Below are 57119 nucleotides of genomic sequence, written 5' to 3' on the forward strand. Positions count from 1 at the left end.
CGCCCCGTGACTCACCTCTGCGGCGTCAAGCCAGCTGTTGCCGCCAATGTCTGCGTGGTGGCTTACGATGCAGGGTTGGGTGAGGCGGGCGTTACCGGATATCCTGGCCCCGGCAAACACCACGCTGTTTTCATCGTAAACCCAGCAATCCCCATCCTGGGCGAGCGCGTGTTCATCCTCAACCCAACCGCCTTTAGTCCCGCGGGTCACATCGTTAAAATCCTTCACGGCAATAATTTGTCTGAGAGGCGTTGTGCACGGCGTTGAGCCGTCCTGCCAGCGCCAGAGACGCGTTTCATTGCTAAGCCGATATTTTGTCATCGTGTTATCCCTGAAAAGCCTTTCAATAAACGTAGCAAAGTTTTGGTTTTTCGAAGTGCTGGCGTCCACTCAGGAAACCCCTTAAAATGGCATTTAAAATACATTTTAAAGTTTAAAAAAAATGCATAACCAAAACCAACGCGTTCTTAACTTGCCCGCCGGGTATTTCGGTATGGTCCTCGGGACCATAGGCATGGGGTTCGCCTGGCGTTACGCCGGCACCATCTGGCCGGTGACGCGCTGGCCGGGCGAGATCCTGGTGGCGCTGGCGGTGGCGATCTGGTTGCTTCTGAGCATGGCGTTTCTTACCCGTGCGGTACGGTTTCCACATAGCGTGCTGGCCGAGATGCGGCATCCGGTAATGAGCAGTTTTGTCAGCCTGTTTCCTGCCACAACGCTGCTGGTGGCCATCGGCTTTGTGCCGTGGTATCGCCCGCTGGCGCTGGGGTTGTTTAGCGTGGGCGTGGTGATCCAGCTTGCGTATGCCGCCTGGCAAAGCGCCGGGCTGTGGCGCGGCAAGCATCCGGAAGAAGCCACGACGCCGGGACTGTATCTGCCGACGGTAGCGAACAATTTTATCAGCGCGATGGCCTGCGGTGCGCTAGGCTTCCACGACGCGGGGCTGGTGTTCCTTGGTGCCGGGGTCTTTTCCTGGCTGAGCCTGGAGCCGGTCATTTTGCAACGCCTGCGCAGCGCGGGCGAACTGCCCGCTGCCCTTCGTACCTCGCTCGGTATCCAGCTTGCGCCTGCCCTGGTGGCCTGTAGCGCCTGGTTTAGCGTCAACGGCGGCGAAGCGGACACCTTCGCCAAAATGCTTTTCGGCTATGGCCTGTTGCAACTCCTGTTTATGCTGCGTCTGATGCCGTGGTATCTGTCGCAGCCGTTCAACGCGTCGTTCTGGAGCTTCTCGTTCGGGGTGTCGGCGCTGGCGACCACCGGTTTACATCTTGGGCAGAGCAGTCCGTCAGGGTTCTTTCATGCCCTCGCGGTTCCCCTGTTTATTTTCACCAACGTCATCATCGCGATGCTGCTGGTCCGTACTTTTATCTTGCTGATGCAGGGCAAACTTCTGGTGCGCGCTGATAAGGCACTGCTTATGCAATCTGAGGAAAAATAATGACTGTCGATGAAAACTACTTTACTGAGAAATATGGGCTGACCCGCACGCACTCAGAGGTGCTGCTCAGCGCGGACATTGTTAAGCCGGGTAAAACGCTCGATCTGGGTTGCGGAAATGGCCGCAACAGCCTCTACCTCGCTGCCAACGGCTATGACGTGACGGCGTGGGATAAAAACCCGATGAGCATCGATAACATTGAGCGCATTAAGGCGGCGGAAGGGATCGCGAATCTGGAAACGGCGATTAAGGATCTGAACAACCTGACCTTTGACGGCGAATACGACTTTATTCTTTCCACCGTCGTGTTGATGTTCCTCGAAGCGAATACCATCCCTGGTCTTATCGCCAATATGCAGCGTTGCACCAGACCAGGCGGCTATAACCTGATCGTTGCTGCCATGGATACGGAGGATTATCCGTGCACAGTCGGCTTCCCGTTTGCCTTCAAAACCGGTGAACTGAGCAACTACTACGAAGGCTGGGAGCTGATCAAGTACAACGAAGAGGTAGGGGAACTCCACCGTACCGATGCCAACGGGAACCGTATCAAGCTGCGCTTCGCTACCATGCTCGCACGCAAGCCCGCTTAACGCGCGGCCAGCAGACAGAGTTGCAGGGCCGTGCGACAGGAGGCCTCGAACGACGACAGCGGTAAAAACTCAAACTTCGAGTGGAAGTTATGGGCGCCGGTGAAGAAGTTCGGGGTGAGCAGGCCTTTGGCTGACAGGGCCGCTCCATCCGTGCCACCGCGCATGGGGATCGGTTTTAGGGTGATGCCGAGCGATTCCATCGCCTCGAACATCAGGTCGATCGCGCGGCGGTCTTCGCCAATCGCATTGCTGATATTGCTGTAGGTATCCTCAATGCGGTATTCCACGTTTGCCGTGGGATGCTGCGCGGCTATTTGCGCCGCCACATCGGCAATGTGCTGCTTGCGGGCGGCGAAACCATCTTTGTCAAAATCACGAATATTGGCTTTCAGTATCGCTTCGTTCTGCCCGGCCTGGATGCCGTTAAACCAGATATAACCTTCGCGCCCCTCGGTGCATTCCGGGGTTTGCCGGCGATCGAAATGGCTGATGAAATCCGTTGCCATCAGCAGCGGATTGACCAGCACCCCTTTGGCGGACATCGGGTGAGCCGTGACGCCGGTAAAGCGAATTTCAGCCGCCGCCGCGTTAAAGTTCTCGTAAACAATCTCCCCCAGCTCGCAGCAGTCGATGGTCCAGGCAAAATCGACGTCGAAGCGCTTCAAATCCAGCGCTTTCGCGCCACACAGGCCAATCTCTTCATCGGGTACAAACGCCACCACAATATCGCCATGCTTATGTTCAGCGGTGAGGTTTTCCAGCACCGTCATGACCACGGTGACGGCCGCTTTATTATCTGCGCCTAATACGCTGGTTCCGTCGCTGAAAATAATCTCCTCATCAGGATAAGCCAGAATTTCCGGGTGCTCATTTACGCGCAGCCAAATATCTTTCTCTTTATTCAGGCAGAGATCATCCCCCGTAAACGTTAATATTTGTGGATGAATATCCGGGGATAAACCGACGTCGACGGTGTCGATATGGGTAATAAAACCAATCCGCGGCGCGCCGGGAACATTGCCTTTTTTCACGGCGGTAACGGTGGCGAACTCATCTATCACAATATCGTCTAACCCCAGCGTTTCCAGCTCCTTCGCCAGCTCCCGCGCCATGTCGTGCTGACCCGGGGTGGAGGGCAGGGTTTTGACTTTCGGGTCGCTCTGGCTGGTGATGGCGAGATAGCGGAAAAAGCGTTGGGTTAATTGTCTGGAGAGTTCTGAGCCCATAGTGTTTCCTTCTGTATTTATTTTTCATGTGTTTGCGCCATCACTTTAATGTTATTTATGAAATGGCAAAAGAAGTAATTAGCCGTCGAATTAAAAAGACAGGAATAAATGATGAAAAGCACATTCACAATGATAACGCTGGCGCTTGCTGCGCTGACGGTCAGTTCCACTGTCGCGGCAAAAACGCTGGTGTATTGCTCCGAAGGATCGCCGGAAAATTTCAATCCTCAGCTCTATACGTCGGGGACCAGCGTGGACGCCAGCGCCGTACCGGTTTATAACCGTCTGGTCGATTTCAAACCGGGCACTACCGAACTGGTGCCGAGCCTGGCGGAAAGCTGGGAGGTCAGCGAGGATGGCAAGATCTACACCTTCCACCTGCGCAAAGGGGTGAAATTCCACAGTAATAAGCTGTTCACCCCGACGCGCGACTTCAACGCCGACGACGTGATTTTCTCGTTTATGCGCCAGAAGGATGTGAATCATCCCTACCATAACGTCTCCAACGGCAGTTATTCCAACTTCGAAAGTCTGGAGTTCGGCAGCCTGATTACCGCCATTGATAAAGTTGACGATCGCACCGTGCGCTTCACCCTGGCGCATCCGGAAGCGCCGTTTGTCGCTGATCTGGCGTGGTACTTTGCCTCCATTCTGTCGGCGGAGTATGCCGATGCCATGCTGAAAGCGGGCACGCCAGAAAAGGTCGATATGCAGCCGATTGGCACCGGGCCGTTTAAGCTGGCGCAATATCAGAAGGATTCCCGCATCCTCTTCACCGCTTTCCATGACTACTGGCAGGGAAAATCGAAGCTGGATCGTCTGGTGTTCACCATCACGCCGGACGCCTCGGTGCGTTTTGCCAAAGTCGAGAAGAATGAGTGCCAGGTGATGCCGTTCCCGAATCCGGCGGACCTGCCGCGTATGAAGGCTAACAAAGACATCAACCTGATGAGCAAGGCCGGTCTGAATACCGGTTTCCTGGCGTTTAACACGCAAAAGCCGCCGCTGGATAACGTAAAAGTGCGCCAGGCGCTGGCGATGGCGATTAACAAACCGGCCATCATTGAGGCGGTGTTCCACGGCACCGGCACGGCGGCGAAAAACCTGCTGCCGCCTGGCGTCTGGAGTGCCGACAGCGAGCTGAAAGACTATGATTACGATCCAGAAAAAGCGAAAGCGCTGCTAAAGGAGGCGGGATTTGCCAACGGCGTAAGCATCGATCTGTGGGCCATGCCCGTGCAGCGGCCGTATAACCCGAACGCGAAGCGTATGGCGGAGATGATCCAGGCGGACTGGGCGAAAGTGGGCGTGCAGACCAAAATCGTGACCTACGAATGGGGCGAATACCTGAAGCGCGTGAAGGGCGGGGAGCATCAGGCCGCACTGATGGGCTGGACAACGGCGACGGGCGATCCGGATAACTTCTTCGGCCCGCTGTTTACCTGTACGTCCGCCAACGGCGGGTCGAACTCGGCCAAATGGTGCTATAAGCCGTTTGATAACCTGATTGCCGAAGCTAAATCGATAACCGATCGCGAAAAACGCGTGGCGCTGTACAAGCAGGCGCAGCAGATGATGCACGATCAAATGCCGGCGGTAATGATTGCCCACTCGACGATTTTTGAGCCAGTCCGTAAAGAGGTCACGGGCTATGAAATCGATCCTTTCGGCAAGCACCTGTTCTGGCAAGTGGACCTGAAGGAGTAATTTTTCACTGCCCGGTTTCGGTCGGGCAGTTTTTTCGCTATTTGTGCTGTCTTCGTCATTTTTTGCCACAACACATCGCCCGGTTTTTTGTTATAACTTCAAGTGCATACTTGCAGATAACATGGAATACCATCATGCGTACTCACACTTTTTTTAAAGTTGCAGTGCTTTCTGGTCTGTTGGCCCTTTCCGGCTGTGCGTCAAAAGTCGCAGCCCCCGATCAATATTCAGGCTTTTTAAAAGATTACTCCGGCTTGCAGGAGATGAAATCTGCAACCGGGAAGCCAACCCTGCGTTGGGTTGACCCGTCCTATAATGAGGCGAATTACGACAGCATTATCTGGACGCCGATAACCTATTATCCGACGCCAAAACCGACCACTCAGCTTGGGCAAAAAACGCTTGATGAGCTGTTGAATTATACCAATACCAAACTGAAAACCGCGATTGGCCAGCGTAAGCCGATTGTGACGACGCCGGGCAAACATAGCCTGATCTTCCGCGGCGCCATCACGGGTGTGAGCTCAGACAAAGAAGGTTTGCAGTTCTATGAAGTGGTGCCTGTGGCGCTGCTGGTTGCGGGTACGCAGATGGCAACGGGCCATCGTACCATGGATACGCATCTGTTCTTCGAAGGTGAGTTAATCGATGCGGCCACGAACAAACCAGTGATTAAGGTTGTTCGTAAGGGTGAAGGGAAAGAGCTGGCGAACGAGAATACGCCAATGGGCTTCGGCACCCTGAAGCAGGTTGTGGATGACATGGCGACGGATGCCACCATGTTTGATGTTCATCAGACAGCAAATTAATAAAAAATGGCCTGCATTTTCGCAGGCCGTTTTTTTATGCCGTCCGCAGGCGGCGGAACCAGGTTTCCGGCTTCGTAAACATCACCATATTCCCCCCCAGTATCAACAGCAGGCCGACGATCCCGTTGAGATGCCACACGTAACCCTCGTACACCGTTGAAATCGACAGCGCCACCAGCGGGAACAGCAGCGTGCTGTACGCGGCTTTACCGGGACCAATGCGGCCTACCAGCGTAAAGTAGGCGCCGAAGGCAATCACCGAACCAAACAGCGCAAGATAGAGCAGCGCCCCCATATAGCTCACCGTCCATTCCGGCATAAAGCTATCGCCCCTGAAGAGCGCGATAAGGCCCATCACGACGGTGCCATACAGCATCGCCCAGGCGTTGGTGGTCATGGTTTCCAGCCCGTTTCGCTGATGACGCATGCTGATCATATTCCCCAGCGAGAAGCCGTAGGTGCCGAGGGCGGAAAGCCCGATGCCCGTAAGCAACGACGCGCTCCAGCCGCTGGCGAGCAGATCGTTCCAGAACAGGGTAATGATCCCGATAAGCCCCAGCGCTGCCGCCGTCCAGAAGCGGGCGGGTGGACGCTGGCCGAAGAAGATAAAGCTGTTGATGGCGTTATACAGCACGGCCATCGAGAAAATCACCGACTCAAGGCCGGTATTGATATGGGCGGCGGCGGTGTAAAAGCACCAGAAGTTGAAACAGAAAACGCAGCAGCCCTGAAGCATGCAGTAGAGATGATCCCGCAGCGCCAGCCTGCGCAGGCGGCGAAGGGCGACCAGGACGATCATCATCGTGGCGCTGGCCACGGCGAAGCGCCAGAAAATGGAGACCGGCGCTGCAACCGGCCCCTGTTGTAAAAAAATTGCGATCCAGGTCGTGCCCCAGATCACAACGACCAGCCCATAGAGTAATGCGTTCATGGTGTCTCTCTTCTCATACCGCGAAAAACGACAGTGTGGCGAAAGAAGGGGGGGGCGGCTTTCATCGTCTTGCGCCGGACTTGCAAATTCTTGCGCTTTTTTCTCGCACAATGGCTGGTAACAGGCTGCAACACTTCTTAGACTGACAGTCTGATTAATCACCTGTTTACGGCCATGTCTCTCGTTTACGACACCTTTGAAACGTTACGCCAACAAAATGCAGTGCTGCGGGAAACCGTCGCGCTCAATACTGGCATTCAACTGGCGGCGTGGTACAACAAGCACGACACGATCACCGTGAAAAGCAACCATCACACCCTTAGCCTGTACGTGGCGGATGGTTATGAAAGCTATCAAAAAACGCCGGGTGGCTGGAAAAATGGCGGCGGGCCGGACCGTTTTTGTCTGATGCCGGAAGAGAGCGAATCCACATGGGATATTCGTGACGACCTGTCGTTCGTGCACCTTTACTGCACCGATGAACACCTGCGGGATGTGGGGGAGAAAATCTGGGATAAACGACCGCTATCGCTGACGCTGGAGGAAAAAATCTTCGGCAGCGATCCGAAAATCACCGCCCTTTATCGCCAGTTTTTGCTCGGCTGCGACTGGCAGCAAAACGCCAATCAGCTCACCCTGAGCACCGCGTCGACCTTATTGCTGACGCATTTGGTCCAGCACTATTCCAGCGTACAGTGGAAGCTGCCGGTAGTGACCGGCGGGTTATCACCGTTTGTACTGCGCAACGTGCTGGCCTTTATCGAGGAAAACCTGGCGCAACCCTTAACGCTGGCGGAACTGGCGGGCCAGGCCGCACTCAGTGAGTATCACTTTGCGCGGATGTTCCGCCAGTCGATGGGGCTGGCGCCGCATCAGTACGTTATGCAGCGCCGCATGGAGAAGGCCAAAGCGCTGGTGCAGCACACGACCACGCCGCTCACCGACATCGCGCTGGCCTGCGGATTTAACTCCGCCAGCCATTTCAGTAACCGTTTTCGCAGCATGACCGGCATCACGCCGTCACAGCTACGCGCGGCGAAGGCGTGAGAAGACGGCGTAACAGATCCCTCCCAGCACCAGCCCCCAGAAGGCGGAGCCAATTCCCAGGAGCGTGACGCCGCTGGCGGTCATCAGGAAGGTAACGATCGCCGCGTCGCGCTCTGCTTCATGGTTCAGTGCCTGATACAAACTCCCGCTGATAGTGCCGAGCAGGGCCAGCCCGGCCAGCGTCTGGATGCCGCTCAGCGGCAGGGCGGCCATCAGCCCGGAAATCGACCCGCCGAACACCCCCGCCAGCAGATAAAACCCGCCTGCCGCCGCCGCGGCCAGCCAGCGTTTACTGGCATCCGGATGGGCGTCCGGGCTCTGGCAGATGGCGGCAGTGATGGCGGCGATGCATATAGAATAAACGCCGAAGGGGGATAACAGCAGCGCCAGCCCGCCGGTGGCAACGATCAGCGGTGAGACCGCCAGCGGATAGCCCGATGCCTGCATGGTGGCGAAGCCGGGCGCATTCTGCGACGCCATGGTCACCAGGAAGAAGGGTAAGCCGATACTGATCAGGCTGGTGATGGTGAACGCAGGGGCAATGAATTCCGGCATGATGACCGATAACGTCATCCTGTCCGTGACAACGTCACCTCCGGCCGAGGCCACGAACACGCCCACCAGCAGCGTGGCGACAATGGCGTACCGGGGCGCGACGGCTTTGGCCACCAGCCAGGCGGCCAGCATACTGCCGCAAAGAAAAATATGTCCCTCAAGATTGCTGAATGCCTTCAGGCCAAACTGTAACAGCACGCCCGCCAGCATAGCGGCGGCAAGCGAGTGCGGGATCAGTTTCATCAACCGGGCAAACAGGCCGGTGACGCCGCACAGCAGAATCAGCGCATTCGCGAATATAAATACCCCGACGGTTTCCGCCAGCGTCACGCCTTGCAGGCTGGTGGCGAGCAGCGCCGCGCCGGGAGTCGACCAGGCGGTCAGCACGGGGGCTTTATACCACCACGACAATGCCAGCGTGCTGATCCCCATCCCGAGCCCTAGCGCGGTCATCCATCCGGCAATTTGCTGTGTACTGGCGCCAGCCGCCGCAGCCGCCTGCCAGATAATGGCGGCAGAGCTGGCATAGCCCACCAGAACGGCAACAAAACCGGCCAGCACGGCAGGAAAGAGAGAGGCAGTCGATCGCATGGATACTCCGTTGTGCGTTATAACGTCCGGGATAAGGTATCACTGTGCGCTATAGCGTACAAGTGGTATGCTTTGCCGCAACGGGAGGAACTATGGATATCACTCAACACCTGGCAACCACACTGAAAGCGCTGCGTCAGGCGCGGGGCTGGAGCCTGTCGAAACTGGCGGAAGAGACGGGCGTGTCGAAAGCGATGCTTGGGCAAATCGAACGCAATGAGTCCAGCCCGACGGTCTCTACTTTGTGGAAAATCGCCACCGGGCTGAACGTACCTTTTTCGGCGTTTATCACTCCAGAAAGCGAACCGCAGGCGGTGTTCGATCCGCAGCAGCAGGCGATGGTGGTGAAACCGCTTTTCCCCTGGGATGAACAGCTTAAGTTCGACCATTTCTCCATCACCCTGTCGCCCGGCGCGCTGAGTGAGTCCACGCCGCACGAAGCCGGGGTGATCGAGCACGTGGTGGTGATAAGCGGTGAGCTGGACATGCAGATTGACGGTGTCTGGCGCACGCTATACGCTGATTCCGGCGTGCGTTTTGCCGGCGATAAACCGCACGCGTACCGCAACAGCAGCGCCCGGACGGTGCATTTTCACTCTCTGATCCATTATCCCCGCTAAAGCGTCGCAAAACGGTTTCACTGGCACAGACTTCTGACTACAATAGCCGCCATTTTGACCATAACGGATAACGACGAAGTATGCGCCTGCACTCCCATCATCTTGAACTGCTAAGCCCGGCCCGCGACGCCGCCATTGCCCGTGAAGCCATTCTTCACGGAGCAGATGCCGTCTACATTGGCGGCCCTGGCTTCGGTGCCCGTCATAACGCCAGCAACAGCCTGCGCGACATTGCCGAGCTGGTCCCGTTCGCCCACCGTTTCGGGGCGAAGGTGTTCGTGACCCTGAACACCATTCTTCATGATGATGAGCTTGAGCCCGCGCAGCGTCTTATTACCGATCTCTACCAGACCGGCGTTGACGCCCTGATCGTTCAGGATATGGGCGTTCTGGAACTGGATATCCCGCCGATTGAGCTGCACGCCAGCACCCAGTGCGATATCCGCACCGTTGAGAAGGCGAAGTTTCTTTCGGACGTCGGGTTTACGCAGATTGTTCTGGCGCGCGAGCTGAACCTGAACCAAATCCGCGATATCCACCAGGCGACCGACGCGACCATTGAATTCTTTATCCACGGTGCGCTGTGTGTGGCGTATTCCGGGCAGTGTAATATCTCTCACGCCCAGACGGGGCGCAGCGCTAACCGGGGCGACTGCTCTCAGGCCTGCCGTCTGCCTTATACCCTGAAAGACGATCAGGGCCGCGTGGTGGCATTCGAAAAACACCTGCTGTCGATGAAAGATAACGATCAGACGGCCAACCTCGGCGCGCTGATCGATGCCGGTGTACGCTCCTTCAAAATTGAAGGGCGCTACAAGGACATGAGCTACGTGAAAAATATCACCGCCCATTATCGTCAGATGCTGGATGCCATCATCGACGATCGCGGTGACCTGGCGCGCGCGTCCGCCGGTCGTACAGAGCATTTCTTTATTCCGTCGACGGACAAGACCTTCCACCGCGGCAGCACGGACTATTTCGTGAATGCCCGTAAAGGGGATATTGGCGCGTTCGATTCACCGAAGTTTATCGGTTTACCGGTGGGTGAAGTGCTGAAAGTGGCGAAAGATCATCTTGACGTTCAGGTTACAGAGCCGCTGGCGAACGGCGATGGTCTCAACGTGATGATCAAACGTGAAGTAGTGGGTTTCCGCGCCAATACGGTGGAGAAAACCGGCGAAAATCGCTATCGCGTCTGGCCGAACGAAATGCCTGCCGATCTCTACAAAGCCCGTCCTAATGCAGCGCTTAACCGTAACCTGGATCACAACTGGCAGCAGGCCTTGCTCAAGACCTCCAGCGAGCGCCGCATTGCGGTGGATATCGCGCTGGGGGGCTGGGAAGAGCAGCTGATCCTGACCATGACCTGCGAAGACGGTATCAGCGTGACGCATACGCTCGACGGCCTGTTCGAGGTGGCGAACAATGCGGAGAAAGCGCTTAGCAACCTCAAGGATGGCGTGGCGAAGCTGGGGCAGACCATTTATTACGCGCGCAATATTGAGGTGAATCTGCCGGACGCGCTGTTCGTGCCGAACAGCCTGCTGAACCAGTTCCGCCGTGAAATGGCAGAGATGCTGGATGAAGCACGGCTGGCAAACTATCCGCGCGGCAGCCGTAAGGCCGAAACGGTGCCTGCGCCGGTCTACCCGGACACGCATCTCTCGTTCCTCGCGAACGTTTACAACCACAAAGCGCGTGCGTTTTACCATCGTCACGGCGTGCAGCTGATTGACGCCGCGTATGAAGCGCATGAAGAGAAGGGCGATGTGCCGGTGATGATCACCAAACACTGCCTGCGGTTTGCCTTTAACCTTTGTCCGAAACAGGCGAAAGGCAATATTAAAAGCTGGAAAGCGACGCCGATGCAGCTGGTGAATGGCGATGAAGTGCTGACGCTGAAGTTTGACTGCCGTCCGTGTGAAATGCACGTTATCGGCAAGATGAAGAATCACATCTTCAAAATGCCGCCGCCGGGAAGCATTGTGGCCTCCGTCAGCCCTGACGATTTGATGAAGACCCTGCCGAAGCGTAAAGGCAGCTAACCCGCAGAGTGGGTATCCGGTTTGCGCGATTTCTGCCAGGCATGGTGCTCGCGCAACCCCTCCGCAGACTCCTCAGCCGCGCTGCGTAACTCGTCGCTGTCAGCTTCATGACGAAGCTGATGGTCGGCGTTTTTCACATACACAAATTCATGCCCTTTGTGCTCCGCCATAATCTGCCCTGAGAACAGGGCGCTATCACCAGCAGTAGCGAAAATTCTTTTCTGAACATCCTTTATCCCCTGAAAATACGCTACGGTCATCGTAGGGATAATTTCATAGAGTAATTATTCGACTGTTTAAATTTGAGAAAATAGACTGTCAAAAATTGTGGTCGCAATAAAACTCACTTAAGACTATTCTTAAAAGCAATATCGCCGTTGTAAACTCCCATTTCTGGTATGCAAAGAGAAGCTAGATTTATTGGGAAATCATTTACAATAAGATTTTTCTGGCTAAGGATTGGATCGAATAAATGAAAAAAATAATCGTGCTATCACTTCTGGGCGTAGTGGTTGCGGTGGGTGCTGCGGCCAGCATCTATTCAAATGAAGAACCAGAATATATTCAGTCAGCAAAAAGCCGTGTCGGATCGTATTTAACCAGCGATTACGGACGTGTCGAATGTAATAGCACCCAGGTAAGTGAAGATCGCTGGGAGCTGGGCTGTACCAATAAGGCGAGGGGCAAAACCTTCCAGTTCGCCGTTTACCCATCCGAGCAGGCGCCGTATGGGGTCTCTCGTGCGTTTTATCTCGAAGCGATTAATGATGATGCCCGCCAGAGTGCAGAGCAGGGGCTGATGCGTTATCTGCAAATTAATACCAAAGCGGGTTAATCGATTCGTTTATGCTTCGTTGAGCCTCACAGTGGTAGATTGCAGATGATCCACATCCCGGTATGGAATACCGGAGCGTAGATACCAAAATACAAATCTATCCATGCAAGCATTTACCGCCAGATTATGGCGGTTTTTTTTTGCCCGTTTATCGTACCGGCTGTGAAAATTGTTTGCGATATTGCGCGGGCGAAAGCGCAAATTGCTGCCGGAAATGGTGGCGCAGCGTGCCGCTTTGTCCAAAACCGGTTTGTTCCGCAATATTGTCGATGCTGAGCCGACTGTTTTCGAGGTAATCTTTTGCCCGCTGCAATCGTGCAGTTAATAACCAGCGCGCGGGCGTTGTTCCGGTCGCGTCCTGGAAACGGCGCAGAAAGGTGCGCTGACTCATACCCACCCGCAGGGCCAGCGATTCGACGGTATGGGAAACGGCCAGATGCTGGTGAAGATAATCAAACAGCTGGCCCAGGCGCTGGCTCTCCCGCAACTGAGCCACCGGTCGGCTAAGCTGCTGGGTTTGCGAGCCGTCCCGATGGGGCGGGATCACCAGCCGACACGCCACGCAGTTTGCCGCTTCAATACCGTAATTCCGGCGCACCACGTGCAGGCACAGATCAATCCCCGCGGCGCTGCCTGCGGAAGTGAGAATATCGCCTTCGTCCTGGTACAGCACATCCTCAACCACGGTGATAGCGGGATAGCGTGCTTTCAGAGCTTGCGTGTAGCGCCAGTGGGTGGTTGCCTTCCGCCCGTCAAGCAGGCCTGAGGCTGCCAGAACGAAAACGCCAGAGCAGATTGAGAGTAGCTGACAACCCCGGGCATGCGCCGCACGGAGCGCCTGACAGAGCGCGTCGGGTACGGGTTCGTCCAGCCCTCGCCAGCCGGGTACGACAACCAGATCCGCCGTTTCCAGCAGACCCAGATCGCCATCGGCCAGAATACGGATCCCGCCCGTTGCCCGGAGCTCGCCGTCATCCACGCTCGCCACGGCGAACTGATACCAGTCCTCGCCCATCTCCGGGCGCGGCAAGCCAAAGATCTCTACCGCCACGCCAAACTCAAAGGTACATAAACCGTCATATGCCAGCACGACCGCGCGCGGCGAGGGATGTCTTAAGTTTGTCATCTTTTTGCTGTTTTCTGGCATAGGCGGACGCATTCATGGGCTGAAGTAAGGGATAGAGTAGTGTTAACACAAACACCACAAATGAGGAAGATTCATGAGCTATGTTACTGAATTTCCGGCTGCTGAGCCGCAGGAAGCCGTGGGGCATTTTCTGCGTCGTCTGAGCGTCGAGACGGACTGCGCCGATGTCCATCACGCGGTATCCAGCGGTGAGCAGGACTTTGTTCTGCTGCACGTTGTCGGAAAACCTGAACATTTTGCCCGGCGGCATCTGCCCGGCGCGCTGCATTTACCCTGGAGCCAGATCACCGCCGAGCGGATGAAAGCGTGGCCAGAGGGCACGCTGTTTGTCGTCTATTGTGCAGGCCCGCACTGCAACGGGGCGGACAGGGCGGCGCTGAAGCTGGCGCGTCTGGGTCTGCCGGTCAAGATTATGCTCGGGGGCATCACCGGCTGGGAAGATGAGCGGTTCGCGTTTGCAGGATCTTCATCACCCGCCCTGTGAACATGAATTTATTTCAACACAGATGAAATTTTCTCGTTTGTCGGCGGCGAGCCGGTATGACATCTTTTTAGGGCGTTTAGACATCCAGAAGTCTAAAGATTCAAGAGATGAATTATCACTGTGGGCAATTAACGCCGACAGACAGAGGAGATTTCCATGCAGCGACACCACGCCCCGTACCGCGCCGATGTAGTCGGCAGTTTTTTACGCCCGGATTCTGTTAAACAGGCCCGTCTGCAATTTGCCAGCGGTGAGATCGATGCCGGTCAGCTTCGCGCGGTTGAGGACGAGGCCATTCGCCATGTTGTCGAGCAGCAGTGCGCCTGCGGTCTGCATGTGGTAACGGATGGTGAATTCCGCCGCGCCTGGTGGCACTTTGACTTCTTTGACGGGCTACAGGGCGTAGAGCGTTATGATTCGCAGCAGGGCATTCAGTTCAACGGGGTGCAGACCAAAGCCCATGGCGTGCGCGTAACGGGCAAACTGGGCTTCGGCGATCATCCTATGCTGGAAGATTTCCGCTACCTCAAAAGCATCAGCGGTAACGCACAGCCGAAGATGACCATTCCGAGCCCGAGCGTGCTGCACTTCCGCGGTGGCCGCAAGGATATTGATGCCACGGTCTACCCGGATCTGAAAGATTACTTTGACGATCTGGCGACCACCTGGCGCGATGCCATTTGGGCCTTTTACGATGCAGGCTGCCGCTATCTGCAACTGGATGATACCGTCTGGGCCTACCTTTGTTCAGAAGACCAGCGCCGGCAGATCCGCGAGCGCGGTGATGATGCAGACGAACTTGCCCGAACCTATGCCCGGGTGCTGAATAAGGCGCTGGAGGGCAAACCGGACGATCTGACCATCGGGCTACACGTCTGCCGCGGCAACTTCCGCTCAACCTGGATTTCCGAAGGCGGCTATGAGCCGGTGGCGGAGGTGCTGTTCGGTACGGTGAACGTCGACGCGTTCTTCCTGGAGTACGACAACGACCGTAGCGGCGACTTTGCGCCACTGCGTTTTGTGCGCCCGGGTAAACAGCAGGTGGTTCTGGGGCTAATCACCACCAAGCACGGTGAACTGGAGAACCCGGAAGGGGTGAAAGCGCGTCTGGAAGAGGCCGCGCGCTACGTGGCGAAAGAGCAGATTTGCCTCAGCCCACAGTGCGGATTTGCCTCCACGGAAGAGGGTAACAGCCTGAGCGAAGCCCAGCAGTGGGATAAAGTTCGCCTGGTGACGCAAATCGCCAGCGACGTCTGGTAACATCGTTCACAGCGCTGCATTATTACAGTGCAGCGCTGTACCATTCTGAGTCGTTTCCCGTAGATCCTCTCTTCGAACCCGTTTAAATCCTGCCTCTGCAACCTGGCACCCTTTTTGCTCTCCTGAAACTGACGTTACTTTTTCTGCGTCCGGGCGGTAACGGACGTCTTCGCACAGCTTTCTTTTTCAGGAGTGAAAATATGCACCGTCGTACCTTTATAAAAGCGTTCGCCTTGTCCGCCTCCGTGGTCGCCATGGGGGTCAGTTTTGGCGTCCAGGCCGCAGAGACCATTAAAGTCGGGATCATGCACTCACTCTCCGGCACGATGGCCATTTCAGAAACGCCCCTGAAAGATGTCGCCCTGATGACCATCGACGAAATCAACGCCAAAGGCGGCGTGCTCGGGAAAAAGCTGGAGCCGGTGGTGGTTGACCCGGCCTCCAACTGGCCGCTGTTTGCCGAAAAGGCCCGCCAGCTTCTGAGCCAGGATAAGGTCGCCGTGGTGTTTGGCTGCTGGACCTCCGTATCGCGTAAATCAGTTCTGCCGGTTTTTGAAGAGCTGAACGGTTTGCTGTTCTATCCGGTGCAGTATGAAGGTGAAGAGATGTCACCTAACGTCTTCTATACCGGCGCGGCGCCTAACCAGCAGGCGATCCCGGCGGTGGAGTACCTGATGAGCGAGGACGGCGGCAGCGCGAAACGCTTCTTCCTGCTGGGAACGGACTACGTTTACCCGCGCACCACGAACAAGATCCTGCGCGCCTTCCTGCACTCGAAAGGCGTGGAAGATAAAGATATTGAAGAGGTCTACACCCCGTTTGGTCATAGCGATTACCAGACCATCGTCGCCAGTATCAAGAAATTCTCCGCGGGCGGTAAAACGGCGGTGGTCTCAACCATCAACGGTGATTCCAACGTGCCTTTCTATAAAGAGCTGGCGAACCAGGGGCTGAAAGCCACGGACGTGCCGGTGGTGGCGTTCTCGGTGGGCGAGGAAGAACTGCGCGGCATTGATACCAAACCGCTGGTGGGTAACCTGGCGGCGTGGAACTACTTTGAATCCGTCGATAACCCGACCAACCAGACTTTTGTCGCGGCCTACAAAGCCTACGCGAAAGCCCATAAGCTGCCGAATGCCGATACCGTCGTCACCAACGATCCGATGGAAGCGACCTATGTCGGCCTGCATATGTGGGCGCAGGCGGTTGAAAAAGCGGGGACAACCGACGTGGACAAAGTGCGCGCGGCAATGGCGGGCCAGTCGTTCAACGCGCCGTCCGGCTTTACGCTGACCATGGATGCCACCAACCACCACCTGCATAAGCCCGTCATGATTGGTGAAATCGAAGGCAACGGCCAGTTCAACGTCGTCTGGCAAACCGAACAGCCGGTACGCGCTCAGCCGTGGAGCCCGTTTATCGCCGGGAATGACAAAAAACCTGACCAGCCGATGAAAACCGCCAGCAACTAAGCCACCACCAGGGAGAGACGTCATGAACGCCATGCGCATAATTATTGCGATTGTGTGGCTTACCGGACTGCTGCCAGGGATGGTGCAGGCATCGGATGCCGATGATTTCGTTGCCGCTAGCCGCAGCCAGCAGACCGCCATGCTGACCCGCTGGGCAGCCACGCCGGAACCTGCACGTTTGCCGCTGCTTAAGGCGCTGCAACAGGAGAACCTCTACACCGACAGCCAGAAGAAGGCTTTTACCCGCATCGACGGCGAAATGGTTGCCCTGGGCGCGGCAAAGAGCGCCGAAGGAACGACCAAAGCCGTGCGGCTGACCAACCGGCTGCGCGTGTTAACCGTCACGGCGCTGGCGACGCATCAGCTTGTCAGTGACAGTGTCACCGAAAGGCGTCATGCCGCGCGGCAACTTCAGCGTGACGCTCAGCCGGATATGCTCGGGTTTCTGCAACAGCGGGCTAACCGCGAAACGGATGACGTCACCCGACAGTCGCTGAGGCTGGCGCTGGCAAATCTTCAGCTGGCGAGTCCGCAGGCGGAAACGCGCCTCAACGCGGTTGAACTGTTGGGACAGTCTGACGATCCGGACGTTCAGGCCACGCTGACGCCGTTCACCCGGGCGCAAACCGAGCCGGACGCACGGGTACGTGCCGCCGCCGCTGAGAGCCTGGACCGTATTCAGCACCGGCTGATGTGGGGCGAACTGCTGGGGCAGGCCTTCATGGGCCTGTCGTTGGGGTCGGTACTCTTGCTGGCCGCGCTCGGGCTGGCTATCACCTATGGTCTGCTGGGGGTGATTAACATGGCCCACGGCGAAATGCTGATGCTCGGGGCGTATGCCACCTGGATGGTGCAGCAGGTTATGGCGCAGTGGATGCCTCAGTGGCTGGCGCTTTATCCGGTGGTGGCGCTGCCGGTGGCGTTTTGCCTGACGGCAGGTATCGGGATGGTGCTGGAGCGCACGGTGATCCGCCATCTGTATGGCCGCCCGCTGGAAACCCTGCTCGCCACCTGGGGGATCAGCCTGATGCTCATCCAGCTGGTGCGCATGACCTTTGGCGCCCAGAACCTTGAGGTCGCAAACCCGGCCTGGCTGTCCGGCGGGGTGCAGGTTTTCGCCAACCTGACGCTGCCGTGGAACCGTATTGTGGTGCTCGGGTTTGTGCTGATGGTGCTGTTCTTCACCTGGCTCATTCTGAATAAAACGCGTCTGGGGCTGAACGTGCGGGCGGTGACGCAAAACCGCAGCATGGCGGCCTGCTGCGGCGTCCCCACCGGACGGGTAGATATGCTGGCGTTTGGCCTCGGGTCCGGCATTGCCGGGCTGGGCGGCGTGGCATTGTCCCAACTGGGGAACGTGGGACCGGAGCTGGGCCAGGGATACATCATTGATTCGTTCCTGGTGGTGGTGCTCGGCGGCGTCGGCCAGCTGGCCGGTAGCGTCGCGGCGGCCTTTGGTCTGGGGATCTTCAATAAAATTCTTGAACCGCAGATGGGCGCCGTGCTGGGCAAAATCCTGATTCTGGTGGCGATCATTCTGTTTATTCAGAAACGTCCGCAGGGGTTATTCGCACTTAAAGGGAGGGTGACAGACTGATGAGCCAGCCATTGACCTTAACACTGGCGCGCAGGGCACCGCGCTCCACGCAAATCTTCGGCAGTCTGCTGGTTGCGGCGCTGCTGGTGCTGCCTTTTCTCGCGCTGTTGCCCGCAACGCATCCGCTGGCCGTTTCTACGTGGATGTTGACGCTCATCGGCAAGATCCTCTGCTACGCAGTTGTCGCCGTGGCCCTCGATCTGGTCTGGGGCTATGCCGGTATGCTCTCACTGGGGCACGGCATATTCTTCGCCCTGGGCGGCTATGCGATGGGCATGTACCTGATGCGCCAGGCGGCCGGGGACGGGCTGCCCGCATTTATGTCGTTTCTCTCGTGGAGCGAGCTGCCCTGGTTCTGGTGGGGAACGCAGCATTTTGCCTGGGCTCTGGTGTTAATTGTGACGATCCCCGGCCTGCTGGCGCTGGTCTTCGGCTGGTTTGCTTTTCGCTCGAAGATCAAAGGGGTCTATTTCTCCATCATGACCCAGGCGCTGACCTACGCGGGCATGCTGCTGTTCTTTCGCAACGAAACCGGCTTTGGCGGCAATAACGGCTTTACCGGCTTTACCACGCTGCTCGGGTTTTCCGTCACGGCGACCACCACGCGGATCGCGCTGTTTCTCGCAACGGTCGTGCTGCTGCTTCTGGCCCTGGGCACAGGCTACGCGCTGGCGAAGAGTAAATTTGGCCGCATTTTAACGGCGGTGCGCGATGCGGAAAACCGTCTCACGTTCTGCGGCTACGATCCGCGCGGTTTCAAGCTGCTGGTCTGGACGCTTTCCGCCGTGCTGTGTGGCCTGGCGGGAGCGCTGTACGTTCCGCAGGTGGGCATTATCAACCCGGGTGAAATGTCGCCGACCAACTCGATTGAAGCGGCCATCTGGGTAGCGCTGGGTGGACGCGGCACTCTGGTGGGCCCGGTGATTGGCGCGGCGCTGGTCAACGGTGCGAAGAGCTTTTTCACCGTGGCGATGCCGGAGTACTGGCAGCTGTTTCTGGGGCTGATTTTCATCGCCGTGACGCTGTTTTTACCGCGCGGCGTGTTCGGTCTGTTTCGTAAGGGAGAGAATTAATGCAGCCCTCTGAAGGACTCTTTACCCGCCAGCTACCGGGCGACCGTTACCGCGAGCAGACCGATCCGGTGTTGCAGCTCGAGGCCATTAACGTCAGTTTCGACGGTTTTCAGGCGTTGACCGATCTCTCGCTGAACATCGGCGTCGGAGAATTGCGCTGCATCATTGGCCCTAATGGCGCCGGTAAAACCACGCTGATGGACGTGATTACCGGCAAAACCCGGCCAAAAAGCGGGAAAGCTATTTACGATCAGTCCATCGATCTGACTGCCCTGGAACCGGCGGCCATCGCCCGTCAGGGCATTGGCCGTAAGTTCCAGAAGCCGACCGTGTTTGAAGCGCTGACCGTAGGGGAAAACCTCGAAATCGCCATGAAAGCCGACAGGTCCGTCTGGGCGAGCCTGCGGGCCACGCTCAGCGGCGAGCAGCGCGACCGCATTGATGAGATGCTGGTTTTGCTGCGGCTTGGCAGCGAGCGCGATCGCCGTGCCGGGCTGCTTTCCCACGGACAGAAGCAGTTTCTGGAGATCGGCATGCTGCTGGTGCAGGACCCGCACCTGTTACTGCTGGACGAACCCGCTGCCGGTATGACTGACGCAGAGACGGAATACACTGCCGAGCTGTTCCGCACCCTGGCAGGCAAGCATTCGCTGATGGTGGTTGAGCACGATATGGGCTTCGTCGAGACCATCGCCGACCACGTCACGGTGCTGCATCAGGGGCGGGTACTGGCGGAAGGTTCGCTTCGAGAGGTACAGGCCAATGAACAGGTAATTGACGTCTATCTGGGACGTTAAGGAGAGGTGATGTTACAGGTTAGCGAACTGAATCAGTACTACGGCGGAAGTCATATTCTGCGCGGGGTGAGCTTTGAGGCGGTCGTCGGGGAAGTTACCTGCCTGCTGGGGCGCAACGGGGTGGGCAAAACCACGCTGCTGAGGTGCCTGATGGGGCTGATCCCGGTGAAAGCCGGGGAGGTGGTCTGGCAGGGAAAGAGCATCACTCACAGTAAACCGCACCAGCGGGTGCAGTCCGGCGTGGCCTATGTTCCGCAGGGGCGGGAGATTTTTCCGCGTCTGACCGTAGAAGAAAACCTGCTGATGGGGCTGTCACGCTTCTCCGCGGGAAACGCAAGGAGCGTACCGGAGGAGATTTGGCAGCTTTTCCCGGTGCTGAAGGAGATGAAGCACCGACGCGGAGGCGATCTTTCCGGTGGTCAGCAGCAGCAGCTGGCGATAGGTCGCGCGCTGGCGAGCCGTCCACGGTTACTGATTCTGGATGAACCCACGGAAGGTATTCAGCCGTCGGTGATTAAAGAGATTGGGCAGGTGATCCGCAGCCTGGCGAACCGGGGGGATATGGCCATCCTGCTGGTGGAGCAGTTTTATGATTTTGCGGCAGAGCTGGCCGACAGCTATCTGGTGATGTCGCGCGGCAGCATCGTCCAGCAGGGGCGCGGGGAGAACATGGAGCAGGAGGGCGTTCGCGGGCTGGTTGCGATCTGAAATGTTATAATATAACATCCTCATTCTTATAAAACGGAATGAGGATTTTGCTGTGGCTGCACAACTTGCAAAAATTGCGCTTACTCTGGGAACGCTGCTGGTAAGCGGCTCGCTTTTTGCCCATTCGCACGGTCATCAGATGACGGAGGCGGAACAGAAGGCGGCTAACGGCGTCTTTGAGGATAAAGACGTCAGGGACAGGAAGCTGTCTGACTGGGACGGGACCTGGCAGTCCGTTTATCCGTTCCTGCTTGATGGTTCGCTGGATCCGGTTTTCGAAAAGAAAGCGCAGAAGGGAGAAAAATCCGCTGCCGAGGTGAAGGCCTACTACCGTAAGGGGTACGCGACGGACGTGGACGCCATCGGCATTGAAAACAACGTGATGGAATTCCACCGCGGCAAAACGGTGAGCAGCTGCCGCTACGACTACAGCGGCTACAAAATTCTGACCTATGCGTCGGGGAAAAAAGGCGTGCGCTACCTGTTTGAGTGCAAGGATAACGCGAGCCAGGCGCCTAAGTTTGTGCAGTTCAGCGACCATATCATCGGGCCGAAAGCCTCTTCACACTTCCATATCTTTATGGGCAACACCTCCCACGAGGCGCTGCTGAAAGAGATGGATAACTGGCCGACCTACTACCCGAATGAGATGTACAAAGAGCAGGTGGTGGAGGAGATGTTGCACCACTAGGGTGTTGGTTTTGCCGGGTGACGGCTTCGCCTTACCCGGCTTACGATTAGGGTTTTGTCGGTCGGGTAAGCGCAGCGCCACCCGACACGCTATCTTCACTTTTCACGCGCATCCCGCGCAATATCATCAGCCAGGCCGCAATGATGGCGGCCATCATAATGATAAATAATGACCAGTGCGGCAGATGGGTCAGGATGAGCCCGGTGATCATCGGGTTCGCCGCCGCGCCGAGCCAGCCCAGCGCCTGGGCGGAGAAATAGCTCGCCTTCATGCCCGGCGGGGCGATATTGTCGATCAGCATGTATTCACCCGGTGCATAAATAATTTCACCCAGGGTGAAAATCGCCGCCGCGATCCCCCAGTAAATCAGGTTCTCGCCGGAAAGCATAAACCCGCCCAACCCGAGGATGAAAAAAAGCGTCGCGGCGGTCATTAACGGACGAATATTGCTGGCGGTGATCTTACGTCCAAGCGCGTATTGCAGGGTGACGACCACCGCCGCGTTGACGGGCAGCACAACGGCCACCACCTTTTCTGCGAAATCACTGTCCGCATGTGCGGCGAGGACATACTGGGAAATGCAGGTGGCGAACGATCCACCCACATACGACGCCAGCAGGCCGGAGAGCGTGTACCAGAACAGCGCCCGGTCTTTCAGCAGCACCGAGGGCTGCCACGGCATTTTCTCCTCAGGGCTGTCTGAGGCTATGCTTTTCTGCACAAAGAAATGGATAAACCCGAGCGGCAGTGCGGCGCAGAAGGCGGCCAGCCAGAACGGCAGTTGCAGGCTGTACATCACCAGCAGGGTGCCGATCGGCGGCCCGATCGTCCAGCCAATGTTCAGGAAACTGTAGTTGAGTGAGAAAACGCGCGCCTTTTCGCTGGAGGTCAGCACGTCGGCAAACCATGCTTTCAGCACCGTTGAGAAGACGGAATAGGCGCAGTTAATCAGGGCAAAGAACAGCACCACCAGCATCACGTTATTCACCAGCGGAATCGCCACAAACCCGGCGATAAAGGCCACGATGGCGATCAGCATATAGCGTTTTTTGTCGAACTTATCCGCCAGGATGCCAAACCCCAGGCTAAACACCACGCCGATGGTCAACGCCACGGTAAGGGCATAGCCAATATTCTCCACGCTCATATCGTACACGCGTGTGAGATATATGGTCATAAAGGGCAGCGTTGCCCCGCGGCCAATTGTTAATAACAATGACGATGCCAGCAGCGCTGCGGTTGAGCGCCTGATTGATGGTTTCATTTTCCTGCCCGACAAATGCTTATGCTTTTTTTGTTGTGTTATTACAGGATTATCATGGGATCGGCAGCTTGTATAGCACCCAATTTATCCGCAGGTGCTTCTCTCCAGTACCAGAATTAATGATCTTCTCGCGGGGCTATTTTTTCTGTTACCTTGAAGTGTTTACAAAATTTTAATAATTCAGGGGCGGAAAATGACGCGGAAAGACGGGCTGTTAGCGTTGCTGGTTGTCGTGGTGTGGGGACTCAATTTTGTGGTCATCAAAATGGGGTTGCACAACATGCCTCCACTGATGCTGGCGGGGTTGCGCTTCCTGCTGGTGGCCTTCCCGGCGCTGCTGTTCGTTGCCCGCCCGAAAATTCCCCTCAAGCTGCTGCTGGGCTACGGCCTTACCATCAGCTTTGGTCAGTTTGCGTTTCTTTTTTGCGCCATCAAATTCGGTATGCCTGCGGGCCTGGCTTCGCTGGTGCTTCAGGTGCAGGCGTTCTTTACCATCATTCTCGGCGCATTTGTCTTCGGCGAACGCTTGCAGGGCAAGCAGCTGGCGGGCATTAGCCTTGCGGTCTTTGGCGTGCTGGTGCTGATTGAAGGCAGCCTCAACGGTCAGCATGTCGCGCTGCTGGGCTTTATGCTCACCCTGGCGGCGGGGCTGAGCTGGGCGTGCGGCAATATCTTTAACAAACTGATAATGCAGCACGAGACGCGTCCGCCGGTCTTATCGCTGGTGGTCTGGAGCGCATTGATCCCAATCGTGCCGTTTATGGCCGCGTCGTTTATTCTGGATGGTCCGCAGGCGATGTTGAAAAGCCTGGTGGAGATCGACCTGACGACCATTTTGTCGCTGATCTACCTGGCGTTAGTCGCCTCAATCATTGGCTATGGTATCTGGGGATCGCTGCTCGGACGCTATGAAACCTGGCGTGTGGCGCCGTTATCGCTGCTGGTACCGGTGGTCGGGCTTGCCAGCGCCGCACTGTTGCTGGATGAAACGCTCAGCGCGCTGCAACTGTGTGGCGCAGGGCTGATTATGGCCGGGCTGTATATCAACGTCTTTGGCTTGCGGGTGCGTCGGGCAACGCGGGTGCGGGGTTAAGGCAGAAAAAAGCCCCGCATTAGCGGGGCAAAAACGAATTACAGGTCGTGGTTGTAATACGGCACGCCTAATTCGTCGGATTTGTCGCTGCCAGCGCCCATGTGATTGAAGTCCCAGGGCGACTGGTTTTGCGTGGACGGCATAATCATGGTGTCACGATTATTTTGCTGCCCCGCATTGGGGGTTTGCTCCGCGAAGCTCTGGCCGGAAACCAGCACCAGCAAGGTGAGGGCGGCGGAGGCGATAAATTTCATGATTTCCTCGGTTACGTCTTAACAGGCGATGATTAACTGCAATGTTTTAGCGGATACAGATAACGGGATTCACCCGGCATACTGGTAATACGGTACTTATGAGGCGGCACGTCAAAGTAGTTCTTGAACGTACGCGTCAGGGTCTGTTGCGATTCAAATCCGTAGCGTTCCGCCAGATAGAGGATCGGCTCATTGCTTTCTTTCAGTTTTTGGGCAATCTCCGTCAGCTTGCGGCTGCGAATATATTGTCCTAATGAATGGCCGGTCTCTTTTTTAAACATCCGTTGCAGGTGCCATTTTGAGTAACCTGAACGCTCAGACACTTTCTCAAGAGAGAGTGGAGATTCCAGGTTATCTTCGATCCAGTCCAAAATGCTATGAATGGTGATAGCGTCAGTATTGCGTCTGGACATCGTCATACCTCTTTTTCTGTTTACGGCAGGATTTTCTTGAGTAAGAGCTCAAGCGTTGCCACTTCATCTGCCGATAAGTTTTTTGTCAGTTCCTGGTGCAGTGTTTGTCCTACTAATTGATGACATTGCTCACACATGGCCGCGCCATCGCTGGTCAGTTTCACCAGTACGCCACGTTTGTCATTCGGGTTAGGGCTTCGTTCTATCCATCCTTTACAGACGAGACGATCCAGCATGCGGGTTAACGCACCCAGATCGACAGAGAGCACCTTTTTCAGCTCAACCGGCGTGATACACACTTCGCAGCGAATGGAACACAGCACTTTGAACTGTGTTGCGGTGATATCCAGCGGTGACAGATAGTCATTGAGCAGGCGATCTTTTTTCTGGTTAACCATATGAATAAGACGACCCAGTGGAATTATGTCGTTAAAGAGGTCACTGGTGCTTTTCACAATGGTTGCCCTGGCAAGTAGTTTAGTCACGGCAGATATTATTGCTCAGGCAAGTATAAGTCAACTGAATGAATCGGCCGATGCCACGAAATGCTAAAACGCTTCAGGAACTTATTCTGTACGCTTTTAAATCATACAGATAATCTGGGGTTATGAATTACGCGAGACAATTATGGTTACGCTGTCGGATGGCTCCGGACGAGGATTTGCCCCTATAATTGCGATGTTGAATAAGGATAAGGACTGCGGTGCATTATGTTGGATTTGATTAAAGCAGTGGGGCTTGGACTGGTGGTGTTGCTGCCGCTGGCGAACCCGTTAACGACGGTGGCGCTTTTTCTGGGGCTGGCGGGGAACATGAACAGCGCAGAGCGCAATCAGCAGTCGATGATGGCCTCTGTCTATGTCTTTGCCATAATGATGGTGGCTTATTACGCCGGGCAACTGGTGATGAATACCTTTGGTATTTCGATTCCCGGTCTGCGTATTGCTGGCGGGCTGATTGTGGCCTTTATTGGTTTCCGGATGCTGTTCCCGGCGCATAAAGCGCACGAATCCCCGGAAGCCAAAAGCAAATCGGAGGAGCTTGAAAGCGAACCGAGCGCCAACATCGCGTTTGTGCCGTTAGCCATGCCGAGCACGGCGGGGCCGGGGACGATTGCGATGATCATCAGTTCCGCCTCAACGGTGCGTGATGGGACGACATTCCCGCACTGGGTTATCACCGTTGCGCCGCCGATCATTTTTGCGCTTATCGCTATTATCGTCTGGGGGTCATTGCGCAGCTCCGGGGCGATTATGCGCTGGGTGGGTAAGGGGGGGATTGAAGCTATCTCCCGACTGATGGGTTTTCTGCTGGTCTGTATGGGCGTGCAGTTTATTATTAACGGCGTGCTGGAGATTGTTAAGACGTATCATTGAGAACGTTGCCGGGTGGCGGCTTCGCCTTACCCGGCCTACTCGCAATGGATATAATTCTTATGAATATAAAGCGATGCGTCTTCTGCAACCACTCCTCTGGCAACGAGAATGGGTATCTATGATTGTCAGACCAAAATGACAGATGAAAGATTCCGTTATCTTGGCGGTGATGAAGAACACGGATATTAATGCTTCGTAGGCCGGGTAAGGCGAAGCCGCCACCCGGCATAACAAACGTCAACCGTGGCTGGACTGTTCTTCCATCGCGACCGGCCATTTACGGAAGATAAGCACCGACCAGATCAGCGCGATCAGCGCCGGAATCGCCCCGAGATAACCAATGGCCGACATCGATACATGCAGGCTGATCTGATTTCCCACCAGCGCACCGGCTCCAATCCCCAGATTAAAAATCCCGGAGAAGAGCGACATCGCTACGTCCGTGGCGTCCGGGGCCAGCGCCAGCACTTTGACCTGCATTCCCAGACCAATAATCATGATTGCCACGCCCCAGAACAGACTGAGGATCGCCAGATGACTCTCGCTGCCTGCCGCAGGCATCAGTAACAGCAGGCATGCCAGCAGCAGACCAATCGCACTGCTTACCAGCGCAGACGCGTGCTTATTGCCCAGCTTCCCGAACAGGATGCTGCCGATAATCCCCGCGCCGCCCAGGATCAGCAGCAGAACGGTGGCAAAGTTAGCGCTAAAGCCCGCCACAACCTGAACAAACGGCTCAATATAGCTGTAGGCCGTGTAATGGGCGGTCACCACAATCACGGTCAGCAGATAGATGCTCATCAGCGCCGGTCGACGCATCAGCAGCGGCAGACTTTTCAGCGAGCCGGAGTGTTCGCTGGGCAGTTTTGGCAGCAGTTTGATCAGACACACCAGGGTGATCAGCGCCCCCATGCCGATGGCAAAGAAGGTGGTGCGCCAGCCGAAGTATTGTCCCACAATGCGCCCGATCGGCAGGCCTAACACCATCGCCAGCGCCGTACCGGTGGCAATCAGGCTCAGCGCCTGGGCGCGTTTTCCCGCCGGAGCCAGACGAATGGCGAGGGACGCGGTGATCGACCAGAAAACGGCATGGGCAAACGCGATGCCAACGCGGCTGATGACCAGTACGGTAAAGTTCCATGCCATAAATGACAGCACATGGCTGGCAATGAACACCACAAACAGCCCAATCAGCAGCTTACGGCGTTCCATCTGGCTGGTCAGCAGCATAAACGGCAGCGACATCAGCGCCACCACCCATGCATAGATGGTCAACATAATGCCAACCTGTGCCGTTTCCATATGGAAGCTGGCGGCGATGTCGGACAACAGCCCAACCGGAACAAATTCCGTGGTGTTGAAAATAAACGCGGCGATGGCGAGCGTGACCACGCGTAGCCACGCGACTCTGCGGGAAACCGTGTGTGTTGTCATAGGGATATCTGGGATTCGTTGCCTGAAAGATGAGGAGACGATCTTAAAGCCTTAAACGGCGAAAACTCAACCGTTATGTGATGTGAATCACAAAATTTACCTTCATGCAGCGGTAGCGAACGGGGTTGTTTTCATCGAAGATAAAGAACAACACAACAAAAACAGGCGGTAACACGATGCAGGAGATTGATTTTTATCTGGTAGATGCGTTCAGCGCGTCCTCCTTTGGCGGCAACCCGGCGGTGGTGTGCCCGCTCGACGCGTGGCTGCCGGATGAGACGTTACTGCGAATGGCACAACAGCATAACCAGTCAGAAACCGCGTTTTTTGTGTGTACCAAAGGGGGGATCGAGTTGCGCTGGTTCACCACGCTCACCGAGGTTAATCTCTGTGGTCACGCGACGCTTGCCGCGGCGTATGTACTGTTTCACGAACTGGATTATCCGGACTCACGCCTTCATTTTGACACCGCCTCTGGTCGCCTGACCGTCAGTCGTGAAGGTGACTGGATGACGCTGGACTTCCCGGCCTGCCCGACGCAGGCACAGACGCCGCCACCGGAGATGCTCACCGCACTCGGTATCAGCCACTACGTCGAGGCGCGAAAAGGCCGCGCCTGGGTGCTGGTACTGGAAAGCCGCGAGCAGGTTGAAGCCCTTAATCCGGGTTTCTCCGCCATGACGCCGGGCGAGCATAAAGTGGCCGTCACTGCCCGGGACGAGGGGGAATACGACTTTGTCAGCCGTTTCTTCTCGCCAGGCGTGGCCGTGCCGGAAGATCCTGTCACCGGCTCCGCGCACACCATGCTGATCCCGTACTGGAGTGAACGGCTTGGCAAAACACAGATGTTTGCCCGCCAGGTTTCTGCCCGTGGTGGCGACGTACGCTGCGAACTCAAGGGCGACCGCGTGCGGATGGGCGGGCAGGCGGCACTGTATCTGAAGGGCACAGTATTTCTGCGCTGAACAAATCTAAGAGGAACCAACGATGCAGGAAATTGATTTTTATCTGGTAGATGCCTTCAGCGACAGGGCGTTCGGCGGCAATGCGGCGGCGGTGTGTCCGCTGGAAGCGTGGCTGCCGGATGAGACGCTGCTGAAGATGGCGAAGCAGCATAATCAGTCAGAGACGGCGTTCTTTGTCCGAACGGATAACGGGTTTGAACTGCGCTGGTTTACCACGCAGGATGAAATTAACCTGTGCGGCCACGCAACCCTCGCGGCTTCTCACGTTATTTTCGAATACCTGGATTATCCGCATACGGAAATCACCTTCACCACGCGCTTTGTCGGCGAACTGACGGTACAACGCAGCGGCGACTGGCTGACGCTTAATTTCCCGGCGTGGTCAACCGAGGTTGCCGATACTCCACCCGCGGTGCTGTTCAGCGCGCTGGGCATTAACGCGGCAAACGAGGTGCGTGTGGGGCGTGACTACATGGTGGTGCTCGACAGCCAGCGGCAGGTGGAAGCGCTGACGCCGGATATCGCGGCTATGCTCCCGCTCGGGAAAATGGTCTGCGTTACGGCGCCGGGGGATGAGTATGATTTCGTCAGCCGCTTCTTCTGCCCGGGGGAAGGGGTACCGGAGGATCCGGTGACCGGATCAGCTCACAGCATGCTGATCCCGTACTGGAGCGAAAAGCTCGGAAAAACGCAGATGTCGGCCCGCCAGGTCTCCTTGCGCGGCGGGGATCTGCGCTGCGAGCTGAAAGGCGACCGCGTGCTGATTGGCGGGCAGGCCACGTTGTATATGAAGGGGAAAATTTTCCTTCGACTCCAGGACTACGTTCAACATTAACAACTGGGCGCTGGTGGCTGACGCTCGTTGAACAGCGCGATAAAAGCCTCGAGCTGGCGGGTCATCGCCCCGCGTCGCCACACCAGCCAGGTGGTGAGCCAGCGCCAGTTTTCCGCCAGCGGCCACGCCGCCACCTGATGATGCCCCGGCATGCTCTCCAGCATGGAGCGGGGCATCAGCGCAATGCCTGCCCCGGCAATCACGCAGGCGAGCATCCCGTGATAGGACTCCATCTCATGGATCCTTCCCGGCGTGACGCGGTCGGCATGGAACCAGCTCTCCAGATGACGCCGGTAAGAACAGTTGGCGCGAAAGGCATACACGTCGCTGCCGCTCACCTGTGTAGCTTTTGACACTTCCGCGTGACCCGCAGGGGTGACCAGCATCATCTCTTCCCGGTAAACCGGCATCCCTTCCAGTTCCGGGTGCGAGAGCGGCCCGTCGACAAAGGCGGCGCTGAGCGTCCCCTCAAGCACGCCGTCAATCATCGTACCGGAAGGTCCGGTGGACAACGCAAACTGAATGCGCGGATAGCGCTGGTTAAACCGCGCCAGACTTTCCGGAATGCGTACGGCGGCGGTACTTTCCAGCGCGCCGAGCGAGAATAATCCCTGCGGTTCATCCCCGGCGACGACCATTCGCGCTTCGTCAACCAGCGCCAGGATCTGCTTGCTGTAGCGCAAAAAATTGTGCCCGGCGGGGGAAAGCCGCAGGCGCTGATTCTCGCGAATAAACAGTTCCACGCCGAGGTCCGCTTCTAGCTGTCGGATGCGGGTGGTGAGGTTTGACGGCACCCGGTGTACCTTCTGCGCCGCCTGGGTAATGCTGCCGGTCAGTGCGACGGCGTTAAACATCTCAAGCTGAGTTAAGTCCATACCGTTCTCGTATTGTGAATAAGGTGGTGAGTATTATTCATTTTTAAGAAATAGCAGAGTAGGCCACAATCAATCAACTGTTATTACGTGGAGAACATCATGACCTATTCATCTGCTACCCATGCCCACTCTGTCAACCCGGCTACCGGCGAAACGCTGGCTGCTTACCCGTGGGCAACGTCCCATGACGTTGAGCGTGCCATTGCGCAGGCGGATACCGGTTTTCGTCAGTGGCGACGCGAAAGCGTGGCGCACCGGGCGCAAAAACTTCGCGATCTGGGTGCGGCGCTGCGTAGTCGTGCGGAAGAGATGGCGCAGACTATCTCCCGGGAGATGGGCAAGCCCATTATGCAGGCGCGTGCGGAGGTGGCTAAGTCCGCCAGCCTTTGCGACTGGTACGCTGAACACGGCCCGGCGATGCTGCACCCGGAATCTACCCAGGTCGAAAATGCGGTGATTGAGTACCGTCCGCTTGGGCCCGTTCTGGCGGTGATGCCGTGGAACTTCCCGCTCTGGCAGGTGCTGCGCGGTGCGGTGCCGATCCTGCTGGCAGGGAACAGCTATCTGCTTAAACATGCGCCTAATGTGCTCGGCTCGGCGGAGCTGATCGGGAAGGTATTCGCGGATGCCGGTTTCCCGGAGGGGGTCTTTGGCTGGGTGAACGCGACGAATGACGGCGTCAGCCAGGCGATTAACGATCGTCGTATCGCGGCGGTGACCGTAACCGGCAGCGTTCGGGCTGGTGCGGCAATTGGCGCGCAGGCGGGCGCGGCGCTGAAGAAATGCGTGCTGGAGCTGGGCGGTTCCGATCCGTTTATCGTTCTGAACGATGCCGATCTGGATCTGGCCGTCAACGCGGCGGTGGCCGGACGTTATCAGAATACCGGGCAGGTTTGTGCGGCGGCAAAACGCTTTATTGTGGAAGCGGGCGTGGCGGACGCCTTTACCCAACGCTTTGTTGACGCGGTCAAGGCGCTGAAGATGGGCGCACCGGATGAGGAAGATAACTATATTGGCCCGATGGCGCGATTTGATCTTCGCGATGAACTGCATCAGCAGGTGCAGGCTACGCTGGCGGAAGGGGCGACCCTGCTGCTGGGCGGAGAGAAGATGTCCGGGACCGGTAACTATTATGCCCCAACCGTACTCGGCGGCGTCACCCCACAGATGACGGCCTTTCGTCAGGAGCTGTTTGGTCCGGTGGCGGCAATTACCATTGCGAACGATGCGGCGCACGCATTGCAGCTGGCTAACGACAGCGATTTTGGCTTATCGGCGACGGTCTTTACCGCGAACGATGCGCTGGCTGAAACCTTCGCGCGTGAGCTGGAGTGCGGCGGGGTGTTTATCAACGGCTACAGCGCCAGCGATGCGCGCGTCGCGTTTGGCGGGGTGAAGAAGAGCGGCTTCGGGCGAGAGCTTTCTCATTTCGGTCTGCATGAGTTCTGTAATGTGCAGACGGTGTGGAAGGATCGCGTCTAGTCTTGTTGCCGGGTAAGGCCAGGCCGCTACCCGGCAGTTCACGTTTCCTGTCATTTTTGCGTAATGGTTCTGTCATTTTCGTTTCGTAGACTCGCTCGCGTCTAACGTATTGTTACAGAAGAAAATTATGAACCTAACGCAAATTTTTAGTCGTCTTGCGCCGCGCTTTATCCCTCGTCAGTTTGGCCTGCTGACCGGCATCTTTTGTATCATTGGCCTTTTCTCCGCCCTGCAACTCTCTTCCTCCTTCCTGCTGACCGCCTCCCTGAATGAAGCCCAGCGTAACGAACAGCGCAATCAGCTGGCCTGGCAGCAGCAGAGCAGGCTGGATCAGGCCCGTATTTCTCTGCTGGCGGCCAGCGATCTGCTCAACCGCTCCGGCGTGTACTTTATGCAGGATAAAGAGACCGGCTCGGAAGGAAGCTGGCATAGCCTGATGGACGAGGCGCAAAAATCCCTGGCGGCGTCACAGCAGGCATGGCAGGCCTGGCTCGCGCTTAATCCGCCGAAAGACAACGGGCTGGTTAACAGCTATCAGCTGTTTTTCGACGCCATCCGAGAGCAGGCGGAGGGGCTGGTGAAAACCAACAGCATCGACCTCTTTTTCGCCGTACCCGCCCAGGCGTTTCAGACCGATTTTAATGACAATTTCGCACGCTATCAGCAACGGAGTGAGAAGCAGACGATACAGGGGCGTCAGTCGCTCATGGAACAACTCTCAGGTCTGCAACGGCTGTTCCTGTTTGCGCCACTGGTGCTGCTGACCATTGCCATTGCCGTCTGGTTCGGAATGGCGAAGTGGGTGATATCCCCGCTACGCCGTCTGATTATCCATATTAACCAGCTTGCGGCAGGGGATTTGTCAGGCACGCCGCCTGACGTTGTGCGCTTTAACCGTGAAATCAGCCAGCTCAGCGGCAGTATTACCGCCATGCAGCGCGGGCTCCAGCAACTGGTGACCCAGGTCAGCGAGGCCACTACCTCCATGGTTGAAAATATCGGATCGCTTGCGCAGGGGAATCAGAAGCTTTATCAGCAGTCTACGCGACAGGCCAAAGAGCTGGAGGAGGTGACCGCACACATCGCCGATCTCGAAACCCACGTTGAGGGGAACACGGGTTATGCAAAACTCGCCCGCTCGCGCGCGGATGAAGCCCGACAGGCTGCCGCTGGGGGGGAGCAAATGATGTCAGCGGTGAATGGCTCGATGCAGACGATCGTCGACCGATCCTCAGAGATGCGCGGGATCGTCGCGATGATCGACAGCGTGGCGTTTCAGACCAACATTCTGGCCCTCAATGCTGCCATTGAAGCCGCCCATGCAGGAGAGCAGGGGCGCGGATTTGCGGTGGTTGCCCGGGAAGTGGGGCTGCTGGCCAGAAAAAGCAGTCACTCTACGCAAACCATTCAGGCGCTAATTAACCACTCGCTACAGGGCATTGAAGAAGGTTCTCAGGTGGTAAACCGTCTGGAAGAGAATTTGCAACAGGTCACCGGGCTGGTGGCGAATCTGAGCAGCCTGCTGAATGATATTTCGCTGGCTACCCTGAATCAGGGGGACAGCATTCATCAGATGACCCGTCAGCTTCAGGCGCTGAATCAGGTATCGCGTCGGACAGATATGCTGGTTAGCGAAGCGTCAAATGCCTCTGAGCGCCTGCATCAGCAGTCCGATCTTTTGTTGCAGGCCGTCTCGCGTTTTCGTCTCCCTGCCTGACGTGACGTATCAGCCTCTGTTATACTCGCAGCCCGTTTTAGCCTGAGGGCAAGGAGCAAAGTGTGGCTGCGGTCATCCATAATGAGATGCTGGACGAGATTCTGGCGCAGGTTCGTCCGTTACTGGGGCAGGGTAAGGTTGCCGATTACATTCCCGCGCTGGCTTCGATCAGCGGTAATAAGCTCGGTATCGCCATTTGTACTGTCGACGGTCAGCGTTTTCAGGCGGGAGACGCGCTTGAGCGCTTTTCGATTCAGTCGATCTCAAAAGTGCTTAGCCTCGTTGCCGCCATGCGCCAGTATGACGAGCAGGAGATCTGGCAGCGGGTGGGCAAAGATCCGTCCGGTCAGCCGTTCAACTCCCTTCTCCAGCTGGAAATCGAACAGGGTAAGCCGCGTAACCCGTTTATTAACGCCGGGGCGCTGGTGGTGTGCGATATGCTGCAAAGCCGGCTGAGCGCGCCGCGCCAGCGGATGCTCCAGATTGTGCGGCAGCTTTCCGGCGTGCAGGACATCGCCTACGATCCGGTGGTAGCGCGCTCTGAGTTTGAACACTCTGCACGTAACGCCGCCATCGCCTGGCTGATGAAGTCCTTCGGCAGCTTTCATAATGACGTCGCCACGGTGCTGCAAAACTATTTTCATTACTGCGCGCTGAAGATGAACTGCGTCGAACTGGCGCAGACTTTTCTGTTTCTGGCGCATCAGGGCCATGCCCCGCATCTGGGCGAGGACGTTGTCTCCCCGATGCAGGCCCGGCAGATCAACGCCTTAATGGCAACCAGCGGAATGTATCAGAATGCCGGGGAGTTTGCCTGGCGCGTGGGGCTGCCGGCTAAATCCGGCGTTGGCGGTGGGGTCGTGGCGATTGTCCCTCATGAGATGGCGATTGCCGTCTGGAGCCCGGAACTGGACGAGACCGGAAATTCACTGGCGGGCGTGGCGGCGCTGGAACAGCTGACCAAACGCCTTGGACGGTCCGTATACTGATGTCCACGTTAGATCCTCTGTTCGCGCGCCTGGCTCGCTCCACGTTCCGTTCACGATTTCATTTAGGGACGAAAGAGCGGCAATACTGCTGGGATAAGGGCGCGGAGACTATCGATAAGCATGCTGCTGATTTTGTCGCCGCGCGGCTGGCGCCTGCACACCCGGTGAATGACGGTAAGCAGACGCCAATGCGCGGCCATCCGGTTTTTATCGCCCAGCATGCCACGGCAACCTGCTGTCGGGGCTGTCTGGCTAAGTGGCACGCTATCCCGCAGGGCGTGCCGCTGAGTGCGCAGCAACAACAGTATATCGTCAACGTAATCCATCATTGGCTGGTCATAGAGGTAAATCGTGCCTCCTGAACTGACAATGTCTCTGTTTAAGCTACGCTTTTACTAATGCTCAGCGTCAGGAGACGTTATGAAGGCACCTCAAATTCCCGTGAATGAAGCGGAGCGCATGAATGCTCTGCGCGAGTCCGGTCTGCTTGAGATCGACAATTACCCCGCGTTTGATCGTCTTACGCGGCTGGCAACACGCTTTTTCAGGGTGCCGCTGGCGATGATTACGCTGGTGGATGACCACGCCGCGATCGTGAAGTCTGCCGACGGCCAGGTACCTGCCACCCAGCCTCGCGATCTCTCGTTTTGTGGTCATACGATCCTGGGTGACGCGCCGCTGGTGGTGAGTGACACGCTGCTGGACGAACGCTTTGCGGATAATCCGCAGGTGGTGGGAGATCCGGGCGTGCGCTTTTACGCCGGTTTCCCGCTGCGTTTACGTGACGGGGCGTGCGTGGGATCGTTGTGTCTCATTGATTACGCGCCTCGTGAGTTTACCGCGGCGGATGCCGCCGTACTGGGCGATCTCAGCGCGCTGGCAGAGGATGAATTTGCGGCCGTTAGCGCGGCCACAACCGATGAACTCACGGGGCTGTTTAACCGTCGCGGGTTTAACCAGTTTGCGCAGTTTGCACTGTCGGTTTCGCAGCGTCGGGCAGAACCCTTAACCCTTGGCTGGCTGGATCTGGACCATTTCAAAACCATCAACGATCGCTTCGGACATCAGGAGGGGGACAAAGCTCTGAAAGCGATGGCCGCCCTGATGCGTTCCTCGTTCCGCGAGGCCGATCTGCTGGTACGTTTCGGGGGAGATGAGTTCGCGGTGCTGTTTGCGGATACCGATGAGCCTGGCGCCTGGATCGCCATGCAGTATCTCGTGGAACAAACGGAAAAGTATAACGCGCGTCAGCTGCATCCCTGGTCGTTACAGTTCTCCTGGGGGCTGAGCGAGTTCGATCATCACCGCAACGATATGCAGGCATGGCTAAAACACGCGGATGCGCAAATGTACGCCATGAAGCGGCAACACCACGGCGAGAAATGACATAACGAAATCCTATGCCATCACTTATTGCGTTACAAAAATGTTAATAGCAAAGTGGAGAGATTCAACCTAAGGACGCGCAATGAACTCTCCCATGCTGATTAAACCTCTCTCCCGGCAGGACATCCTCACCCACATCGATGCCCTGAACGATATTCTCGTCAACTGTGTCAACGGCGGCGCCTCCGTCAGCTTTATACAGCCTTTTTCTGCCGGGAAAGCCCATACCTTCTGGCTCGGCGTCGCAGAGAGCGTCGGGCGCGACGAGCGTACCGTTCTGGGCTGTTTTGATGCGGAGCAGGGGCTGGTTGGCACGGTCCAGCTGATTACCGATCAGCCTGAAAACCAGCCGCACCGCGCAGATGTCGCGAAACTGCTGGTTCATGAGAAGGCGCGCCGTAAAGGGGCGGCAATGGCGCTGATGGAAGCCCTGGAGGCGGTTGCACGTGAAAAAGCGCTTACGGTACTGGTGCTTGATACCTCAACCGGCAGCGGCGCGGAGACGTTTTACCAGAGAGCAGGCTGGCAAAAGGCGGGGGAGATCCCACGCTACGCCCTGATGCCGAACGGGGACATGACGGCGACCTCGGTGTTCTATAAATTTCTGTGATTATTTTTCACCATCGCATCCTGAGTTGATCCAGACAGGGGTTATGGTCCTGAAGTTTTGATAAGTTATCACACCAATCTTATCAGGCTGTATGACTAATATTAAAGGACCTCCATTGTGAACACACTCAACCGTCGTGATTTCCCCGGTGCGCGCTATCCTGAACGTATCATCCAGTTTGGCGAAGGTAACTTCCTGCGCGCGTTCGTTGACTGGCAAATCGACCTCTTAAACGAGCATACCAATCTCAATGCCGGTGTGGTGATTGTGCGGCCGATCCAGAGCGATTTTCCGCCGTCCCTGAGCACCCAGGATGGTCTGTATACAACGATTATTCGCGGTCTGAATGAGCAGGGGGAAGCGGTAAGCGATGCGCGTCTTATTCGTTCCGTGAATCGTGAAATCAGCGTCTACAGCCAGTACGATGAATTTCTGAAGCTCGCCCATAACCCGGACATGCGGTTTGTCTTCTCCAATACCACGGAGGCGGGGATCAGCTATCACGCTGGGGATAAGTTTGACGATGCGCCAGCTGTCAGCTATCCGGCCAAACTGACGCGTCTGCTGTTCGAGCGTTTTACCCACTTTAACGGGGCAGCGGATAAAGGCTGGATTATCATTCCTTGCGAACTCATCGACTACAACGGCGATGCCCTGCGTGAACTGGTGCTGCGCTATGCACAGGAGTGGGCGCTGCCGGCGGCATTCATTGCGTGGCTGAATGATGCTAACACTTTCTGTTCGACGCTGGTTGACCGCATTGTAACTGGCTATCCGCGTGATGAGGTGGCAGAGCTGGAAGCCGGGCTGGGCTATCACGACAGCTTCCTCGACACGGCGGAACATTTCTATCTGTTTGTTATTCAGGGGCCGAAATCACTTGCAGCTGAACTGCGCCTGGATAAATACCCACTCAACGTCCTGATTGTTGACGATATCAAACCGTATAAAGAGCGTAAGGTGGCGATCCTCAACGGCGCGCACACGGCGCTGGTTCCGGTCGCTTTTCAGGCCGGCCTGGATACGGTAGGGGAAGCCATGAACGACGCGGAAATTTGCGCGTTCGTAGAGAAGGCTATTTATGAGGAGATTATTCCGGTCCTGGATCTGCCGCGCGACGAGCTGCACTCCTTCGCCAGTGCCGTAACGGGGCGTTTCCGAAATCCGTACATTAAGCATCAGCTGCTGTCGATTGCCCTGAACGGGATGACCAAGTACCGCACCCGCATTCTGCCGCAACTGCTGGCAGGGCAGATGGCGACCGGCAAACTGCCAGCACGTCTGACCTTTGCTCTGGCGGCGCTGATTGCATTTTACCGTGCCGAGCGCAACGGTGAGCGCTATCCGGTGCAGGACGATGCGCACTGGCTTGAACGTTACCAGCAGTTGTGGACGCAACATCACGACAAACAGGTCACTACCCGTGAACTGGTATCGTCAGTGTTAAGCGTGAGCGAGCACTGGGAACAGGATCTCACTCTGGTGAACGGACTGGTAGACCAGGTTGCGCTGGATCTGGATGCAATTTTAAGCAAAGGCATGCGCGATGCGGTAAAACCGCTTTGCTAATCATAATGCCCGGCGTTGGCCGGGTTTTTTACAGACTACCTTTAGTTACAACATACTATACGTTCTTTTTTTAAAAAGCACATGCAGCACCGTGCGGTTGAGGCTTAACAGGTCAGAAAATGCAATGAACTATTAACATGCTTGCAACCGTGAGGGGGATCACGTTTAATAGCCGCGCTCTTTACTTTTCTGAAGCTGATTATGATTGTTCGTCCTCAACAGCACTGGCTGCAACTGATTTTTGTCTGGCATGGTTCGGTACTTCCCAAAATTTATACCCGACTGCTGCTTAACTTCCTGCTTTCCATCGCCGTGATTGTCATGCTGCCGTGGTACACCTCGCTGGGTATCCGGTTTACCGTCGCGCCGTTCAGCATTCTGGGCGTGGCTATCGCCATCTTCCTGGGATTTCGCAATAACGCCTGTTATTCGCGCTACGTTGAGGCGCGTCTGCTTTGGGGGCAGTTGATGATAGCGGCGCGCTCGCTGTTTCGCGAGGTAAAAAACACCTTGCCGGATGATAAACATCTTGGAGAGTTTGTCCGCCTGCAAATCGCGTTTGCTAACTGTCTGCGTATGACCCTTCGTAGAGAAACCAATGCCGATCAGCTGTCCCGCTATCTGGCTCCTGACGATTTACGGAAAGTGATGGACGCCAACTCGCCGGCGAACCGTATCCTGCTGATCATGGGGGAGTGGCTGGCCGTACGGCGGCGTAGCGGGCACCTTTCAGACATTCTGTTTCACAGCCTCAACAACCGCCTGAATGATATGTCCATCGTGCTGGCTGGCTGTGAGCGTATCGCCAATACGCCAGTCCCGTTTGCCTATACGCTGATCCTGCACCGGACGGTGTATCTGTTCTGCATCATGCTGCCGTTTGCGCTGGTAGTTGATCTGCATTACATGACGCCCTTTGTCTCTGCGCTGATTTCCTACACCTTTATCTCGCTGGACACGCTGGCGGAAGAGCTGGAAGATCCGTTTGGGACGGAAGATAACGATCTGCCGCTGGACGCCATCTGCAACATGATGGAGCGCGATCTGTTGCAGATGAACGATGAAGAGAATATCCCTGAAAGACTGATGCCTGATAAGCATTATCAGCTGACCTGACGGGCATTCCACTCGTCGCGGGTGATTTCCCACAGCTCCGAATCCAGCAGGCCGCTGACATAGGCTTTCTTCTCCGTCCTGATGAGCCGCATGCCGCTGCTGTCTGAAATACGTCGGGAGCGGCTGTTGGCCGCCGCTTTCGGCGCGCGCAACACCGGTTTGTTAAGCGTATTGAACCAGTAATCCGTGGCCGCAATACTCGCCTCGCGCATATATCCCTGGCCCTGAAATTCCGGCGCGAGCCAGAAGCCCCGGTTGTTGTCCTCCACGTCATACAGGCAAATCAACCCCATCAGTTCGTCAGGCGCTTCGCGACGGCGAATCGTCCAGAACCACGCAATACCTTTGGCCATATCGGGCAGTGCAACGTTGTTGACATAATTTTCTGCACCGTTTTCCGGGTAGGGCCAGGGGACTGAAGCCACCATATAGCGGACAATCTCCCAGCGCGGATAGCGTTGCTGGATCTGGACGGCATCGGCGGCAACAAGGGGTTTAAGTAATAAGCGTTCTGTCGTAAGCGTGGGTATCGTCATCCGGTGATCTCCATATTTGAGCGTTATCATTTGTTTGGGTTCTGATATTTCATCAATATCACATTCCAGTTGGTCGTGCTTTTGTTATTCAGATTTATCCATAAAGGAGTATGTAATGCCAAGAAAAGCCAGGCCCGAAGAAGCCGAAACACTCTGGCACGTCCGTAACGAAGCGATGCGCCATGGCTGTAAAATCTGTTACGACGCAGAAGTGATTGCGCGCTGGACGTCAGAAAAGATGCCTGAACATTACCGTACCTCCAGGTCGATTTCGTGTTATAGGCCTGCCCATGCAGGAGCTGAACTGCTCCCAAATGGAGCTACGGTTTACGAAGTTCAATAGCTTATTTACATTTGCTTACATAAATACACTTTCTTTACATTAAGTAATGTAAGATATTTTTTTAGCACAAAATGCAAAACTAAATTAAATGGAGATGATTTATGTAGAATATAAGAGCATTAAGCCTTAATGAGATAGCATTAGTAAGTGGCGGCAATGGAAGCGGTAATTATGAAGGTGCCGGTAGTCGTAACACCAGCTCTAAACCTGGTAATTCAAAAGGAAACAATGGCTCTATTTACAAGGGCGTTGACTCATGCGGCGCAGGAATCATCGGTGGTCTAATCGCCGGCTCTCCTGGGGGGCCAGTGGGTATGACCGCTGGGGTAATTGGTGGAGCTATAGCTGGCCAGTGCACAAAAGATAGTTTTTCAGATCGTGGTAGTAAAGATAAAAGTAATAATTACAACGGCCCCGGACAATGCCGTTGGTAAGTAATTTGAGTTGTGTGTGATAATAATTTAAAAGCTCATTATAACTGAATGTTATTCTAGGTGTTTCGATATTTAATGATTATTCGAAGTAGTCATGATGAGCTATTATTTTTGATAAAGTTAATGTAATCACAAGTATCGGGTTAAGCATGAAACAATTTTTAAATTTCCTAATTTACTTATTTTTTTTCATTATCGCATTTACCCTTTTGAAATACGCTGAAGTTCTTGAGTTTGACGAAGTATCACGGCCAGGGATTATATCAAGGTTTATTATTGCGTTGATTGTATTAATAGCAGTAACTCGATGGGGCGTTAACTTGATGAATAGGTTTAAAAGTAAATAAAGTACACTCCGATAAAAATTGTTGTGTTGCAGAATGGAATCATTACAAATGTTCACTGAAGTTAAAGTGCATGATATCAAAAAATGATTACGATATCATAGCCATATTTGTTGATTCTTATATAAAATATGAATTAATAATAGGTTGAACATGATAATCTTTAGGCATGTCTATCCATTCATTTATAGTAAGAAAAACGTAATTGTTCTTTTTATTGCGTCTGTTATCTCAATAATAATTACGTTATCGCCATCCATAACCCTCCGCTATCTTACTCTCGATGTGTCATTTTTCTTATTGTTTATTGCGGAATTTTCAATTGCATTTTTCTTGTATATTTTTTACTTAAGGAAGTTGGATGGTTTTAAATTACGCCCAAGTAGAGATTTAACTTCAATAAAATTTTCTATTGTTGTGTTGTTTGTCATTTTGCTGGTTCAGTATAATGTTTATCTTTACAGGGATAATTTATATCATTATGGACCTTCCCATATTGGTTTTATAGCATTTATAATAGCCACCTTCGTAGTCCCATATTATGAGGAGATTATATACAGGGGCTGTATCTTCGGTGTTTTCCACTCAATTTTTAATAAAAAGTATATTATCCCATGTATATTGACTTCATTGTCTTTTTGTCTGATGCATGGACAGTATTATAACATTTTAGATCAATCCATTCTTTTTTTGGTGTCATTATCGCTATTAATAGTTAGAATAAGAAGCAGAGGGCTTTTTTATCCTATTATAATTCATTCGTGCATGAATGCTTTTGTTTTGTCGTTAAATTTTTGAAGGGTATTTGGGATATGAATATCTTCAGGGAAGAGGCTTTAAATCATCAAACAGATTCTGATTATGGTGAGATTGTCTTACCTGCGTCATTCGGTTTATCAGTAAGCGCACTCACAACGTTATTCATATTTCTGTGCCTGATACTCTTTATTCTTTATGGTAGCTATACACGTAAGGCTCACCTTTCCGGAATCGTTATGCCCTCATCCGGGCTGGTAAAAATCACTCCTCAATATGCTGGCTACGTAACCAAATTGACCGCCTCAGAAGGTCAACACATTATTGCCGGTGAGACTCTTTATCATATCAGCGGTGAACATTTCAACGAACAGGGGGCAGGTACACTCGCTGCTATAAGACTTTCCCTACAAACTCAGTTTACAATGCTGACTTCTCAACAGACCCTGGAATTGCGTGACAACAGTCAGCAGCAGCATGCCATACAACAGCGAATAGTTTCCCTGAAACCTCAGGTTAAAAGTGCAGAAAAGCGTCTGTCACTTGCCGTGCATCAGGCTGCGCTGGCCGTGTCTGTTATGGAGCGCTATAAGAAACTTGCTGATACGCATTACGTATCAGATATCGAATACCAGCAGAAGCAGATTGACGTTTCAACGTCACAGCAAAACGTTGAGGATCAGCGTCAGGGGCTTCTGCAACTGCACACCGCGATGGAGGCTGCTAAAGACGACCTTGACCATCTCATCGTTCAGGGTGAAAGCCGGAAGGCTGAAATGGACAGGCAGTTGCAGGTGATCAGGCAACAGCAGGACGAACTGGCAGGTAAGGAAAATTTCACGCTGACTTCACCGGTATCCGGAACCGTTGCTGCCGTGCTGGTCAGACAGGGACAGTCTGTCAGGGCATCTGAACCTGTCATGACCCTCATTCCCGACAATGCCCGTTTGCAGATAGAACTCTATGCTACCAGTCAGAATGCTGGCTTTATTCAGGCGGGGCAGCGTGTTGCCCTGCGGTTCTCTGCCTTCCCCTATCAGAAGTTTGGTGTGCAGTACGGGACTATCCGTGAAATAAGCCATACAACGCTGACATCTTCTGATTTACTCTCCGTATCTCCTGTGACCTGGAAGGAGAATGAAGGTCATTACCGCGTCATCGTTGAACCTGAAAATACTTTTATTCTGGCTTATGGGAAACAGGAAGCCCTGCGCCCCGGCATGGTTCTTGAGGGGGATGTCAGCCTGGATACCCGCAATTTGTGGGAGTGGCTGACTGAGCCGCTCTGGAGCCTGAAAGGAAAGCTGTGATGGATACACTTAAATGGACCGGGAGAAAACAGCTTCCTCTCACCCGACAGACAGAGTCAGCGGAATGTGGTCTGGCATGCCTGGTCATGATGGCCTGCTGGCATGGTCTGCAAACAGACTTACCCACACTGCGCGAACGTTTCAGTATCAGCTCACAAGGGATGACCCTGCAGAGACTGACTGAATGTGCGGCCGGTATCGGATTATCCAGCCGGGCAGTTCGGCTGGAGCTTGAGGACCTAAGATCCCTTTCTCTCCCGTGTATTCTCCACTGGAACATGAATCATTTTGTTGTGCTACATAAAGTTCGCGGAAGCAGGCTGGTTATTCATGATCCGGAAAAGGGAAAAGTAACGCTCTCCCTACAGGATGCTGGAAAACATTTCACCGGCGTCGCGCTGGAGCTGATGCCAGCCAGTGATTTTACCGCTCGGGATGAAAGGAAAAAAATCCATCTGCGCCAACTGACAGGTAAAACACCGGGTCTGTTGTCGGCAATGTCGCGAATTATCGTTTTTGCCGTGGCACTCGAAATCCTGACACTGGGAAGCCCGCTTCTCAACCAGCTGGTGATTGATGAAGTCCTGGTGGCTGCCGACCAGAGTTTGTTGACCGTCATTATTATTGCGCTTCTGCTGATGTCACTGACCCAGATGCTGCTGTCACTGGCCCGCCAGTGGGCGAGTATTACACTGTCCGTCAATTTTAACATGCAGTGGACAGCACGGGTTTTCCATCATCTGGTCCATCTTCCTCTGGCCTGGTTTGATGCACGCAGTAAGGGGAGTATTAATGCTCGTTTTGAGGCGGTAGATACCATCCAGCAGGCGCTGACTACGCAAGTGCTGGAAGGTATTCTGGATGTGTTGCTCGTGGTGACTGCGCTTTGCATGATGCTGCTGTACAGTCCTGAAATGACATTGATCGCCGTACTTGCAGCCATTTTCTATGGTGTGTTGAGGGCACTGTGGTATCCGTCCCTTCGACAGTCGGCAGAAGATGCCTGGGATGCAGGTGCCAAGGAGTCCGGGCATTTTCTTGAAACACTCAACGGGATCCTCAGCCTGAGAATTAACGGTGTGACGGCACATCGTGAGGCCGCCTGGCTGAATCTCAACGTAGCCCGCAGAAATACGCAGTTGCGTCAGAGCCGTCTGCTGATGTGCTATGACATTGCTCACACTCTTACCGGCAGCGTGGTATCAGCAATCATTTTGTGGAAAGGCGCCGGGGAGGTATTGAATGGAACCTTCACCGTCGGCATGCTGGTTGCTTATTTATCCTATCAGACGCGTTTTTCTTCCAGTATCAGTAGCCTGACTGATAAGTTTTTTTCCTGGCGTATGCTCGATGTTTACAACGAACGACTGGCTGATATTGTACTGACCCCGACAGAAGGCCTTCAGCAACAGCCTTTTCGTGAGCATAACAACGCTTCGCACATTCCTTCTGTATCCCGCAGGGAGATGGATGAATATGCTCATGCTCCTCTAGTACTTGAGCACATCATCTTCAGCCACAAGGGAGGGGAAAATCCGATAATCGGCGGGGTGTCGCTGACACTCAATCCCGGAGAAGTCGTTGCCATTACAGGTAAATCCGGATGCGGGAAAACGACACTGGTGAAGCTTATCCTTGGGATCCACATCCCTGATGAGGGCAGGATCAGGGCATTTGGCATATTGCATACGCATCCGGATTATTTTCAGGTTCGTCAGCGTATCGGTACCGTACTGCAGGATGACCATCTTTTCAAAGGTTCTGTAGCAGATAACATTATTTTTTTCAGTGATGACCGAAATTATGAACGAATGATCCAGTGCGCAAGACTGGCACTTATCGACAGCGATGTTATGGCAATGCCGATGGGGTATCAGACGCTGATTGGTGAAACCGGCGGAGGGCTTTCCGGAGGACAAAAACAACGCATTCTGCTGGCAAGGGCGTTGTACAAGAAACCGGGATTCCTGTTACTGGATGAAGCGACCAGCCACCTTGATGTTGAGAGTGAAATCCGGATAAGCCAGACCTTACGTCAACTGGGGCTTCCTGTTCTGCTGATAGCCCATCGCCCGGAAACCATAGCCTCTGCAGACCGGGTTTTGTATCTGGCAGACGGCTACTTAACGGAGCTGAATCTCCAGCATACAGTCAATAATGGCGAGTCTGTTTGTGAATATACTAATGACGTGATGGCAAAAAATTAACCTTAACGTACATAATTTTCGATATCCAAACTTACCCCTATCTGGAAGATCTATTTGTTGACGCTGCCGAACGTGGCGCAGGGGCGGGTAAAGCGCTTATCGACGCCCTGATCGATGAGGGTAAGCGGGAAGGGTGGTCAAAACTCTACTGGGTAACCCGCATGCACAATCCGGCGCGTAAGCTGTATGACCACTATGGTGAAGCCGACGATTACGTCCGGTACCGAATCTCGCTTTAGTCGTTTCATACCTGGGTTTGTATCACACTGTATCTGCGTCTGCGGTACATACACAGGTATGCAATAAAACCGCATCCGCACACATCTCCTATACAAACGCATGGTGTTATATCTCCGTCAACTGAACTTACCCGGAGATAACATCATGTTTAATAAACTCGCATACTCAGCCGTCGCCCTGACCGTTTCACTTGGCATCGTGATGTCCTGTCAGGCAGAAGCGACGGGTAAGGATTACGCGTCGGCCTTTAACCAGGTTAAACAGATTAACGCTGGCGATTTGAACGTCGGTTACGTCGATATCGGGCCAAAAGAGGGGCAACCGGTGATCCTGCTGCATGGCTGGCCGTACGACATTCACAGTTATGCAGACGTGGCCCCCGCGCTGGCTGCGAAGGGGTATCGTGTCATTGTGCCGTCCCTGCGCGGGTACGGCACCACGCGCTTTATTTCTGATAAAACGCCGCGAAACGGCCAGCCTTCGGCAATGGCAAAAGACATCGTCAACCTGATGGACGCCCTGAATATCAAACAGGCGGTGTTTGCCGGTTATGACTGGGGGGCGCGTACGGCGGATATCGTTGCGGCGCTCTGGCCGGAACGGGTGAAATCGCTGGTCTCGGTAAGTGGCTACCTGATCAGCAGCCAGGCGATTGGCAAACAGCCTTTACCGCCGAAGGCAGAGGTTCAGTGGTGGTATCAGTTCTATTTCGCCACGCCGCGCGGTGCGGAAGGCTATGCTAAAAATACGCACGATTTTGCCCGGTTGATTTGGTCCCAGGCTTCGCCTGACTGGAAATTCAGCGATGCCACCTTCAATGCCAGCGCCAAATCCCTCGATAATCCGGACCACGTTGCCGTCACGCTCAGTAATTACCGCTGGCGTCTGGGGCTGGAGAAGGGTGAGCAGAAATATGACGCCTACGAACAAAAGCTGGCTACGCTGCCGAACATTACGGTGCCGACCATCACCATCGAGGGCGGTAACAACGGGGCACCACATCCTGCACCCGCAGCCTATGCGGGGAAATTCACCGGAAAATATGAGCACCGTACTTTCGGCGCAACGGTTGGCCACAACCCGCCGCAGGAAGATCCGCAGGACTTTGTTAACGCGGTTGTCGACGCGGATAAGTTCTGATATGTGCTATTTTCAATCCGTTACCTCTTAATCAGGGAGCCTGCGGTGGAGCATATTGATCACATCCTTGTCGTCGATGACGACAGGGATATTCGTGAGCTGATTGTCGATTACCTCGTGAAATCCGGCTACCACGCCTCTGGCGCGGCGAACGGGAAAGAGATGCGCGTAGTGCTCGACAAACAGCATATCGACCTGGTGGTGCTCGACGTGATGATGCCCGGCGATGATGGCCTGACGCTGTGTCGACAGCTGCGCAGCAGCAGGCATTATGATCTGCCGATCCTGATGCTCACCGCGCGCAACGAGGACACGGACCGCATCCTGGGGCTGGAGATGGGCGCCGACGATTACGTGGTGAAACCGTTTGTGGCCCGCGAACTGCTGGCGCGAATCAAAGCCATCCTGCGTCGTTTTCGTACTATGCCGCCTAATCTTCAGGTGACCGAGGCAGGGCGCCTGGTGGTGTTCGGGGAATGGCAGCTGGATACCGTGGCGCGTCATCTGATTGATAACGAGGGTATGGTTGTGGCGCTCAGCGGGGCGGAATATCGCCTTTTGCGCGTATTCCTCGATCATCCTCAACGGGTGCTGACCCGCGACCAGCTGCTGAACCTGACGCAGGGACGTGATGCCGAGCTGTTCGAGCGTTCGATTGATCTCCTGGTGAGCCGCGTGCGACAGCGTCTGAATGAAGATGCCCGCACGCCCGCCTACATTAAAACCGTTCGCAGCGAAGGCTACGTTTTTACCATGCCGGTGACCATCGTCGAGGCCAATGAATGACGCTGTGGCCCCGCACCTTACTGGCCCGGTTGCTGATCATTGTGCTGCTTGGACTCTTGCTGGCTAACGCGCTCAGCCTGACGCTGGTCATGGTTGAGCGAATGCGCAGCGCGCGTACGGTTATGCTGGGCAATCTTGAGAACGACGTGGCGACCAGCGTGGCCATTCTCGACCGGCTTCCGGCTAAAGAGCGGCCAGAGTGGCTGGAACGGCTCAGTCGCGGTAATTATCGTTATATCCTTGGCCCCGGCGAGGCAGGCGCCGCGCCAACGGACAAGCGCTCGCGGGATGCGATTCGAACCCTGAAAGAGACGCTTTCAGCCCAATATCCGCTCCACTTTACGGCGGTGCCGGGGCCGATTTCCCATATTCAGGCCCATCTGACGCTCCGCGACGGCGCACCGCTCACCATCGATCTGATCCCGCGCATGCCGCCTGTCGCCAGCTGGTTGCCCGTGGTGCTGGTTCTTCAGCTGTTACTTGTCGCGCTCTGCTCCTGGATTGCCGTGCGCCAGGTTGTCCGGCCCTTCCTGCAATTCACGCGCGCGGTTGATTCCCTCGATCCTGCGGCCCATTCTCCGATGACTGAAAAAGGTCCGGTTGAGGTGCGCCAGGCAGCGCACGCTTTTAATGAGATGCAGTCGCGGATACAGACCTATCTGCGTGAACGCGCGCAGATTCTGGCGTCCATTTCTCACGATCTCCAGACGCCCATCACGCGCATGAAGCTGCGGATCGAAATGGCGGATCAGCCCGAACTCCGCGATAAGCTGCTGAGCGACCTGGATAATATGTCGCGCCTTGTACGGGAAGGGATTGCCTATGCCCGGTCATCAGAATCCCTGGAAGAGACCACGCTGAAGCTGGAGTTGAACGCGTGGGTTAACAGCATCGCCAGTGATTATCAGGACATTGGTAAAAACGTGCAGTTTCATGCTCGCAATGCGCGTCTGCCGATCGTCACTCGTCCCCAGGCATTGCGCAGGGTAATGACCAACCTGCTGGATAATGCGCTGAAGTTTGGCGATAGCGCGGTAATAGAGATTGATGAAGATGAAAGGCAGGTCGCGATCCGCATTATGGATAACGGCCCTGGCATTCCGGAGGCAGAACTGGAGGCGGTATTACAGCCGTTCTACCGGGTTGAAACGTCGCGCAACCGGGAAACGGGCGGCACCGGGTTAGGCCTCGCCATTGCCGCGCAGCTCACCGCCCAGCTTGACGGGAAATTGCAGCTTGCAAACCGGGCGGAGGGCGGGCTGGCCGTAAGCGTAACCCTTCCGCGCGGTTAATTGTACGCCTGTGTATCTGCACCCCGCGCCGATACGCAGGCAGACAAAATTCAGCTTTTCGCACACGGCCTGAACACATTCGTACGGTGAAATGACCTCACTGCACCTTCGCAGCAACCGTATCGTGAGGTCGTTATGTTTCTGATAATCGCTTTTTTAGGCGGCATGATTAGCCTGCTCAGTCCGTGCACGCTTCCCGTCATTCCTCTGCTGTTCGCTGGCTTTCAGGGGCAGCGCAAACACATTCTGGCGCTTCTGGCGGGAATGATTGTGATGTTCACGTTGGTGGCGATGGTAGTAACGGTTGCCAGCGAGTGGATCGCTGACGCCACCGTTATCGGTCGCTGGATTGCGCTGTTGGTATTGAGCATTGCCGCCCTGGCCCTGATCTTTCCGCAGTTCGCTCAGCGCATTGCCCGCCCGGCGGTTAGCGCGGGAAACGTTCTCAACACCCACAGCATGCAGCGACGCGGCCTGGTTTCGGCTTTTCTGGCAGGGCTGGCCGTCGGGCTGCTGTGGTCCCCCTGTGCCGGACCGATTCTCGGGGCGATCTTCAGCATTAATATTGCGGGCCACTCGGCCATCGCAACCGGAGCGCTGTTAGCCGCTTACGGCAGCGGGTGCGCGTTGATGCTGGGGCTGCTTGTCGCGGGGGGCCGTAAGCTGATAACCCCTCTGAGGGCCAAATCCGCATTGATGGCACGTTTGCGTCAGGGAGCGGGAGTGATGATGTTAGCCGCCGTTGCGTTCAACGCCAGCGGAATGACCTCAGCCCTGAAAGGCGCCAACGGTGTTGCCGACCAGCTGGAAAACGCCCTGTTGAGCTTTGCGCAACCATCCTCCACACAGGTGAAACTGCAACCGGTCGCTGACGCAACGCCGGGCAGCCAGCTACCGTCATTAAGCGGCGGTACGGGTTGGGTAAACGGTGACGCTGTCACGTCTGAGGACTTGCGCGGGAAAGTTGTGCTTATCGATTTCTGTACCTGGGACTGTATCAACTGCCAGCACACGCTTCCGCACGTGCGTGACTGGGCGAAGAAATATCAGGCTGAAGGTCTGGTAGTGATTGGCGTCCACACCCCAGAATACCCCTGGGAAAAGCCGTTATCATCGGTGAAAAACGCGGTCAACAAATGGCAGCTGCCGTACCGCGTAGTGACGGATAATAACTACAAAATCTGGAGCGCGTTCGGAAATCAGTACTGGCCTGCGCATTACTATTTCGATGCGAAAGGGCAACTGCGTTACACCGCGTTTGGCGAGGGGAACTACGACAAGCAGGAGGCCGTCATTCAGCAGTTGCTCAAGGAAGCGCGTTCCTGATCCGGCTTACGGAACCCGCTGGGCCACCATAAACAGGCGCGGAAAAGCCAGCAGTATCTGCCCGTTCTCCTGGAGCGGATACTGCTCTTCCAGCAGCTCAAGGTAGCGTTTCAGATAGTTTTTCTGCTCGCTTTCGTTGAGTTCCTGTAACCACGGGCGTAACCCTGTCGCGCTGACCCAGTCAATAATCGCCTGATGAGAGCTCATCTGATGGAAGTAAGTGGTGCGCCAGATATCCACGTCGCATCCCGCTTCCGTCAGAATATCGTAGTAGGCATGGATACCCGGCAATGGCTCGCGGCCACGATCGGGGTAGCCCTGTTCCCAGGCAACTTCACGCATCAGGGCGTGCGTCGGCTCAAGCCAGTTGTCAGGCATTTGCACCGCCAGCACGCCGTTTAACTGGAGCAGCGAAACCAGGTGTGGCAGAAGGTGGTAATGGTCCGGGATCCATTGCAGTGAGGCGTTGGCGTAGATCAGGCTGAGCGGCTGGTCAGGTTTGTAGTGCCGGATGTCCGCCTCAACAAAGTGGCAGTCTGGCAGGGCCTGTCGGGCTTCCTCCAGCATGGCCGGGGAATTATCCACGCCGGCGATCTGCGCAGAAGGCCAGCGCTGTTTCAGCAGCGCGGTGCTGTTGCCTGGCCCGCAGCCCAAATCCACGCCAGAGGTTATGTCAGCAAGCGGCACCCGGGCGAGCAACTCAGCGGCGGGACGTGTGCGTTCTGCGCTGTACTGTAGATAAAGAGAGGGATCCCAGTCGGCCATTTTCGCATCTCCATGTTGAGGTGTTCAGCAAGAATAGCACAGGCAAATACCTGCGCCGGGGAAGGTATCTGGCTAATGGTGAGATTATAAAATGCCTTTCAGGGCCAGGTGATAGAGCAGCATGATGGTTTTTCCGTCGACAATCTGCCCATTTTCAATGCCCCGAAGCGCGTCGTCCAGCGTCATTTCCAGTACGTCGATATCTTCTCCCTCTGCTTTAACGCCGCCGCCCGCGCTGGTCCGATCCTGCGGGTGATATTCCGCCAGATAGAAGTAGAGTTTCTCGGTAACTGAGCCCGGGCTCATATAGGCCTCAAAAATTTTCTCTACGCGCGTCACCTTATACCCGGTTTCTTCTTCCGCTTCGGCCTTAATCCGGCTTTCCGGGTCAAGGTTATCGAGCAACCCGGCGGCCGCCTCAATGAGATCCTTTTCGTGACCATTTATAAACACCGGGAAACGGAACTGACGCGTCAGAATGACGGTTTTGCTGTCGCGATTATAGAGCAGGATCGTCGCGCCATTCCCCCGGTCATACACTTCACGCTCTTGTCGCTGCCAGTCGCCATCGCTGCGCTGGAGGTCAAAAGTATATTTTTTCAGGTTATACCAGTTGTCGGACAACGTTTCGCTGTTGATAATGCGTATATCTGCACGTTTTGATTGCACGTTTGGCTCTCCTCTCGTAGAGTAAGCATCATAAACAGCACTATCGTGCAAATACAAGGCATATCGTGCAACAACAGGAATAATTCATGCTCACAAGCCAGCGTAAACAGTTGATTCTGGAAAAACTGGAGGCGGAAGGTCAGGTCCAGTCTACTGCGCTCAGCCTCTTTTTCTCGGTGTCTGAGGACACTATCCGCCGGGATTTACGTGAACTGGCGGCAGAAGGGCGTTTGCAGCGTGTTCACGGCGGCGCACTGCCAGCATCGTCAGCGATTGCGCCTTTTGCCGAGCGTCAGTCCGTTAAAATGGATGCAAAAAAACGCGTGGCACGGCGAGGCGCGCAGCTCATTTCACCGGGGCAGGTGGTGATCATTGATGGCGGGACGACCACCTCCGAACTTATTACGTTCTTACCACCCGATTTACGGATAACCGTGGTGACGCACAGCCCGGGTATCGCTTTGGGGCTGGTCGACCATCCATGCATAGAGGTGATCCTGATTGGTGGTCGTTTGTATAAACACTCCATCGTCACGGTCGGCGCGGCCGCTATTGAAGGCATCAATAATATTCATGCGGATCTGTTCTTCATGGGGGTCACCGGCGTCCATCCTGAGGCCGGGCTGACCACCGGAGATTACGAAGAAGCGTGCATCAAACGTGCATTTTCCGGCAGAGCGGCGGAAACGGTGGTATTGGCCTCACCGGAAAAGATCAACACGGCCTCGGCGTTTGTGATTGGCGACCTGTCGCTGGTGAATACGCTGGTTGTTGAAAACACAACGGATGAACGCTGGGTGAGCGCTCTGAAAGAAAAGGGCGTTGCGGTGATCGCAAGCCAGTAAATATCTGCTTTTTTGCCAGCCTGACCGCGTGGCTGTCAAACAGACAAAGGTTATCCTTCACGCGGATTTCTAGACTAAGGCTTTCATCTGTTTAAGGACAAGCCATGAAAGCGGTCTCCATTCTGACGTGCGGCGCGGACCCAACCGCGCAACGCCTGTCAACGTCTGCCATTCAGCAGGCCATAAATAGCGCTCAACAGAACGATGTCATTGTTATTCCGCAAGGCCGTTTTCTGACCGGAGCACTGTTCCTGAAAAGCGGTGTTTCGCTTCGCCTGGACGCTGGCGCACAGCTCGTTGGAAGCCAGGATCTGGCTGATTATCCGTTGATAAACACCCGGGTGGCCGGCATTGATATGCGCTGGCCGGCAGGCATTATTAATATCATCGATTGTGAAAACGTCAGTATTACCGGTACAGGCACGATAGACGGGCAGGGTGTTATCTGGTGGCGACGCTTCTGGGGCGATGACGAGCGCAGCGGCATGGTCGGCGATTACAGCGCCAGAGGATTGCGCTGGGTGGTTGATTACGACTGTCAGCGCCCGCGCAATATTCTGGTCTTTGAAAGCCAGAGCATTCTGCTGCGTGATGTTACCAGTCGGGAGTCCGGATTCTGGAACGTGCACCTTTGTTATTCGCGCCATATCACGGTTGAGGGCATGCAAATCAGCAATTCTGCGGGGCCGAGCACCGACGGGATTGATATCGATTCCTGTGAACAGGTGCGGGTTGAACGCTGCATTGTTTCCTGTAATGACGACAATATCTGCATAAAATCAGGACGAGGACGCGAAGCGGCGCAAAAAGCACGTACTGCAAGGGATATAGTGGTCCGCGGATGTACGCTGAATAAGGGGTCCGGGATCACGCTGGGGAGCGAAACCTCAGGCGGCATTGAACGCGTCCTGATAGAAGATAACGCGTTTAACGGTACGGGCGTCGGGTTTCGCATTAAGTCGGCCCGCAACCGGGGCGGGTTTATCCGTGATATCACCGTCCAAAATTTACATCTTACGGACGTGCGTTTTCCGGTGCTGATCCAGCTGAACTGGTTTCCGCAGTACAGCTATGGCGACCAGAGCAATTTATCTGATAAACCTGAACACTGGCGCAAGCTGGCTGATGGCGTCGAGGGCGAAGCCGGTCTTACTGCGGTCAGCGGACTGACGATTAAAAATATGTCGGCGCGTCGCTCAGACAACAAAAATTTCTCGCGGGCATTTTTCATTGAGGGGTATCCGGAGCGTCCTGTGGCCGGGTTAACGCTGGAGGGTATTTTTATTGACGCGTCAGAGTTCGGGAAAATTTCAGGTGTGGATGGGTTGCACTTTAAGGATGTACAGGTGACTGCCGTGGAGAACACGCATGACTGTAACGACAGTTATGAACGTTAAGGGCATAGAATCGATGGACATAATTCGCTGAATGAGCAGAACAAGGATGGGCCCGAAACGGCTGGATTTGTTCTTAATTAATCTTAGCGCGCATAATGCATATTATGTTAAATTGGATATTATGAAGCCTATCCCTCGTCAGATAAGCCCATCGCATCCTACCCCCTCCCTTTGCCTCTACTGAGGAAGCCTGAGAAACAGTGTCCGTTCCTGAGTCTGCGATGCTTTAAAACCATGGTGGATATAAAACGTTTTGGCTTCCTCAGTGAGTGCATGAACCATGATCGCTCGCACCCCGATATTCTCAGCTACCCGATAACAGCGTAAAACCGCATCGTGGAGTAAATCGGCTCCCAACCCGTTTCCGCGTAACGAGACATCCACAGCCAGACGGGCAAGTATAATCACGGGTATGGGATCCGGCATGTTACGCCGCAGATTACCTGTCGCTTGCGTATGGTTAACGCTGCCGGTAGCCAGAGAGTAAAATCCCGCGACCTGCTTCGTGCCCGTTTTACAAACGACAAACGTTCGGGCTGCGCCGAGCGCCTGGTTTTTCAGACCTCTTTGTTTTAGCCATTCGTCAAGCACGGCCTCTCCACTGACGAACTCCGCCAGTTGATGGACGCTGGATAAGGGCTCTGGTGCTGTTACACGTCCCACTGAGGTTTCCTTGCCAGCAGTTTTTCTATGGCAGGATCGTCCGCGACCGGGGCATCGAGCATGTCAATGAACTCTGCGTACTGTTCATCGTTAAAATTGAATACACGCCGATCGAGGATCACATTCTCGGCTGCCTGACAGGCCATCTCCAGAATGAAGTCCGTGCGTGATTTATGGAGGATCTCTGCGGCGGCATCGATAAGCGCCCGCTGGGATTCTTTGGCTCTGAGATTGAGTTGAACATCTGATTTCATAGGTATACCTCTTGTATAGCAATTGCTTTACAAGCATAGCATAAGCGCTGTGTATAGCAATCGCTATACAGAACCCTTAATCATGTCTGACCTCTCCACACCGCATATCGCAAGAATTTGCTCTCTCAGCCAGCGGTGACCAGGGTCGCGTTCCATTCTTGGGTGCCACATCTGCGATACCGTAATACGACGGCTTTTGAACGGCAGCTCGAACAGATGTACCTGGTCCGTTACCTGCTGATTGAGTAAATAGAGCGCGGGTATCATGGCGATAAGATCCGATTCCAGCGCCACGGACAGTGCCGTCGGAAATCCCGGTACGACGCTGGCGATTTTACGTTTTGTCCCCAGCTCGGCCAGCGCATCGTCAACGGATCCATGCAACGCGCCCTCGGGTGACGCAACCACATGGCCCCAGGCGACATAATCCTTCACGCCTATTTCTGCCTGCTTAGCCAGCGGGTGTCCCTTACGCACGACGCCCACAAACCGATCCTCAAACAGTCGTTGCAGCCGTATTTCAGGCCCCATATTGCTCTGGACGCCAATCTCCAGATCAACCAGCCCTTCCCGAAAAAAGGCGCGCCAGACTTTGCGCACTGAACGTTTCAGTTGAGGGCTGCAATACCGCCCTCGCCTCGTGCACTGCACGTCTGGCGCGATCCCGGGTCGCTTCGGCCCACGGGGTTAGTACCATGTTACGTCCGGCGCGCACCAGGATCGGGTCGCCTGTAACGTCGCGTAACCTGCTTAATGTCCGGCTCATGGCCGAGGTGCTGAGGTTCAGACGACGTGCTGCACCTGCGACACTCGCTTCGCTCAGCAATATGTCGAGTGCAATCAGTAAATTAAAATCAGGATCGGTCATAGCGCTCATTCCTGTTCATTCAGATAAGGCGTTTCGTGCAACGATAAAGTGCAAATGGTGCGCCTTCCGCCCTGTAAAAGCCATCTTTATAGTTTTGTCATCCATACACTCTTCTCAGAGGACAACATGATGATGCTCTTTTCCAGTCAACCCGGCGACGAAGGACTGCCTGGTCCGGCGCGCGCACGGGTGATGGCCGCAATTATGACCACCACCTTAATGGGCGTGTTTGATGGCACCATGATCAACATTGCCCTGCCCTCCATGGCTCAGGAGATGCAGGTACCTGCCAGTATTGCCGTCTGGTTCGCCAACGGGTATCTGCTGGCGGCTGCGATGACGCTGGCGATATTCGCGGCGCTTGCGGCCCGCCTGGGTTATCGCCCCGTATTTCTGGCAGGCCTGACGACCTTTACCCTGACATCACTGGGTTGCGCGCTGGCGAATACACCCGAAGTGCTTATCGGTATGCGCGTGCTTCAGGGGATCGGCGGCGCGGCGACGCTCAGTATTGCCCCCGCAATCCTGCGGTCCGTATTTCCCGGGCGATTGCTTGGCCGCATTCTGGGGTTACACGCCCTGCTCATCGCCTCCAGCTCCGCTATCGGCCCGGTATTGGGCGGGACGATCCTTCACACCCTGAGCTGGCAATGGCTGTTTGCGATAAACGTTGTTCCCGGCACCCTCGCCTTACTGCTGGCGGTCAAAGCGCTGCCGCGGGATGCGGTTCGAAAGCAAGCGCCTTTCGACACCCCGGGCGCCATATTGTCGGCGCTGCTGTTGGGATCGACGATCATGGCGGCGAACAGCCTCCAGGACTATCATCCCGGTAGCCTTTGCTGGACAATGCTCGCTGCGCTGAGCGGCATGGCGTTTATCTGGCAGATCCGCCGCGCGGATAACCCCTTACTGCCGCCGAGGATGTTTAAAAATGAACGCTTTACCCTCGCGGCCTTCACGTCGATGATTGCTTTTGTCAGCCAGGGGATCACCTTTATTGCGCTGCCCTTCCTGTTTCAGAGCGAATACGGCTACAGCCCGGTGTTGTCTGCCCTGCTGTTTACGCCGTGGCCGCTAGGGATCGTACTGATTGCGCCGCATGCAGGCCGGTGGGCAGACACGATTTCAGCCCCGGCGATATCCACCCTGGGGCTGATGATTTTTGTCGTCGGTTTGATCCTGCTGGCAACATTACCCGACCGCCCTTCAGTGTGGGATATCTGCCTGCGGAGTCTGGTGTGCGGAGTGGGGTTTGGCTGCTTTCAGAGTCCCAATAACCGGGAAATGCTCTCCAACGTTATTCGTGAGCATGCGAGCTATGCATCCGGTGTTTTATCCATTATGCGCACGTTCGGGCAGTGTCTGGGCGCCGCCGCCGTGGCCGTTCTGCTGGCCGCAGATGAAAGGTCAATTCATGTTGCGCTGTGGGTCGCCGCCGCAGCTTCTGCGGTAGCGGTCGTCGTCAGCGCGAGCCGGTTGCGTAAAATCACTCATCCTGCGGAAACAGGATGAGCACGAAAATATAACTAAGCGCTACTCCAGCGCCAGCAGCGCAAAACTCGCCAGCCAGTGGCCGCCGCTGTAGTGACTGCCGACAACATGCTCCACGCTTGCCGAGAGATGGCGCGCAACGGCATCCTGTAACGCCTGTTGCGCCGGGTGGTTTTTCGGCAAAGCGCGGGCAATGTGCTTCATACACCACGCGCGGCTGAGGTTAAGCCCGTCCAGATGTGCGATTTTCGGGTCGGTGCGGTCGCTTACCTCAGCCGGGTTCATCAGCGCTGAAACGGCACCCACTTCAGGCAGAAACGCATCGAACCAGGCCGGGAAATTCTCTACCACCTTACTCATCAGTAACGCCTCGGTCAGCGCCCCGGAGATATACTCGTCGCCGCCCGGCTCATAATGCGCCGGATATTGCGTGTCCGTATGATAAAAGC

At 55.3% G+C, this 57119-nt stretch carries 56 protein-coding genes and 2 pseudogenes (2 of these 58 running past the window's edge); 39 read left to right on the plus strand and 19 right to left on the minus strand.

From position 1 onward, the window contains the following. Nucleotides 1-321, minus strand: partial view of a YdcK family protein gene (gene ydcK / locus SK50_RS13320; RefSeq protein WP_023303715.1) — the start only. It extends 660 nt beyond the left edge of the window; the window shows 321 of its 981 coding nt (coding positions 1-321); it begins with the start codon at nt 319-321; its stop codon lies beyond the left edge, outside the window. Between the two features lie 121 nt (nt 322-442). On the opposite strand from ydcK, the gene tehA reads away from it, so the two are divergent. Together tehA and tehB are read left to right on the plus strand one after the other, a co-directional pair. After that, nucleotides 443-1438, plus strand: coding sequence for a dicarboxylate transporter/tellurite-resistance protein TehA (gene tehA / locus SK50_RS13325; protein WP_023303716.1), 996 nt, complete (start codon nt 443-445; stop codon nt 1436-1438). Next, nucleotides 1438-2031, plus strand: a complete 594-nt coding sequence (gene tehB / locus SK50_RS13330) for a tellurite resistance methyltransferase TehB (protein ID WP_015570555.1) — start codon at nt 1438-1440, stop codon at nt 2029-2031. The genes tehA and tehB overlap by 1 nt, the downstream gene beginning before the upstream one ends. On the opposite strand, the gene pepT is transcribed toward tehB, so the two are convergent. Further along, nucleotides 2028-3257 carry a peptidase T gene (pepT, locus tag SK50_RS13335; RefSeq protein ID WP_048229544.1) on the minus strand — a complete coding sequence of 410 codons (1230 nt, stop codon included), beginning with the start codon at nt 3255-3257 and terminating at the stop codon, nt 2028-2030. The genes tehB and pepT overlap by 4 nt on opposite strands. 111 nt (nt 3258-3368) lie before the next feature. Here pepT and SK50_RS13340 point away from each other — a divergent pair, with 111 nt between their 5' ends. Beyond that, the gene (locus tag SK50_RS13340; protein WP_045345228.1) at nt 3369-4964 is read left to right on the plus strand and encodes an ABC transporter substrate-binding protein; all 1596 of its coding nucleotides are present in this window, start codon (nt 3369-3371) and stop codon (nt 4962-4964) included. Between the two features lie 134 nt (nt 4965-5098). After that, nucleotides 5099-5773, plus strand: coding sequence for a DUF3313 domain-containing protein (locus tag SK50_RS13345; RefSeq protein WP_003857221.1), 675 nt, complete (start codon nt 5099-5101; stop codon nt 5771-5773). Nucleotides 5774-5807: 34 nt separating this feature from the next. On the opposite strand, the gene SK50_RS13350 is transcribed toward SK50_RS13345, so the two are convergent. Beyond that, complete coding sequence (locus SK50_RS13350) at nt 5808-6704, minus strand: DMT family transporter (RefSeq protein WP_023303719.1); 897 nt, start codon at nt 6702-6704, stop codon at nt 5808-5810. Between the two features lie 174 nt (nt 6705-6878). Here SK50_RS13350 and SK50_RS13355 point away from each other — a divergent pair, with 174 nt between their 5' ends. Further along, a complete protein-coding gene (locus SK50_RS13355) occupies nt 6879-7751 on the plus strand; it encodes a helix-turn-helix domain-containing protein (RefSeq protein WP_006810606.1) in 873 nt (290 codons plus the stop codon). Here the strand turns inward: SK50_RS13355 and SK50_RS13360 are convergent. Further along, a complete protein-coding gene (locus SK50_RS13360) occupies nt 7731-8897 on the minus strand; it encodes a benzoate/H(+) symporter BenE family transporter (RefSeq protein ID WP_045345227.1) in 1167 nt (388 codons plus the stop codon). The genes SK50_RS13355 and SK50_RS13360 overlap by 21 nt on opposite strands. Nucleotides 8898-8989: 92 nt before the next feature. On the opposite strand from SK50_RS13360, the gene SK50_RS13365 reads away from it, so the two are divergent. Together SK50_RS13365 and SK50_RS13370 are read left to right on the plus strand one after the other, a co-directional pair. Then, nucleotides 8990-9517, plus strand: coding sequence for a helix-turn-helix domain-containing protein (locus tag SK50_RS13365; RefSeq protein ID WP_015570550.1), 528 nt, complete (start codon nt 8990-8992; stop codon nt 9515-9517). A gap of 80 nt (nt 9518-9597) precedes the next feature. Beyond that, nucleotides 9598-11562 (plus strand): peptidase U32 family protein, encoded by a 1965-nt coding sequence (locus SK50_RS13370; RefSeq protein WP_045345226.1) that lies wholly within the window; start codon nt 9598-9600, stop codon nt 11560-11562. Here SK50_RS13370 and SK50_RS23295 read toward each other — a convergent pair. Then, nucleotides 11559-11791 (minus strand): annotated as a pseudogene (locus SK50_RS23295) (DUF2554 family protein). The gene SK50_RS13370 and the pseudogene SK50_RS23295 sit on opposite strands and share 4 nt — an antisense overlap. A 243-nt stretch (nt 11792-12034) precedes the next feature. On the opposite strand from SK50_RS23295, the gene SK50_RS13375 reads away from it, so the two are divergent. After that, on the plus strand, nt 12035-12397 hold the full coding sequence (locus SK50_RS13375; protein WP_015570547.1) for a hypothetical protein: 363 nt from the start codon (nt 12035-12037) through the stop codon (nt 12395-12397). A gap of 148 nt (nt 12398-12545) precedes the next feature. On the opposite strand, the gene ftrA is transcribed toward SK50_RS13375, so the two are convergent. Continuing rightward, nucleotides 12546-13544, minus strand: coding sequence for a transcriptional regulator FtrA (ftrA, locus tag SK50_RS13380; protein WP_045345224.1), 999 nt, complete (start codon nt 13542-13544; stop codon nt 12546-12548). A gap of 73 nt (nt 13545-13617) precedes the next feature. Here ftrA and SK50_RS13385 point away from each other — a divergent pair, with 73 nt between their 5' ends. The 8 genes from SK50_RS13385 to zinT all read left to right on the plus strand — a co-directional run bounded on the left by SK50_RS13385 (nt 13618) and on the right by zinT (nt 21626). Beyond that, nucleotides 13618-14028: a rhodanese-like domain-containing protein gene (locus tag SK50_RS13385; protein WP_017383989.1), complete on the plus strand. Its 411-nt coding sequence runs from the start codon at nt 13618-13620 to the stop codon at nt 14026-14028. 156 nt (nt 14029-14184) lie between these two features. Then, complete coding sequence (locus SK50_RS13390) at nt 14185-15288, plus strand: cobalamin-independent methionine synthase II family protein (protein ID WP_048229545.1); 1104 nt, start codon at nt 14185-14187, stop codon at nt 15286-15288. 200 nt (nt 15289-15488) lie between these two features. Next, complete coding sequence (gene urtA, locus SK50_RS13395) at nt 15489-16760, plus strand: urea ABC transporter substrate-binding protein (protein WP_015570544.1); 1272 nt, start codon at nt 15489-15491, stop codon at nt 16758-16760. 22 nt (nt 16761-16782) lie between these two features. Continuing rightward, nucleotides 16783-18357 (plus strand): urea ABC transporter permease subunit UrtB, encoded by a 1575-nt coding sequence (gene urtB, locus SK50_RS13400; RefSeq protein WP_015570543.1) that lies wholly within the window; start codon nt 16783-16785, stop codon nt 18355-18357. After that, nucleotides 18357-19430, plus strand: coding sequence for an urea ABC transporter permease subunit UrtC (gene urtC / locus SK50_RS13405; RefSeq protein ID WP_015570542.1), 1074 nt, complete (start codon nt 18357-18359; stop codon nt 19428-19430). Before urtB ends, urtC begins: the two co-directional genes overlap by 1 nt. Further along, a complete protein-coding gene (gene urtD / locus SK50_RS13410; protein WP_015570541.1) occupies nt 19430-20227 on the plus strand; it encodes an urea ABC transporter ATP-binding protein UrtD in 798 nt (265 codons plus the stop codon). The genes urtC and urtD overlap by 1 nt, the downstream gene beginning before the upstream one ends. A 9-nt stretch (nt 20228-20236) precedes the next feature. Beyond that, on the plus strand, nt 20237-20935 hold the full coding sequence (gene urtE / locus SK50_RS13415; protein WP_015570540.1) for an urea ABC transporter ATP-binding subunit UrtE: 699 nt from the start codon (nt 20237-20239) through the stop codon (nt 20933-20935). Between the two features lie 52 nt (nt 20936-20987). Beyond that, complete coding sequence (zinT, locus tag SK50_RS13420) at nt 20988-21626, plus strand: metal-binding protein ZinT (RefSeq protein WP_017693437.1); 639 nt, start codon at nt 20988-20990, stop codon at nt 21624-21626. Between the two features lie 46 nt (nt 21627-21672). Here zinT and ydeE read toward each other — a convergent pair whose 3' ends face one another. Further along, nucleotides 21673-22890: an efflux MFS transporter YdeE gene (gene ydeE, locus SK50_RS13425; protein WP_045141511.1), complete on the minus strand. Its 1218-nt coding sequence runs from the start codon at nt 22888-22890 to the stop codon at nt 21673-21675. Nucleotides 22891-23083: 193 nt separating this feature from the next. Between ydeE and eamA the strand changes: the two genes are divergently transcribed. Beyond that, entirely contained in the window at nt 23084-23983 is a 900-nt protein-coding gene (eamA, locus tag SK50_RS13430; protein WP_017693436.1) for an O-acetylserine/cysteine exporter, read from the plus strand. A gap of 38 nt (nt 23984-24021) precedes the next feature. Here the strand turns inward: eamA and marB are convergent, their stop codons facing one another. From marB to marR, 3 genes are read right to left on the minus strand one after another with little or no spacing between them, the layout of a single operon-like run. Then, a complete protein-coding gene (marB, locus tag SK50_RS13435) occupies nt 24022-24237 on the minus strand; it encodes a multiple antibiotic resistance protein MarB (RefSeq protein WP_015570538.1) in 216 nt (71 codons plus the stop codon). A 32-nt stretch (nt 24238-24269) separates the two neighbouring features. Continuing rightward, a complete protein-coding gene (marA, locus tag SK50_RS13440; RefSeq protein ID WP_001303241.1) occupies nt 24270-24650 on the minus strand; it encodes an MDR efflux pump AcrAB transcriptional activator MarA in 381 nt (126 codons plus the stop codon). 20 nt (nt 24651-24670) lie between these two features. Then, complete coding sequence (gene marR, locus SK50_RS13445; RefSeq protein ID WP_017383983.1) at nt 24671-25105, minus strand: multiple antibiotic resistance transcriptional regulator MarR; 435 nt, start codon at nt 25103-25105, stop codon at nt 24671-24673. 255 nt (nt 25106-25360) lie between these two features. Between marR and SK50_RS13450 the strand changes: the two genes are divergently transcribed. Next, nucleotides 25361-26026: a MarC family NAAT transporter gene (locus SK50_RS13450; protein ID WP_017693435.1), complete on the plus strand. Its 666-nt coding sequence runs from the start codon at nt 25361-25363 to the stop codon at nt 26024-26026. 237 nt (nt 26027-26263) lie between these two features. Here SK50_RS13450 and SK50_RS13455 read toward each other — a convergent pair whose 3' ends face one another. Then, nucleotides 26264-27460, minus strand: a complete 1197-nt coding sequence (locus SK50_RS13455) for a sugar transporter (protein WP_023296611.1) — start codon at nt 27458-27460, stop codon at nt 26264-26266. A 176-nt stretch (nt 27461-27636) separates the two neighbouring features. Here SK50_RS13455 and SK50_RS13460 point away from each other — a divergent pair, with 176 nt between their 5' ends. Together SK50_RS13460 and SK50_RS13465 are read left to right on the plus strand one after the other, a co-directional pair. Next, nucleotides 27637-28425: a PhzF family phenazine biosynthesis protein gene (locus SK50_RS13460; protein WP_039270760.1), complete on the plus strand. Its 789-nt coding sequence runs from the start codon at nt 27637-27639 to the stop codon at nt 28423-28425. A 22-nt stretch (nt 28426-28447) separates the two neighbouring features. Beyond that, nucleotides 28448-29260 carry a PhzF family phenazine biosynthesis protein gene (locus SK50_RS13465; RefSeq protein ID WP_045345221.1) on the plus strand — a complete coding sequence of 271 codons (813 nt, stop codon included), beginning with the start codon at nt 28448-28450 and terminating at the stop codon, nt 29258-29260. Here the strand turns inward: SK50_RS13465 and SK50_RS13470 are convergent. Beyond that, nucleotides 29257-30135, minus strand: coding sequence for a putrescine utilization regulator PtrR (locus tag SK50_RS13470; protein ID WP_045345220.1), 879 nt, complete (start codon nt 30133-30135; stop codon nt 29257-29259). The two genes, SK50_RS13465 and SK50_RS13470, sit on opposite strands and share 4 nt — an antisense overlap. Nucleotides 30136-30234: 99 nt before the next feature. On the opposite strand from SK50_RS13470, the gene sad reads away from it, so the two are divergent. From sad to SK50_RS13510, 8 genes are all read left to right on the plus strand, one after another. Continuing rightward, a complete protein-coding gene (gene sad, locus SK50_RS13475; RefSeq protein ID WP_045345219.1) occupies nt 30235-31617 on the plus strand; it encodes a succinate-semialdehyde dehydrogenase in 1383 nt (460 codons plus the stop codon). A 127-nt stretch (nt 31618-31744) separates the two neighbouring features. Beyond that, on the plus strand, nt 31745-33334 hold the full coding sequence (locus tag SK50_RS13480; protein WP_045345218.1) for a methyl-accepting chemotaxis protein: 1590 nt from the start codon (nt 31745-31747) through the stop codon (nt 33332-33334). A 62-nt stretch (nt 33335-33396) separates the two neighbouring features. Then, entirely contained in the window at nt 33397-34323 is a 927-nt protein-coding gene (gene glsB, locus SK50_RS13485) for a glutaminase B (RefSeq protein ID WP_048229547.1), read from the plus strand. Next, nucleotides 34323-34685: a DUF4186 domain-containing protein gene (locus tag SK50_RS13490; RefSeq protein ID WP_003857163.1), complete on the plus strand. Its 363-nt coding sequence runs from the start codon at nt 34323-34325 to the stop codon at nt 34683-34685. Before glsB ends, SK50_RS13490 begins: the two co-directional genes overlap by 1 nt. A gap of 58 nt (nt 34686-34743) precedes the next feature. Further along, entirely contained in the window at nt 34744-35709 is a 966-nt protein-coding gene (locus tag SK50_RS13495) for a sensor domain-containing diguanylate cyclase (RefSeq protein ID WP_045339788.1), read from the plus strand. A gap of 82 nt (nt 35710-35791) precedes the next feature. Further along, the gene (locus SK50_RS13500) at nt 35792-36319 is read left to right on the plus strand and encodes a GNAT family N-acetyltransferase (protein ID WP_032619668.1); all 528 of its coding nucleotides are present in this window, start codon (nt 35792-35794) and stop codon (nt 36317-36319) included. A gap of 117 nt (nt 36320-36436) precedes the next feature. Further along, on the plus strand, nt 36437-37888 hold the full coding sequence (locus tag SK50_RS13505) for a tagaturonate reductase (RefSeq protein ID WP_045345215.1): 1452 nt from the start codon (nt 36437-36439) through the stop codon (nt 37886-37888). Nucleotides 37889-38089: 201 nt separating this feature from the next. Next, a complete protein-coding gene (locus SK50_RS13510; RefSeq protein ID WP_003857155.1) occupies nt 38090-39004 on the plus strand; it encodes a bestrophin family protein in 915 nt (304 codons plus the stop codon). Here the strand turns inward: SK50_RS13510 and SK50_RS13515 are convergent. Beyond that, nucleotides 38992-39540, minus strand: a complete 549-nt coding sequence (locus SK50_RS13515) for a GNAT family N-acetyltransferase (RefSeq protein ID WP_023303733.1) — start codon at nt 39538-39540, stop codon at nt 38992-38994. The genes SK50_RS13510 and SK50_RS13515 overlap by 13 nt on opposite strands. Nucleotides 39541-40814: 1274 nt before the next feature. Between SK50_RS13515 and SK50_RS23310 the strand changes: the two genes are divergently transcribed. The 8 genes from SK50_RS23310 (at nt 40815) to SK50_RS13550 (ending at nt 49718) form a co-directional block, all read left to right on the plus strand. Next, nucleotides 40815-41459, plus strand: coding sequence for a CPBP family intramembrane glutamic endopeptidase (locus tag SK50_RS23310; protein ID WP_075553102.1), 645 nt, complete (start codon nt 40815-40817; stop codon nt 41457-41459). Between the two features lie 14 nt (nt 41460-41473). After that, nucleotides 41474-42727 (plus strand): HlyD family secretion protein, encoded by a 1254-nt coding sequence (locus tag SK50_RS13520; protein ID WP_032624257.1) that lies wholly within the window; start codon nt 41474-41476, stop codon nt 42725-42727. Next, nucleotides 42727-44934 (plus strand): peptidase domain-containing ABC transporter, encoded by a 2208-nt coding sequence (locus SK50_RS13525; RefSeq protein WP_017382355.1) that lies wholly within the window; start codon nt 42727-42729, stop codon nt 44932-44934. The genes SK50_RS13520 and SK50_RS13525 overlap by 1 nt, the downstream gene beginning before the upstream one ends. Before the next feature lie 11 nt (nt 44935-44945). Next, complete coding sequence (locus SK50_RS13530; RefSeq protein ID WP_255299318.1) at nt 44946-45173, plus strand: GNAT family N-acetyltransferase; 228 nt, start codon at nt 44946-44948, stop codon at nt 45171-45173. Nucleotides 45174-45318: 145 nt separating this feature from the next. Next, entirely contained in the window at nt 45319-46314 is a 996-nt protein-coding gene (locus SK50_RS13535; RefSeq protein ID WP_045345209.1) for an alpha/beta fold hydrolase, read from the plus strand. Between the two features lie 45 nt (nt 46315-46359). Beyond that, on the plus strand, nt 46360-47100 hold the full coding sequence (locus SK50_RS13540) for a response regulator (protein WP_045345207.1): 741 nt from the start codon (nt 46360-46362) through the stop codon (nt 47098-47100). After that, nucleotides 47097-48392: an ATP-binding protein gene (locus tag SK50_RS13545; protein ID WP_045345205.1), complete on the plus strand. Its 1296-nt coding sequence runs from the start codon at nt 47097-47099 to the stop codon at nt 48390-48392. The genes SK50_RS13540 and SK50_RS13545 overlap by 4 nt, the downstream gene beginning before the upstream one ends. Nucleotides 48393-48527: 135 nt before the next feature. After that, on the plus strand, nt 48528-49718 hold the full coding sequence (locus SK50_RS13550; protein WP_048229548.1) for a cytochrome c biogenesis protein/redoxin: 1191 nt from the start codon (nt 48528-48530) through the stop codon (nt 49716-49718). Between the two features lie 6 nt (nt 49719-49724). On the opposite strand, the gene tam is transcribed toward SK50_RS13550, so the two are convergent. Further along, the gene (tam, locus tag SK50_RS13555; protein ID WP_023296628.1) at nt 49725-50483 is read right to left on the minus strand and encodes a trans-aconitate 2-methyltransferase; all 759 of its coding nucleotides are present in this window, start codon (nt 50481-50483) and stop codon (nt 49725-49727) included. 84 nt (nt 50484-50567) lie between these two features. Further along, nucleotides 50568-51152 (minus strand): NUDIX domain-containing protein, encoded by a 585-nt coding sequence (locus tag SK50_RS13560; protein ID WP_045329825.1) that lies wholly within the window; start codon nt 51150-51152, stop codon nt 50568-50570. A gap of 86 nt (nt 51153-51238) precedes the next feature. Here SK50_RS13560 and SK50_RS13565 point away from each other — a divergent pair, with 86 nt between their 5' ends. Then, a complete protein-coding gene (locus SK50_RS13565; protein ID WP_015570520.1) occupies nt 51239-51997 on the plus strand; it encodes a DeoR/GlpR family DNA-binding transcription regulator in 759 nt (252 codons plus the stop codon). Nucleotides 51998-52101: 104 nt separating this feature from the next. Continuing rightward, nucleotides 52102-53394 (plus strand): glycoside hydrolase family 28 protein, encoded by a 1293-nt coding sequence (locus tag SK50_RS13570; protein WP_048229549.1) that lies wholly within the window; start codon nt 52102-52104, stop codon nt 53392-53394. 177 nt (nt 53395-53571) lie between these two features. On the opposite strand, the gene SK50_RS13575 is transcribed toward SK50_RS13570, so the two are convergent. The 3 genes and pseudogenes from SK50_RS13575 to SK50_RS13585 all read right to left on the minus strand — a co-directional run bounded on the left by SK50_RS13575 (nt 53572) and on the right by SK50_RS13585 (nt 55179). After that, the gene (locus SK50_RS13575; protein WP_017693417.1) at nt 53572-54057 is read right to left on the minus strand and encodes a GNAT family N-acetyltransferase; all 486 of its coding nucleotides are present in this window, start codon (nt 54055-54057) and stop codon (nt 53572-53574) included. Next, the gene (locus tag SK50_RS13580; RefSeq protein WP_003857131.1) at nt 54045-54311 is read right to left on the minus strand and encodes a type II toxin-antitoxin system TacA family antitoxin; all 267 of its coding nucleotides are present in this window, start codon (nt 54309-54311) and stop codon (nt 54045-54047) included. Before SK50_RS13580 ends, SK50_RS13575 begins: the two co-directional genes overlap by 13 nt. 63 nt (nt 54312-54374) lie before the next feature. After that, nucleotides 54375-55179 (minus strand): annotated as a pseudogene (locus tag SK50_RS13585) (LysR family transcriptional regulator). 129 nt (nt 55180-55308) lie between these two features. Here SK50_RS13585 and SK50_RS13590 point away from each other — a divergent pair. Continuing rightward, nucleotides 55309-56691, plus strand: a complete 1383-nt coding sequence (locus SK50_RS13590; RefSeq protein ID WP_048229551.1) for an MFS transporter — start codon at nt 55309-55311, stop codon at nt 56689-56691. A gap of 21 nt (nt 56692-56712) precedes the next feature. On the opposite strand, the gene SK50_RS13595 is transcribed toward SK50_RS13590, so the two are convergent. Next, nucleotides 56713-57119, minus strand: partial view of a DUF2891 domain-containing protein gene (locus SK50_RS13595; RefSeq protein ID WP_045345181.1) — the 3' portion only. Its footprint extends 589 nt past the window's final position; only the last 407 of its 996 coding nucleotides appear in the window; its start codon lies off the right edge, out of view; the stop codon is at nt 56713-56715.

The organism is Enterobacter sp. BWH64, assembly GCF_001037645.1.
GTDB lineage: Bacteria > Pseudomonadota > Gammaproteobacteria > Enterobacterales > Enterobacteriaceae > Enterobacter > Enterobacter hormaechei_C.

Bases quoted from the DNA above. Each gene is read 5' to 3' on its own strand.
- tehA (WP_023303716.1), top strand. From the start codon at position 443: ATGCATAACCAAAACCAACGCGTTCTTAACTTGCCCGCCGGGTATTTC.
- tehB (WP_015570555.1), top strand. From the start codon at position 1,438: ATGACTGTCGATGAAAACTACTTTACTGAGAAATATGGGCTGACCCGC.
- pepT (WP_048229544.1), bottom strand. From the start codon at position 3,257: ATGGGCTCAGAACTCTCCAGACAATTAACCCAACGCTTTTTCCGCTAT.
- SK50_RS13340 (WP_045345228.1), top strand. From the start codon at position 3,369: ATGAAAAGCACATTCACAATGATAACGCTGGCGCTTGCTGCGCTGACG.
- SK50_RS13345 (WP_003857221.1), top strand. From the start codon at position 5,099: ATGCGTACTCACACTTTTTTTAAAGTTGCAGTGCTTTCTGGTCTGTTG.
- SK50_RS13350 (WP_023303719.1), bottom strand. From the start codon at position 6,704: ATGAACGCATTACTCTATGGGCTGGTCGTTGTGATCTGGGGCACGACC.
- SK50_RS13355 (WP_006810606.1), top strand. From the start codon at position 6,879: ATGTCTCTCGTTTACGACACCTTTGAAACGTTACGCCAACAAAATGCA.
- SK50_RS13360 (WP_045345227.1), bottom strand. From the start codon at position 8,897: ATGCGATCGACTGCCTCTCTCTTTCCTGCCGTGCTGGCCGGTTTTGTT.
- SK50_RS13365 (WP_015570550.1), top strand. From the start codon at position 8,990: ATGGATATCACTCAACACCTGGCAACCACACTGAAAGCGCTGCGTCAG.
- SK50_RS13370 (WP_045345226.1), top strand. From the start codon at position 9,598: ATGCGCCTGCACTCCCATCATCTTGAACTGCTAAGCCCGGCCCGCGAC.
- SK50_RS13375 (WP_015570547.1), top strand. From the start codon at position 12,035: ATGAAAAAAATAATCGTGCTATCACTTCTGGGCGTAGTGGTTGCGGTG.
- ftrA (WP_045345224.1), bottom strand. From the start codon at position 13,544: ATGCCAGAAAACAGCAAAAAGATGACAAACTTAAGACATCCCTCGCCG.
- SK50_RS13385 (WP_017383989.1), top strand. From the start codon at position 13,618: ATGAGCTATGTTACTGAATTTCCGGCTGCTGAGCCGCAGGAAGCCGTG.
- SK50_RS13390 (WP_048229545.1), top strand. From the start codon at position 14,185: ATGCAGCGACACCACGCCCCGTACCGCGCCGATGTAGTCGGCAGTTTT.
- urtA (WP_015570544.1), top strand. From the start codon at position 15,489: ATGCACCGTCGTACCTTTATAAAAGCGTTCGCCTTGTCCGCCTCCGTG.
- urtB (WP_015570543.1), top strand. From the start codon at position 16,783: ATGAACGCCATGCGCATAATTATTGCGATTGTGTGGCTTACCGGACTG.
- urtC (WP_015570542.1), top strand. From the start codon at position 18,357: ATGAGCCAGCCATTGACCTTAACACTGGCGCGCAGGGCACCGCGCTCC.
- urtD (WP_015570541.1), top strand. From the start codon at position 19,430: ATGCAGCCCTCTGAAGGACTCTTTACCCGCCAGCTACCGGGCGACCGT.
- urtE (WP_015570540.1), top strand. From the start codon at position 20,237: ATGTTACAGGTTAGCGAACTGAATCAGTACTACGGCGGAAGTCATATT.
- ydeE (WP_045141511.1), bottom strand. From the start codon at position 22,890: ATGAAACCATCAATCAGGCGCTCAACCGCAGCGCTGCTGGCATCGTCA.
- eamA (WP_017693436.1), top strand. From the start codon at position 23,084: ATGACGCGGAAAGACGGGCTGTTAGCGTTGCTGGTTGTCGTGGTGTGG.
- marB (WP_015570538.1), bottom strand. From the start codon at position 24,237: ATGAAATTTATCGCCTCCGCCGCCCTCACCTTGCTGGTGCTGGTTTCC.
- marA (WP_001303241.1), bottom strand. From the start codon at position 24,650: ATGTCCAGACGCAATACTGACGCTATCACCATTCATAGCATTTTGGAC.
- SK50_RS13450 (WP_017693435.1), top strand. From the start codon at position 25,361: ATGTTGGATTTGATTAAAGCAGTGGGGCTTGGACTGGTGGTGTTGCTG.
- SK50_RS13455 (WP_023296611.1), bottom strand. From the start codon at position 27,460: ATGACAACACACACGGTTTCCCGCAGAGTCGCGTGGCTACGCGTGGTC.
- SK50_RS13460 (WP_039270760.1), top strand. From the start codon at position 27,637: ATGCAGGAGATTGATTTTTATCTGGTAGATGCGTTCAGCGCGTCCTCC.
- SK50_RS13465 (WP_045345221.1), top strand. From the start codon at position 28,448: ATGCAGGAAATTGATTTTTATCTGGTAGATGCCTTCAGCGACAGGGCG.
- SK50_RS13470 (WP_045345220.1), bottom strand. From the start codon at position 30,135: ATGGACTTAACTCAGCTTGAGATGTTTAACGCCGTCGCACTGACCGGC.
- sad (WP_045345219.1), top strand. From the start codon at position 30,235: ATGACCTATTCATCTGCTACCCATGCCCACTCTGTCAACCCGGCTACC.
- SK50_RS13480 (WP_045345218.1), top strand. From the start codon at position 31,745: ATGAACCTAACGCAAATTTTTAGTCGTCTTGCGCCGCGCTTTATCCCT.
- SK50_RS13490 (WP_003857163.1), top strand. From the start codon at position 34,323: ATGTCCACGTTAGATCCTCTGTTCGCGCGCCTGGCTCGCTCCACGTTC.
- SK50_RS13495 (WP_045339788.1), top strand. From the start codon at position 34,744: ATGAAGGCACCTCAAATTCCCGTGAATGAAGCGGAGCGCATGAATGCT.
- SK50_RS13500 (WP_032619668.1), top strand. From the start codon at position 35,792: ATGAACTCTCCCATGCTGATTAAACCTCTCTCCCGGCAGGACATCCTC.
- SK50_RS13510 (WP_003857155.1), top strand. From the start codon at position 38,090: ATGATTGTTCGTCCTCAACAGCACTGGCTGCAACTGATTTTTGTCTGG.
- SK50_RS13515 (WP_023303733.1), bottom strand. From the start codon at position 39,540: ATGACGATACCCACGCTTACGACAGAACGCTTATTACTTAAACCCCTT.
- SK50_RS23310 (WP_075553102.1), top strand. From the start codon at position 40,815: ATGATAATCTTTAGGCATGTCTATCCATTCATTTATAGTAAGAAAAAC.
- SK50_RS13520 (WP_032624257.1), top strand. From the start codon at position 41,474: ATGAATATCTTCAGGGAAGAGGCTTTAAATCATCAAACAGATTCTGAT.
- SK50_RS13525 (WP_017382355.1), top strand. From the start codon at position 42,727: ATGGATACACTTAAATGGACCGGGAGAAAACAGCTTCCTCTCACCCGA.
- SK50_RS13535 (WP_045345209.1), top strand. From the start codon at position 45,319: ATGTTTAATAAACTCGCATACTCAGCCGTCGCCCTGACCGTTTCACTT.
- SK50_RS13545 (WP_045345205.1), top strand. From the start codon at position 47,097: ATGACGCTGTGGCCCCGCACCTTACTGGCCCGGTTGCTGATCATTGTG.
- SK50_RS13550 (WP_048229548.1), top strand. From the start codon at position 48,528: ATGTTTCTGATAATCGCTTTTTTAGGCGGCATGATTAGCCTGCTCAGT.
- tam (WP_023296628.1), bottom strand. From the start codon at position 50,483: ATGGCCGACTGGGATCCCTCTCTTTATCTACAGTACAGCGCAGAACGC.
- SK50_RS13565 (WP_015570520.1), top strand. From the start codon at position 51,239: ATGCTCACAAGCCAGCGTAAACAGTTGATTCTGGAAAAACTGGAGGCG.
- SK50_RS13570 (WP_048229549.1), top strand. From the start codon at position 52,102: ATGAAAGCGGTCTCCATTCTGACGTGCGGCGCGGACCCAACCGCGCAA.
- SK50_RS13580 (WP_003857131.1), bottom strand. From the start codon at position 54,311: ATGAAATCAGATGTTCAACTCAATCTCAGAGCCAAAGAATCCCAGCGG.
- SK50_RS13590 (WP_048229551.1), top strand. From the start codon at position 55,309: ATGATGCTCTTTTCCAGTCAACCCGGCGACGAAGGACTGCCTGGTCCG.